Here is a 56900-nt window from a genome sequence, read left to right as displayed (position 1 = left end):
GCGGGCGTTGCGCAGGATTAAGTCGTACATGATTTTTTCCTTATTGGCGGATGGGACGCGCCATCCGCCAAAAAAGTTCTACAAAGCAATCGGGAAGAAAGCGCCAAAAAGCATCGCGCCAAGAATTGCGCCGCCGGTAATCGGTTTGTTCCACAGGTAAAACAGCAGCGAACCAATCAAGGATCCGATACCAATGGGAATCGAGGCGGCCATCGCGCTGAGGATAATTAACGGGCCAAGGAAGCGGCCGGATGCGTTACCCGCGCCCATCATCACGTCAGCACCGTAAGTAGAGTTGCTTTGGTTGATGGTGAATTTACGCGCAAGAATGATCAGATAACCAATCGCCAGTCCAATCACCAAACCGGTGGCTAAAGAAGCGGCGAAGTTAGCGACTGGGAAGACAATCCCGGCCCCCAGCAACAGGGCAGGAACGCCAAGCCCGACACCGGTTTGAATCGCCCCGCCGATGTCCAGAATCCCGACCAGCGAACCTTCAATGATGCGGGCAAACAGGAAGCTGGCACCAAATGCTGCGACTGCGCCATACACGCCGGTGTCGATTCCGGCACGCAGCATGGAAACAAACGCTACTTCGTTAAATGCGCCGATTCCGTAGAGGTAGTACATGTGTGTCCCGGCGAACACGCCGGATGAAAGCAGGCCAACAAAAATCGGGAAAGACCAGTCGGCGTACCAAAAACCTTTATTCTCTTCCATCATTGGCTCCCTTATTTTCCGCTCAGCGAGTTATGAATCAGATCCAGCCAGTTCGGCACGGTCAGATGGAAGGATTCGATCATCTTCATGTCGAAACCGCGGAAGAAACCACTCAGGACAAACAGCGCGATAATCGCGACCATCATCACTTTGGTGACGTGGTTCCAACCGCTCTCTTCCACACCTTTACCAATCAGGATGCCCAGTACCAGACCCGGTACGGCGTTACCCATAATCAGCTGTGCGCAGCCGCCGAAAATCGTCGCCCAGAAGCCCGATTTCTTACCGGCGTCAATCGCCGCCAGCCAGAAAATCACTGGCATTATGATGTTAACCAGCAGGTTAGCGGCAGGCACCAGAACTTTTACCGCCGTGACCTGCAATGCAGCCGGAACCGCCGAAGCCGTGGTGTTAAGGAAGGCGACCACAATCATGCCGATGATGCCGCAGGCGATAGCCATCTTTCTCGGGTCGTGCAGGGTTTCGGCGACGTTACGGTTTTTCACCATCAACGCGGCAGCACCCCAGTTTGGGATAATGCGGTGGTCAACATCTTGTGTGAACGCTCCAGCTGCAACCGAGGACGCCCATGCGTTAAAGAAGAAGCCCAGACCAAATGAGAAGTGTGATGCCGGATCGCCTTCGCAGGAATTTAGCTCACCGAGAGTACGAAAAGCGCCCATCCCTTGAGTGGTAGGCGCGTGAAACATACGTGCAGCCCCGGCGCCAACTCCAACACCCACCAGACCGCCGATGATTAGCGATTTTATTAATATAATTAAGAACATCTGTCTGTCCTTTCTGTGTGATTTTATTGGGGAATGAAATCGACTTTGTCCATGTTGATTGCAGTAACATTGACTGAAACATCCAGCTCGACGCTGAACATTTGTTTTTCACGCTTCAGGAAGAAGAACAAAAACGCTTCCTTCTTAACCTGGACTCGCGCCTGAATAACTTGCACATCCTGTGGCTCAATGCGCAGTAAAATGTGGGGAGAAGATTTCATCACCGAGCCCTGAACATGATTCAGGGCGTCAGCAAAGGCTTTGGCTTTGGTATCGCCGCGCCCTTTCACTCTCACCGTTTCTGAGAAGTGTTCTTTCATGCTCACTGACCGTACTTCTTGGCCCAGGCCTGTACCAGACGCTCGCCCAGTTCTTCTTTATCCATAAAACCAAAGCCCAGAACGTTATTGCCTTCGTTAATTGCGGTCACGCCTTCATCCACTGAACGCATGCCGTACTTGGCTTTGTAACCGTGTTTGGTTTGCGCGGTGATAGCACCTGCGCCGCCGCTACCGCAGAAAGAGATACCAAACGTGGCATTTTCTGCTTTCATTACATCGCCCAGTTTCATATCAGCGGCAACACCAGGAATCACCACGGCACGACCGCCCGCTTTCTCAATCCCTGCCGCCACTTTCTGCCCTTTTCCCAGACGATCGCCAATCACTACGGTAATTTGTTCCATGTGTTTCTCCTGATTATTCAAAGATTGTCTTTCGCGACTTCAAAATGCACCGACAACAACCACGCCTCTTCAACAGGGAGATTGCCAAACTGTTCCACCACTTCTTTCGCCATCACCAGCGAGTCATCAGAGATTTCCTCAAACAAACTCTCTTCAACTTCTGGCAGCGGTTCGCCGGTCAATGACCGATGAGCCATGGCACGAACGTGGGATGTCAGCATCTGTTCCTGCACCGCGTTCGGCGTGATGTTTCTGTTCATAAGCAGCGTATTGATAAACGCCAACACTCGTTCGGTGAGAAGCGTTTCCTCGGTACACCCGGCTTCATTAACCATTACCGCTCCGTCATTCACACTACGTACCTCTTCGCTGTCAGGCTTTTAAGGTATCGACCAGGGTTAAAGGTTTGTAGCGAGTTGTTTTCCACTTCGAAGTGGAAATCGCGGCTTCAATAGTGATTTGCGCCACAAAAAAGGGCTGAATCGTGATGATTGGCTGGTTTAGTGTGATTACAGTCACGCATTAGCAATGCTTAAGTGAGAGTTCTCAGTGATAGTTTTTGAGCAAACTTGTGAGCCAGGGGGGATTTTGGGGGAGATATTGGAAAGGCTTATGGCACATTTTCCGGTAAAGAAAACTTCCTGCGGTGCCAGAACGGTTGAGTTTTACCCAACCGTATTTTTAAGTAGTGGGGATTGCTTTAAATTATAGGAAGTTAAGTTTGATGGTCGCAATGGTATCAATTTTCCCGGCCTTCACTTCTGGCGAGATTGCGATATAACGTGCCGCCAGCGGTATCGAACTCTGGTTATGCACCATCGGTAGATCATCGAGCGACACGGGCGAGCCAAAAGCCAAAGGCAGATTGCGATAGAGGAGTTGCACACCCACACCCGTCGCGTTATCCGCAGTCAGAGTATTTTTCAAAATCCCCTTTTCCGGGTCTGCTGCCACACCATACAACGTCATTTCGATGTGTTCCGGGGAACCGGTACACACATAAGTGATATCAAGCTGAGTGGATGCGGCAGTCTTCTGCGCTTGTAGTGTCGCAACATCAACAGGAACCAGGCTGAATGCCGCATTCGCCGCTAAGAAGTGGCAATACCCCGCAGGTGGCGTGGCACTAAAAGAATAATCCACGCTGACTGACTGCTGTAGTGCCGAACGAGTCAGAGTCAATATGGAAGGACTTTGATAGCTGATGTGCTCTAATGACTCAATTGAGCCGGTCTTGACCAGTTCGGTTTTAATAAAAACATCGTCACTGGTTAAATCGCTTTTATCATCCAGCGCAAACTGTTCGTTAACCGGCAGCGTGCTAAGCGGCGTGTGGTTTCCTTTCTGACGAATAATCAAAGAAAGGCGAATGCCAATACCTGCGACCGAAGTCGGATAAACATTATCACCCGTCATGCTTCCGTTCATGATCCCGGTGATTGATAACTGATCCTGCGACTGCGATGAGGCGCAGCTAATATCCTTGCGTTGATGTGCAAGGCTAGAAAGCGAAGCGCGTTTCACATACAGCGTGTCGCCCACACTGGCTTGCAGAGGATCTTTTTGTAGCGATCCGTTAAGCACAATTGAAAGCCGGGATTGGCTTTGCACATTGCAGGCTGAAGCGAGCGTGGGGAATAGCGCAATCAACCCTGACAGCAGTAATATTATTAAGGAACCACGCATCTTAGCTATTCCCACAGGTTAGTTTCATCATTGTTATCGGTAATTTCCCGCTCGCGACCGGCAATTTATAATGTGCTTTGCAAGCCTGCTTATCGTCCATACTAATACTGAGATCCCCTTCATCCGGCGCACCGGTAATAAAGAGTTGCCCACCGTCGCCTACAAAGAACATTCTGTCGCTATCTATCAGGCTTGCTTGCGAACCAAAGGGAATGACTTTTCCTCTCTGGCTCACAGTAAAGAGCACTTTACGGCCAATATTCGCCGGGAAATTAGCAAGGACGACCGCATCTTTAGTGGGAATAACGTTGGTTGAGATATTTTCAAAGGAAATATTAGCGCCCACGCTGTCAGCATCAATTTGAATCGAGTTATTATCGTATGCAGATAATTCAGGCACGATGGTATAACCGCGCCAGTCGGTATAAACGCCGAGGTTATTTTTCACACCAACATGGCTCGCACCCGGTGCACTCACCAACGCTAACGCGCCATCGGAATATTGACCAATTGTCGCTCCATGGCGATGGATAATAAGTTGCCCGTTTAGCCCATAGGTAAACTGCTTTTGGTTTTCATCCTGGTTATAACCCATCTGAATCTCACCATAACTCCCTTTATAGTCGGTAGTTATACTGGCATTTCTGCCATCTTCTTCACCCTTATTGACGTTGTAACCCAATTGCGTGTTATAGGTGAACACTTCGGAATCCATGATATTGCCATGCAAGCCCAACGTTTGATTACTATTCCCTTCGGTGTCATTGGTCATCATTAACGAAGCCGAATTTTTTGCTTCTTTGTCGAATACGGATAAAGGCAGTGTGAAGTTGACCATCACCTGTTTGTCATTAGTGACGGTCCCTTCTTCATCAAAATCCTGGTTAAGGCTCAGGGTGAGTGACGTACTTACTGGCCCGATCGGGGAGTTAAATCCAAGCTGGTACATTTTTGAGCTGGTGCTGTCTCTATAATCAGTTTGGTTCATAGAAACAAATATAGTTTGAGTGTCAGTCACCGCCTGGTTAATTGATAGCGTGAACTGTTTTTCGCGCGCTTTACTTTCGTCTGCCGTACCATAGTTATCGGCAAATGAAACATAGCGGTCACTATATTGCGTGTAATTAAAATTAATATCGCTGCGGGTTGTTTCCATATGGTTAGAGTAAGCAAGATGCATCGCAGTTCCACTGCGGTTCTCATGACTTTCCGCAAGCGTGGAGTTTTCTTTTGCCACATCAACGGAGAATGCGCCGAGAAACCCTAAGTCTAGCCCCACACCAAGGTCGTAGCTTCGGTAATCGTTGGTATTCTGTATACCGCTTAATAAAGTCACATCATAGGGTAAACCGTAAGCCGCTGTAGCCTGGAATACATCAGGCTCCTCAGACTTTATTGTTGCCTCTGAATATTTCCCGGCGGATAGCCCATATTTCAACGAGCCCTGGCGCTGCAAAATAGACATTGAAGAAAATGACTGGCTAAGATGTTTTTCGCTGCCATCAGCCTCTTGAATGGTGATATCTAATATTCCCCCGGACGAAACGGGAGCCATATCAGAAATAGCAAACGGGCCGGGTGCAACATTGGTTTGATAAATTATATTATTGTTTTGCCGAACAATGACTTTTGCATTGCTATTCGCAACACCACGGATAACCGGAGAAAAACCATTAATGCTATCCGGGATCATCTCGGTATCAGAAGTCAGTTGCAGACCTTTAATGCGAATACTGTCGAACAGATCGCCACTAGTGTAGGCGTCGCCCATCACCAGTTCACTTTTTAACGAAGGAATTGCGCGCTCAACGTAAGTGCTGAGGCTTTCCACTTCCGTACCAGACCCGCTACTTTGCGAGAGAGTCGATAAATTGCGTAAACGCCATGGGCCAAGATTCAGCCCATTTTTAAAATTGACATAGTTTTCAGCACCTGCAGAACTATCTTGCTTATTTTCAATGGTTTGTGAACCAGACGCCTGGTAACCGATGAGCAACGCGGGAATGCCGTCATCCCAAAGCTCTGGGGGAATTTCATCTTTAAGCAAGGTACGTAGCGTAGTTTGCGGGAAAGAGAGCGACAGTTTTTTAGTAAGATAATCAAACGAAGACGTGGCAACCGGCACAGCTTCGTTCAGTAATACACAGCTACGATCTTCTTTGTCCAGATTGATATTCACATCGTGTGAAGATGAATCAACGCCGATTTTTGCGTACATCTCAACCGGAATACACGGGATAAGTGCTTCTTTCTGCATTGAGAATTGAATATCTTCCGTCGCGAATTTTTTGCCATTAACTTCAATATAAACGTGATAAGTCCCCTCTTTAACCTGGTTTGCTAATACCGAATTGAGATCGGTAATAGCGGGGGCACCGCCCACAGACTGCATCATGCCGGGGTCAAAATAAGCCTGACCTTGCGCCATAGATATAGACGCCAAAATAGATAAAAACAATGAACTGCGAATGAAAACAAGTTTCACGAGGGCACGAGCAATGATTAGTGACATGGCAAACTTCAATTTTATCTAGAATTAGAGCGTCGCTGTTTTCTCAGGCGAAGTGACAGAAAATTCATTCATTGCGGTCCAGACAACTTTTGCCCCAGCAGGTGCAGACTTCACTTTATAGGTCTGTTCACCATGAGGGGCGACTACTGTGTTGTTATCTTCAATGGAGATTTTTAACGCTTCGTTATTAATCAAAACTTTATTCATAACAACATAATAAGGTGAGTTATTTGTCACGGTAACCGTATCATTACTCATCCTTTTCCACGAAAGAGCCGCGATTGCGTCTTCCAGGTTACCGGGGAGATTTTCAGGGCGATAGAAAACTTTAATACGTGTCAGTACCGCAACCATGACTTTGGTTTTAACCAACTTCTCGCCATCTGTCATTGCCGGAATAGCTTTAACATCTAACCAAACCAGGCTTTCACGATCGGTTGGTAAACCCTCACCGGAATACATTATCTGAACAATCGCTTCACTTTTATTTGCCATATGGAATAAAGGTGGCGAAACAAAGAAAGGTAGTTTGGCATTCTTTTCAAGCCCAGGATTTCCCTGCGCATCAATCCACGACTGGACTAAATATTCACGGTCTTCTGAATTTTTAACCGAGATATTGATATCAGGATCTTTGGCATGATAATAAACACGGTTTGCCGAAAGCTGAACAGTTGCAGAGGAGGAGAAACTCAGGCTTGTCAGCGCAAAAATTGCTGCTGCGACGAATGGACGTAATTTCATGATGTATTCCATAGATAAAAATGGCTGGCAAAAATGCCAGCCATGAGATGACTAATAGCTAATTAAAGGAAGTTAACTTTAACGTTAGTCGTAGCGCTGATGGTGCCAGAAATGACTGATTGGGTAGATACTGTTTGAGTTGGCGCAACATACAGAGGGATATGTGAACTACCGGAGGATTCGGTAGTATGAACCAGTGAGCTACCGCTATTGGCTTTAATCAATACATGTTCCTGTGTAAGCAGAACCTCGTCCCAGAAGCTAACCGCTACGTGCTGCGCGCTACCAGGTACATCATCCAGTGCGATCAGGCTGCTGTTTTCGCCATCTGCGGTACCCAGAATGCTGACAGAAACAGTTTGTCCTGCAGGGCATTTGGTCAGGGTAATATCGTATACCGCACCTGGGTTATTTTTATAAGGCTTGCCTGATTCTACGGTACCGATATCGTAAATGCTGATGTCATCAAAGGTTACTGAGCTAGGAGCATCAATTTCACAAGCAGCGTAATCGATAACATGGCCAGTCAGCGTAATGTCGCTAACACTTGCTTCCTGCGCTGCGTGGCTTACACCTGCCAGGCTAGAAAATGCCATAGCCAAAGAAAGAACTAAAATCTTCTTGTTCATAATAAATCCCTTATTTTTAAACCGATTAGCAAATAGCAATTAGAGGAAAGTCACTTTAATTTGAGCTGAAGTAGATACGTCGCCCGCAGTAACGGTGCTAGTTGCGTCAGATTTTACTAATCCGAAATCCAGGCCAACCATTGCGACGGTTGTTTTAATTGGATCGCCGCCGAGTTTGTATTGAGTGGAGTCATCGTGATTCCACATAGCAATACCCACATTAGTCGCTGCATTTGTAGCAGCGCCATTGGCAAGAATTGTGCTGTCTGTGGCATCAGCGGTACCAAGAACAGAGACTTCCGCGTTAATACTTTCACAGTCAGTGATAGCAACTTGCAAAGTACGTACGGAAGTCTGAGTTGGTTCTTGATCTGAAGTTTTCAGGTCAGCCATCAAAGGTGAACCCAGTTCCAGTGCATTCTTGTTCAGAGCTACTTTACAAGGAGGAGCACTAATAGAGCCTGAAACTGCCAGGTTCAGGATGTTCGCGTCATCTTCTGCATGTGCCATAGAGCCAACAAGAGCGCTTGCTGCAACTAAAGATGCAAGCGTCACTTTTTTGAAAAATGTATGATTCATTTCATGTCCCTTTTTTTTATAAAATAAATATCAAACCTTATCAGCATCATGCTAATAGAGTTTGAGATTTACCTATCCATTTTAATGAAACTTTATATAGCTTAGAGGTATTAACCAAGGGGCGTATGACTATTGCGCTTCGTGATTTTCTTTTCGTAATTACTCTACAACACAAGCTAATATTTTACACTCGTGAAATGATCCGAATTTGGACAGGCAGCGACTAGTAAATTATTTTCGTTATAGTTAACAAAGTACTTCCCAACAACAAGGCCCAGAGACTTAGTCAAGAAGGGGAAAAAAATAATGCCAGAGCCTAATTAAAATAAATTCTCATTTAATGTCATAAGTACAATTAATAGATTTAAGCATCTCATTTTCCATAGTGATAAATCCTCTCATTTTCCTTTCAGAGAGAATGCGCATAGTTCCGCTACGTGACTTTCCAGTTTTGCTACGTATATGCTTTTCAGCATGTAAACTATCGCGCAAAAGCTTAGGCTCATTCATGGGTTCAATTAACTGATTGCGAACTATCTCAAACGAGTTGGATGTCGATAACTGCAAGGTGTGCGTAAAGAGGGCATTGCTCACTGCCTGGAGATGCACTTTTTATTTTATTGAAAATACATTACTGATGGTGAAAGCCACTTATATAACCACGAATTAAAATAATTCCCTGGTCATAGGCTTATGGAGTAATTTAAGTTATAGCGGCAATGGATTATGAAGAGGAAGAGGAAGAGTAAAGTGGCGGAGGAACCCCCGCCAGAAGGTGTAAAGTCTACTTTTACTTCACCAGCCCCATACTCTGAGGCAGTGCCATGGTGATAGCCGGTAAATACGTCACCATCATCAGAACAATCGCAATCACCGCAAAGAATGGCAGCAACGGCTTAATCACGCGCTCAATCTTAATATCTCCCACTTTACAGCCGGTAAATAAGATTGGCCCTACCGGTGGCGTAATCGTGCCGAGGGATAAGTTAAACACCATCATGATACCGAAATGCACCGGGTCCATTCCAAACTGCATACAAATTGGCAGGAAGATTGGGGTGAAGATTAATACCGCAGGCGTTGGGTCCATAAAGGTGCCGACCACCAGCAATACCAGATTCATAATCAGCAAAATAACAATGAAGCTATCTGTAGCAGAAAGTAAACCGGAGGCAATCAGTGCCGGTATTTTGGTGAAGGCCATGACCCACGACATAATCGAAGATGCCGCCAGCATGAAGATAACAATCGCGGTCATTTTCGCCGTGGCGAGGAATATCTTCGGCAAATCGTCAATTTTAATATTGCGATAGATTATGCCGAGAACTAACGAATAAACGACCGCAATCGCCGATGCTTCCGTCGCCGTAAATACGCCGCCCAGAATACCGCCGATAACCACGACAATCATCATCAGGCTTGGAATAGCATCAAACAAAATACGCAGCGTCTGGCCTTTATTTGCCGAACGGTCGGCCACATAGCCACGGCGTTTCGCAATGAAACCCGCAACCAGCATCACACCTAAACCCCACAGAATACCCGGTACATAACCGGCCATAAACAGCGCGGAAATAGACACGCTACCCGCCACCGTTGCGTAAACAATCAAAGAGTTGCTTGGCGGAATCAGCATACCCGTTGGTGCAGAAGCAATGTTCACTGCGGCACTGAACGCTGGATCGTACTGCTCTTTTTTCTGAATCGGCGACATGATGCCACCGACCGCGGCGGCCGACGCCACACCAGAACCGCTGATCGATCCAAACAGCATATTGGCGACAACGTTGGTTTGCGCCAGTGGACCGGGCAAGAAATTACTGACCATTTTGGCGCAGTTAATTAAACGAATGGCGATCCCACCATTATTCATTAAATTCCCCGCCAGTATAAAGAAGGGAATCGCTAATAAGGCAAAGGAGTCGAGGCCAACAAAAACGCGCTGTGCCGACGTTAATATCGCACCATCGAAAGGTAAGATAAGTAACATTGCGGCAAAAGAAGAAATCCCGATGCTGATACTAATTGGCGTGCCCGCCAGCAGTAAAATAAACACACCGCTAAACATTACAAGAGCAACAATAATTGCAATATCCATATCAACACCCAATCAATCTTGTTTCGAAGAGAACTTTCTGAACAGCCCATATTGGTTATACAGGCAATAGAACAGCGTCATTGCACCACTGAGAGGAATTGCAATGTAGATAATGCCGATTGGAATTTGTAATGCGGAATCGAGTTGCGCCATCTGGCGGCTCATCCCGATATAGCCCCCGATAGTCAGCACCAATAATGCAAATACAGAGGTGGCAAGTTCGCCAATGATTTCCAGCGAAAGGCGTAATTTACGCGGCATTTTATCGCGCATAAAAGTGATAGCCATATGCTCGCGCAGACCGAAAACATAGGCCCCGCCAATCAGCACCAGCCAGATAAACAAATAACGCGCCAGCACTTCGCTGACCGCACTTGGACTATTCAATAAATAACGGGATGCAACCTGCCAGGTAACCAGCAGCGTCATTAATCCCACAATTAAAATACATAGATACGACGCCACTTTATCAATGGCCTGTTTCACTCGGGTGATATGCGAATAAAAATCAGATTTGGATACGGCGGCGGAGGGGGCGGTTTGCGTCATTTTCATCATATTCTCCACTGGGGGCCAGAAAGCCCCCCTGGTTACTAAGCCGTGTTACTCGGCCAACTCACGAATTTTTTCGTACAACGCTTTTTGTTCCGGCGTAGTCAACATGGCAGATTGCAGCGGTTTGCAACGTTCCTGGAATGGCTTGATATCCACTTCAGTGAAGGTCGCGCCGTTGTCTTTCGCGGTTTGACGTGCGCCATCGAGCGCTTTATCCCACAGTTCAAACTGAGTCTGGGTGCTCTCTTTGGCTAATTTGCGGAACAGCTCGCGATCGCCTTCATCCATTTTGGCGAGGAAACTTTCGTTAGCGACGAGCAGGTCGGCCACCATCACGTGGCGCGTTGCTGAGAAATAAGGGGCCACTTCGTACTGTTTCAGGTCGGCATAAGTGATTTCATTGTTTTCAGCACCATCCAGCACGCCCTGCTGAATCGCTGAATACACTTCACCCTGGCCCATTGGTACGCCGGTTCCGCCCATGCAAGACAACATTTTGATCATGGTATCGGACTGCATTACGCGGATCTTTTTACCCTGCATATCAGCCGGGGTGGTGACTGCGGCACCTTTGGTGTAAACACTGCGAGCGCCTGCTGTATACGCGGTAATAACTTCAAAACCGGTTCCTTTGGTGGAAGCAAACAGGCTGTCTAGCACGCCAGACGTAAACACTTTGCGCTGATGTTCCGGGTTGTCGTACACGTACGGCATAGCCAGAACCGAGAAGTTTTTATTGAAGTTTTCCACCAGCGGGTTAGCCACAACCGCCATCTGAATCGCGCCAGACTGAACCAGTTCAAGTGAAGCACGCTGGTCGCCCAACAGTTCATTGGGGTGGATTTCTAATTTGTAACGACCATTGGTCGCCGCTTCCAGCTTATCGCTGAAGGAAACTAACGCTTTGTATTGTGGGTTATTTTCAGATTGGTTAAACGCGGTTTTTAGGGTAACGGTGCCTGTTGGAGCAGCGTCATCGCCACATCCGCTCAGCAAAATCGTTGCCGCAACAGCGGTAGCAACCAGCGAAATTTTTGGCAAAACATGTTTCAAATGCAGCATCCTGAGATTCCCTTATCCATGATTTCTGTGTGGAACTATTCCGTTTCGAAAGCATTTACGCATTGAATGGATTAAAAATGAAACGTTATTTCACTCAAAAAGAAATTTTGATTCATTTTGCTATTCAGATCTCAAAATGCCGAAAACAGCTGCTCATAAAAAACACAATCAGTGCATGCAAAAACAGTAAACAAGCGTGGAGTCAGTGATGAAGGCAGGGATTTAAGGTACTTTATGGCAATCTTGCAGGGATGAAACATTTAGGACATCCATGAAAATAGACGCAGAAATCACTTTCCGAAAACTCGAAATATTCATGGTGTTTATGGAAAAGGGGAATATTGCCCGAACTGCAGAGGCTCTGGGCATCAGTGGCGTGAGCGTTCATCGCGCCCTGCACACCCTTGAAGAAGGCGTTCGCTGCCCGCTGTTTATTCATAAAGGCCGCAATCTGGTGCCGTTGCCTGCGGCAAATACGCTGCTTGAACACAGTAAAGAAGCGGTGGCACTGATGGTGCGTGGTATAGCAGAAACTCGCCAGACCGCAGGTGTCGGGCAAGGACGTTTACGCATCGGCACGCTGTATTCTCTCACGCTCGAAACCGTGCCACGCCTGATTATGGGCATGAAATTACGCCGCCCGGAATTGGAAATGGACCTCACCATGGGTTCCAACCAGATGCTGCTCAACATGCTCGAAGACGGCGTCCTGGATGCGATCCTGATTTCGATTTCTGAAAGCGAAATCGACAGAAATAGACTCGAAGTGTTGCCTTTGTTCCAGGATGACATTTTCCTCGCCGCATCCAGCACGTTTCCGCTTGATACCAGCAAGTTAGCCGATCTTCGTGAGTACCATAACGAGAAGTTTGTTTCGTTAGCCGAAGGCTTTGCGACCTACAACGGTTTCCAGGAAGCGTTTCATATCGCGGGGTTTGAACCAGAAATTGTCACGCGTGTGAACGATATTTTCTCGATGATAAGCCTGGTGCAGGCGGGTGTGGGGCTGGCGTTAATGCCGGGGCGCATGAAGAAAGTGTATGAAAATTCAGTACAACTGCTGAAACTTGCCGACCCTTATCAGATGCAGCAATCTATCGCGATTGTCTTTGCCCGCAACCGCGAACACGATCCTAATCTCCTGGCACTTGCTGCCGAAGGGCGCATGTACGCCCGTTCGTTTATTGATACACCTAACGCGCCTCTTTAACGCGCTCGGCGAGGCGTTTTATCAGCGCGACGCTGTTTTGTTCTGCGCAAACCATTTCACCTTCACGGAACGCCTGGCGCGTGAGTCCGGTCAGCACGCTACCTGGCGGCATTTCGATGGCCAGGCGCACATCACGTTCGTTGGCGGCAATCATCGCATCACGCCAGCGCACGGTGCGCGACATATTCAGCGCTAAATCTTCGGCAATTTTCTCCGGCTGCCAGGCCACGCGAGCGGTACTGCCGCTGAGATAGGTACAGCGTGGACGGGTTAGCGTCACATCGGCAAACGCCTGTTGTAGTTTTAGCGCGGGTTCAGCCAGTAATTCACAGTGCGATGGCACGCTAACCGCCAGTTGTTTAGCTTTCTGCGCCCCAAATTTCAGCGCACGCTGGGCCACTTTCGCCATGTCTTCGTCACGCCCGGCAATCACAATTTGCTGCTCGGCGTTGATATTAGCGATATACGTTCCGCTGCCTTCCACCAGTGTTTCGACCTGACTGAGTTGCAAGCCGGTAATCGCCGTCAAACCATAACCTTGCGGATACGCCTGCTCCATTAAATCACCGCGCAGAGCCACTAAACGTAACGCATCTTCAAAGCTTAACGCGCCCGCCACCACGGCCGCCGGAAACGCGCCGATGGACAAACCACACACCATATCGGGCACCACACCATTGAGCTCAAGTTCCTGCGCACAGGCCACGCCTGCAATTAACAGGCAAAGTTGAACAGCACGGGTATGTTTCAGCGCATCAATCGTATCGAGCGCCTCGGCTTCATCACCTAAAACTGCACGAACACGCGCCATAATGTCGCTATCTTGCGGTAATTCCTGCAACATACCGACACGTTGCGTTCCCTGTCCGGGAAAAGTGAAGAGAATTTTCATACTTATCCCTTTAATGCCCACGGGTCAGTGACGATTTCTGGCCCGCTGTTGGTTTTCAGCAACACACGCCCGTCACGTAACCATTCTGCAAGGGCAAAAGCCCCCTGCGGCGTTTCAATTTGCGTATCGGCTCGGCATAACAACTGGCCGATAACCGCCTGCCATTCGAGCAGAGATTCGCGCTCAACACGCTGCGGGCAGCGAATCAGCAAATCGAGATCGCTGTCAGCATGTAGCACCGGGACTTCTGTCGCCAGCGCGTAGCCGCAGCTTCCGGTAATACCCCAGCTCCATGGCCATTCACGCAGGGCGAGTTGAATTGCGCCCTGAACAGGCGGCATTGAAACAAACGGGGATTTTACTAATAAATCGCGGGAGGCCAGTTCTTCCGGGGAAATGATGCGTTTAACTTTTGCCGCATTTACCCAGCCGGCCGCCCGCTGGTCGCGGCGCATTCCACGAACACCTACCGGAATGCGCGCATCATGACTCACATCACGCCGCACCACCACTGGAAGCCGGGGCTGCCATTGGCTTGCTACCCACTCTTCACTCACATCTTCAAGCGCGTCGCTATCGGTTAGCCAGAGTAGGTCGTGTGGGCGTGGTGTGTTCATGATTTACATTCCTGAAGTCAGAGAGATAAACAGCGGTAACGACAGGATAGAGAGCACGGAGCTAAGCAGCAAGACGGCTTCTGCATCCGGCGACTGTACGCCGAAACGGTTACCGAACACCACGCCAAAGAAGCCCGCAGACAGCGCAATCATCAGGATCGCAGTAATCGCAACCGGCCCAGTCAGACCCAGCACCAGCACGATACCCCAGGCGATGAATGGCTGAATCAGCAGTTTGGTCACAGTCGCCACGCACACTACGGTGTTAATTTTCAGCTTACGGGCAGACAGGATAACGCCAGTCAGGAACAGTGCCGCAGCGGTCGCAGACATGCCCAGCGGCTTGATTGACGACAGCAGCAGGTCTGGCATACGAATGCCGATCGCTGACAAAATCACACCCAGTAGCGGGCCCCAGACGATAGGTTTTTTCAGCGAACGCCACATCAGAACAGGCAACATTGCGAGGGTAGAACCGACAGACTCGCCAGCCGCACGCGCTTTTTCACGTTCCAGAATCATCAGGCAGAACGGTGTCATCAACACAGAACCACAGGCGATAGATACCGCAACGGAAAGTGAAGTCGCAGAACCTTCGCCCAGAACGCTGCCCAGAATTGGCAGGCCAAGTGCCGCATAGTTTGGTAACGCAACAGTCAATGTCAGTACAGCCGCATCCTGCGGAGATTTTTTGAATACTTTGGTCGCCAGGAAATAAATCGCAGCGTAGGTAATCCACATCGCCAGAACCAACACCACACTCATTGGTGACTGCTTGACGATACCTGCCCACGGAGTTTGAACCGTTGCGCTAAACAGCGCGGCTGGCAGGGCGAAATCCATTACAAAGATATTGAGCAGGGAAACATTTTTGTTATCGACCATCTTTGCTTTGCCAGCGAAAAAGCCGAGCAGCATGATGACAAAAATGGGCGCAAGCGCATGAACAATTACGTAAGTCATAACTTCACCTGTAGTTAAAAAAAGAATTCCAGCACCGGTGCGATGATTATTATTTTTCAGACGGTTAATGGTTATCGGGCACTCTAACGGTGCCCATTATTACCGTCTGGCAGGTCTGTCTTTTTAAACTCTGTCGCGACTACCAGACTGCGCGCATACGCTCACGAACCAACGCCGAGCTATGGCGATTCTTCGCATTCAGTCTGTTTTTCAGCGTGTTATCGGTGCGAGCTTCACGAACAGCCGTGACCAGCGCGGCATTCACTTTGTCCATATCGGCACTTTCTGGCGCTTCTGGACTCGCAATATCTAACAGCGCAGATAACAGGCCGAGAGTTTCGTAGTTGCTGATGTCATAAGCCATTGGCGGAATGGATGCCGCCAGTTTTTCCAGCGCTTCCACGGTACGCAGCGTGATACGTGCTGCGGACTCTTTACCCATCGCGTGGATCATCACGCCGGAGTCATTGAACGCGATCAGGCGGTTCGCCTGGTAGCCATGTGCCAAAAACGCACCGGACATCGCTTTGCCCACAATCAGGCCAACAACCGGGTGCCCGGCCAGACGCGCATTCGCATAAGCTGCTGCTGCGCCAGCCAGTGCCTGGTGGATACCAAACGCTTCTTCGCGACGGCCATAAGCCTGACTCGGTACGTCGATAACCGCCACAATGGCGCGTTTTTCTGCACTATCTGCATCTTCAGCGATAGTTTCGCTAACCACTTTTGCCAGCGTCCAGCCTTCGAGCAGGCCCACTTCGCCGCCTTTAGCACGCGGGTAATGGTTATTTTCGTCCGGCACAACCGCGATAAAACGGGCGGCTTTGCCATCAACGGTGCCGTCAGCCACTTGTACTGATGCACACAGGCCAGCCATATGCGGTGCGTTAGCGGTAAGTTTGTCCAACCAAATGGCGGCGCGATTCAGTTTCTGGCTCATGAGCGTTTCTCCCCAAAAAGCTGTTTAATCTGTTCGGAATCAGCCTGTTTCGTGGTGTCGAAATTGCTCAGGCGTTCGAGATACCACGCATAATTATCAGTGCGATGTTGTGCCGGAACCCCTTTTGCGAGAGCGTCGTTCACCGCTTGCTTAACCGCGTTAACGCCATCGCCCACCAGCGTTTCTACCAGGCCGCTCTCATAGCGAACTTCGCCGCCGGTCATGCTCCAGATGAACGGACGGTTACGGGAGTCGTATTCGTCGATCCCCGCTTCCTGCTCGATAACCTGCGGGCCGTTCAGGCCAAGACGCGCTTCGCGAGTCACAATTAAGTGGCTGCATAATGCTGCCGCGATAGACATCCCACCGAAACAACCCACGGTGCCTGCCACCACGCCGATGACGGGCGTATAACGGCGCAGATCCACGATGGCGGCGTGAATATCAGCAATCGCCGCCAGGCCGAGGTTTGCTTCCTGTAAGCGCACGCCGCCGGTTTCGAGGCATAAAACCGCCTGAGTTGGGATGCCGTTACGGTTATCTTCCGCCGCCAGTTCAAGGGCTGCGGCCATTTTCGCGCCGGATACTTCGCCCATGCTGCCGCCCTGGAAAGCGCCTTCAATCGCAATCACTACTGCCGGGCCGCCATTAATGGTGCCTTTGGCAACGACCATGCCGTCGTCAGACTGCACCACGATGCCCTGCGCTTCCAGCCAAGGTGAAACAATGCCTTCGAACGGGTCGAGTAATTCGCGGAAGCTGCCGTCATCCAGCAGCAGGCGAGCACGTTCACGCGCTTTGAGTTCGATAAAGCTGCTGTCGTTACGCATGGCTCACCTCTTCAAAAACTTGTTCGATACGAATGCGCGCCACGCCTGGCGTTGCGCCAAAATCGTGGATTTGCATCTGCCCGGCAGGAATGCTGGTCAATGCGCCGAGGCGCTCAAACAGTGCCTGCCAGCGCTGCTCGCTGTTATCAACAGACGTGGTGATGGCGATTGTCAGGGTGTCGCCCTGAGTCGCGGTAAACAGAACTTCCATATCACCGGAGCCAACTACACCCGCCAGCGCTTTGCCGCTAACGGTGCGAGTTGCCGGAAATGACAACGTAATGTGTTCCATAACACCCTCTTAAAAGTGTGAATGTTGCGGTAATGGGGTAATCGTCGCGTCATCGCAGGCGATGCGGTCAATCAGCAAGGTCGCGGCCAGCAAATCTGCGGCTCCGCCCGGAGACGCATTCAGTGTGAGCATCTCTTTATCAAGCCAGGCCAGAGCAGTTCGGCCCTCAACCGTCGCCGTCCCACCTGCCACCAGCACGCTACGCGCACCGTTTTGCATGGCTTCAAGCCCTTCAAGCCCGGCGCGAGACAGCACGCAGGTATCGCTAAGCGTCGTCATGATGGCCATCAGCGCATCAAGGCGAGCCTGCTGCTCCGTTGCACCGTTCGAACGGCTGCGGCGCAGTTGCGGCAATGCCAGACGCATGATGTGCGGGAAGCCAAGTTGTGCTTCTTCGCGAGCACCGGGAACGCGATAACGACGCGTGGCGAGTAACCCCTTACTGAAAACTTTGGGTGCGTAGCTGTCCGGCAGGCTGGCAAGTTTTGCGGCACTTGCCGCAATCTGCGAACTGCTGCCTTCGCAGCCATGCATTGCTGCCGCGGCGACCAGCAAACCGAGTGCCCAGATAGCGCCCCGGTGAGTATTCACTCCGCCTGTAGCCGCCATCATCTGCGCCTCGCCTTCACGACCTAAACGGCCAACGAGTTGGCGCAGAGCGATATCTGCCGGGCGCTGCCAGCTTTGTAATGCCAGAGCATGAAACGTCGGAGAAAGGCTGTGCGCCGAGCGCTCCATCAAATCCAGATTCAGATCGTGATGTGCGCCGCTTCCCCGGCTGTCCACAAGACCGGGTTTCGGGCTTAAACGTGCTTCTTCAATCAGGCTTTGGGTGGCAACCCGTGCAAGCCATTGCGCGCTGCCTTCTGCCCCGATTTGTGGCTGTAGTTTCATTACCAGCTCCGGAATTTCGCAGGTGGGTTATACAGGCCGCCAGACCACTCGACCAAATCCGCCACGCTGCTGGCTGCCAGCAGGGAACGGGTCGCGTCGGTGCGACGAATGCCCATGTCTTCCGGGAAGACCACTTTGCCACTCTGGCGCAGTGCGGCAACGCGTTTAGCGTCAACGCCCAGGCCGATGTCGGTGATACCCGCAACGGAGGCGACCATCGCACGGCGTTCTTCAAGGCTTTCAGCGCGATACAGATACGCGATACCTTCTTCGGTCAAAACGTGAGTGACGTCGTCGCCATAAATCATGACCGGAGCCAGTGGCATACCGGAGGATTTTGCGACTTCAACCGCATCGAGTTTTTCCACGAAGGTCGGCTTAACGCCGGCCTGGAAGGTTTCAACCATCTGCACGACGAGCTTACGGCCACGCTGCATCAGATCTGGCTGGGCCTGCATCGCAAGCCAGGCGTCAGTTGCATGGCGACGACCGTGTGGGTCATGCCCCATGTTTGGCGCACCACCGAAACCGGACAAGCGACCGCGCGTCACCGTTGAGGAGTTGGCATAGCCATCAACCTGCAACGTGGAGCCGATGAACATATCTACCGCGTACTGGCCTGCTAACTGGCAGAAAGCGCGGTTGGAGCGCATGGAACCGTCGGCACCGGTAAAGAACACATCCGGGCGAGCGCGAACGTACTCTTCCATTCCCAACTCACCGCCGAAGCAGTGCACAGTTTCAACCCAGCCGCTTTCAATAGCAGGAATCAATGTTGGGTGCGGGTTCAGCGTCCAGTGTTTACAGATTTTGCCTTTCAGGCCGAGTTGCTCGCCGTAAGTTGGCAGCAGCAGTTCGATGGCGGCGGTGTTAAAGCCGATGCCGTGGTTAAGCGATTGCACGTTGTGCTCGGCGTAGATGCCTTTAATCGCCATCATCGCCATCAGGATGTGCTCTTGCTTAATCAGGCGCGGGTCGCGGGTAAACAGCGGTTCGATAAAGAACGGTTTGTCCGCCACTACTACGTAGTCAATCCACGAACCCGGAATATCCACACGCGGCAGATCGCATTCGTCGTCCACCAGTTCGTTAACCTGGGCGATAACAATGCCATCGTGGAAGGCTGCCGCTTCGACCAGCGCTGGCGTGTCTTCGGTGCTGGCACCGGTATACAAGTTGCCTTTGCGGTCAGCTTTAAAGCCAGCAATCAGCGCGACGTTCGGCGCAAGATCGACATATAAGCGGGAATAGAGTTCGATATAAGTATGAATGGCGCCAATCTCTAACTGACCGTCTTCAAGCAGCTGCGAAATACGCAGGCTCTGGGTGCCAGAGAAGGAGAAATCGAGCTTGCGAGCAATACCTTTTTCAAAAATATCAAGGTGTTCGCTGCGCCCGACGCTCGGCATAATCATATGCAGGTTGTGAACTTTTGATGGGTTTACTTCGGCCAACATGCGGGAAAGGAAATCCGCCTGTTTTTGGTTGTTCCCTTCAAGCACCACACGATCGCCTGGAGCGATCAGTTTTTCCAGCATATCGACAAGGCCTTCGGTTGGAAGCACCTTGCCCTGCACGTTGGTGGTAGCCATACGACGCTGCTTCTCAGTGCGGCGTGTGTTCCAGACTCGTGCTGGGGTTTGCCCGGACAACATATTTAACCTCCTGATTCAGCCAATCATTTTGATTTGCTTTAGTCTGGTTAAATTGTGCGCCTCACTGGTTCGACCATCAATTAAGCTCAGGGGTCAATCATTAGCCTTAGAGTAATAATGGATATTCTGTTTTGTGACGAAGGTGGAAGGCGGGGAAAGGGAATGTGGGCTAGCTGACCAACAAAAATCATAATTACGAGACATGCCGCAATTCACTACTTTGCCGCTTTGTAAGCGGCCAGAAACTCGTAGAATCCGTGAGAGGGACGAGATGTGTTGTCTGTCGCGCTAGCTTTGTTGTGGTTGAAAAAAACACAACTGTAGCTACAATGGAGCCTCACAGACAAAGGGGTAAACTATGGACTCTGTAATTCGTACTCGTATCGACAGCCAGACAAAACAAAAAGCGACTGAAATCCTCGAAAGCTGTGGACTGACAATGAGCACCGCGCTGAGGCTTTTTGTCGAGCAAGTGGTGATTAATGAAGGTCTACCATTCGATATTAATCGCAAACCCAGCCCTCGTTTGATCCAGGCAATGCGTGAAACGCAAGAGATCCTTCAAAGCGGAAAAAGTGGATTTTCCGATATAAACGAGCAAATGGATGTCCTCAATAATGGCGAACAACAATCGAGCAAAGCTGCCGTTTCAGACAAAACACACAAAATCATTTAGTAAAGCCTGGGAGCGTTACAACAAAGCTGGTCGCCATGACATGAACACGGTTTCCGTCGCAATGTGGCTTATCGCCTCACGTAATCCTTTACCGGCTTATTACCTCGACCACGCGTTAACGGGGGAATATGGCGGGTACAGAGAACTACATATTGGGGGGGATTATTTACTGGTGTATTACGTAGATGAAACTACAAGAACTATTGTCTTTTCAGATTTAGGCACTCATGCCGAGCTGTTTGAATGAATGGTTATTATTGTTCCCCCCTTCCCACAAACAGAAAGAGGGGTTTAGCACACAGCTATTAGGATTTAGCTGGGCGAGCGGTGATTTTAATTGAATCGGTATAAGTCACGCGCACGCTTTGGTTCACTTTCAGATCTTTCAATTTCGCCTGAACTTTAGGGTCTTCAACGGTTACCGTTTTTTCCTGACCTTTTGGTCCTACGAAGGTGATTTCATTCTTTTTCAGATCGATGTGTTTAATTTTCAGCTGAACGTTAACCTGGCGGAAGGCTTCGTGCTCAGGTGAACCACTGGTCGCTTTTTCCATACCTTTGGTGGTTGAAGCCGTAGGTGCGGCTTTATCAACGTTGGTATCAAAAGCGATAGCAACGGAACGCGTCACGGTGGTATCAACGGTGTCGCCCGCTTTCAAATTGGCCAACGTACCGGCTTCTTCAGGAACATTAAGGGAAACTTTGTTCCCTTGCTCACCCTCAAGCACCACAACATGATTTTTTTGATCGACTGATACAATTTTCGCGGAGAAATGGTCGGCCTGGAAATCGCCCGCAACCGGCAGGACTGTAGCATTAGCGGAAAAAACACTGAAAGCCAGCAGCGAAACAGTAGCAGCACCTTTGATAAAGGTTTGAATCGGTTTCATAAATCAGATGTCCTTATAAGATAAGCGAATATTTTTGGCCCTGTGGGCAGGGCCAGTATGAGCTTAGCGGTATTTCTTATGGTAGGCATTGCGAGTGGTTTTAAATTCTTCGGCAGCCGCCTGCGCTTCCTTAACTTTGCCTTCGTTTGCCAGTTTCAGCGCGCCGTCAATTTGGCCGACCAGCAGATCCAGGCCGTGGCGATAATCTTTCATCTCCGCGCTGTCTGAGGCTTTGTTTTCAAGTTTAGGTGGGGTGCCTTTTTGCGCGTCTAATGCTGCCGCGCGCATATTGTTAAGCGAGGTTTTTAACTCCGCCGCGTTATCGGTTTTCAACACGGTTTTGTAGTTTTCAGCGATGGTATCCATATCATCGCCAACATCTTTCGCCATTACAGCGCCAGTAAATAACACGGACGATACTGCCAACATTGCAATTAATTGCTTACGCATTGACTCACCTTTTTTATTAGAAAGGCGCGGCAGGACGCGCCTCTTACGGTTTCTATTGGCCGGCGATTTTCATCTCCGGCAACAGCACTGAACCACATTGAATATTACTGCGCTTCTCAATATCGCTACCTACTGTAACAATTTCTCGCCACATATCTTTAAGATTTCCGGCAATAGTGATTTCGCTCACCGGATATTGAATCTCGCCGTTCTCGACCCAGAAACCAGACGCACCACGAGAATAGTCGCCGGTAATGCCACTCACGCCCTGGCCCATCAGCTCAGTCACGACCAGCCCGGTGCCCATTTCTTTCAGCATACCGTCGAAATCCAGGCCGCGCCCTTCAATGCGCCAGTTATGGATGCCGCCCGCATGGCCGGTGCTTTTCAGTCCCAGTTTGCGTGCAGAATAGTTGGTCAGCAGCCACTGTTGCAGGATGCCGTCTTTGATGATATCCCGGCGTTCTGTGCGTACACCTTCGCTATCGAACGGCGTGGAAGCCAGCCCTTTAAGCAAATGCGGATGCTCTTCAATGGTCAGCCATTCCGGCAAAACTTGTTTGCCTAAATAATCCAGCAGGAAGGTCGATTTACGGTAAACCGAGCCACCCGCAATCGCGCCCACTAAATGCCCGAACAGGCCAGTTGCGGCTTCGGCGGCAAAGATAACTGGTGCTTTCATGGTGGAAAGCTTACGCGGAGAAAGGCGCGCCAACGTGCGGCGTGCGCACTCAGCACCAACAGATTCCGGGCTGTCGAGGTCTTCCATCGCACGACCAATGGTATAGGCGTAATCACGCTCCATCTCACCGTTAACTTCTGCGATAACACAGCTAGAAAGCGAATGGCGCGTGGAGCAATAGCTTTGCAGCATGCCGTGGCTATTGCCGAAAACTTTGATGCCGTAGTGGCTGTTAAAGCTGCCGCCTTCGGTGTTGTTGATGCGCTTATCGACGTTCAGCGAGGCGTTTTCCGCACGCGCTGCCAGTTCAATAGCGCGGTCGGCGTCCATTTCGGTCGGGTGGAACAAGTCCAGATCTGGCGCTTCGAAAGCCAGTAACTCTTTTTCTGCCACACCGGCGAATTCGTCCGGGGAAGTATAACGGGCGATATCCAGTGCTGCCTGCACGGTACGCGCTACGGCATCCGGGCTAAGATCGGTTGTGGACGCGCTGCCTTTACGGTTTTGATGATAAACGGTGATGCCAAGCGCACCATCACTGTTGAATTCGACGTTTTCCACCTCACCGTATCGGGTGCTTACGCTGATACCAGTGGTTTTACTGACGGCGACTTCTGCGCCGTCGGACTGAGCGGAAGCCAATTCCAGCGCCTGAGATACCGCTTGTTCCAGAACCTGACGTTGTTGTGCTACTTGCGTGTTTACTTTCATCGCTACTGCCATAATGTAAGGTGAGTGAATTAAGTCTAACCCAGAACAGAACAATTTCGCAGTGAACAGGCTTTACTGGTAGAATTAGCCACTTTTTTTAAGGAGCCTAATATGACTAAGCAGCCCGATGACTGGCTCGACGACGTCCCAGATGACGAAAATGAAGACGAAGATGATGAGATTATCTGGGTCAGTAAAAGCGAAATTAAGCGTGATGCCGAGGAATTAAAACGCCTCGGTATGGAGCTGATGGAGTTGGGCAAGAACGCGCTCGACAAAATCCCTCTGGATGAAGATTTGCGTGCCGCGATTGATCTTGCTCAGAAAATCAAAAAAGAAGGCCGTCGCCGCCAGGTTCAGTTGATTGGCAAAATGATGCGTTCGCGCGATATGGACCCGATCCGTGTGGCGCTGGACAAGCTGAAAAACCGTCACAACCAGCAAGTTGCGCTGTTCCATAAACTGGAAGCATTGCGTGACCGCCTGGTTGAAGAAGGTGATGATGCGATGACCGAAGTGTTAAGACTTTACCCTGAAGCTGACCGTCAGCAACTGCGCGTACTGATCCGTAACGCTCAAAAAGAAAAGGCAGCCAATAAGCCGCCAAAATCTTACCGCCAGATTTTCTCTTATCTGCGCGAACTGGCCGAAAGCCAGGGCTAAGAAACTAAAGTGGCTGAATGAATTTTGCCACCCATAAAAAAAACCCGCATTTGCGGGTTTTTTTATTACTGTTTTTCAGCTTTCTTCGCCAGCGCATCCAGCAATTTCTGATGAATCCCGCCGAAACCACCGTTGCTCATCACCAGAATGTGGTCGCCTGGCTGGGCAGTTTTCACCACCATATCCACCAGCGTATCGACATCTGCACTCCAGTGCGCAGGCTGAATACAGGCTTCTGCGACTTCCACCACTTGCCACGGAATATGTGGCGGCTGGAGTAAGAACACTTCGTCTGCACGGCCTAACGATGGCGCGAGGTCATCTTTGCTCAGGCCCATTTTCATGGTGTTGGAACGAGGCTCAAGCACCGCCAGAATACGCGCCGTGCCGCCCACTTTGCCGCGTAATGCCGCAAGAGTTGCCAGAATCGCCGTCGGGTGATGCGCAAAATCGTCATACACCGTCACGCCATTTTCTTCGCCACGCAATTCAAGGCGACGACGCGCATTCACAAAACTATCCAACGCTTTAGCCGCGTCTGCTGGCGTCACACCCACATGGCGCGCGGCGGCAATCGCCATCAAACCATTATGCATGTTATGTTCGCCCACCAACTGCCAGTGCACTTCGCCGACACGTTCGCCATCCAGATACACTTCCCAGTTGGACGCGTCCGGATTCAGTTTCTTCGCCTGCCAGTGACCTTGTTCGCCCACCAGCTCTTGCTCACTCCAGCAACCCATCGCCAGCGTTTGCTTAATGTTGGTATCGCTTTCAGGCCAGATGATTTTCCCCTGACCCGGCACGATACGCACCAGATGGTGGAACTGTTTCTGAATCGCTTTCAGGTCGTCAAAAATGTCCGCATGGTCGAACTCAAGGTTATTGAGGATCAATGTGCGCGGGCAGTAATGCACGAATTTGGAACGCTTGTCGAAGAACGCACAATCGTATTCATCGGCTTCAATCACGAAGAACGGGCTATCGCCCAGACGTGCAGAAACATCGAAGTTCCCCGGTACGCCGCCAATCACAAAGCCAGGTTTGTAGCCACAGGCTTCCAGAATCCATGTCGCCATACCCGCAGTAGTAGTTTTACCGTGCGTTCCAGCAACGGCAATCACCCAACGGTCACGCAGTACGAAATCATGTAGCCATTGCGGGCCAGACATATAAGGAATGCTTTTCTCGAGAACGGTTTCAACACATGGATTTCCACGCGTCATCGCGTTACCGATAATAACCAGGTCCGGTTGTGGTTCGAGCTGGCTCGGATCATAGCCCTGAATTAATTCAATACCTTGCACTTCAAGCAAAGTGCTCATTGGTGGGTAGACGTTGGCGTCCGAGCCAGTCACCTCATGGCCGAGTGAACGTGCCAGCATAGCCAGGCCGCCCATAAACGTGCCGCAAATACCCAAAATATGAATGCGCATAAAAACCATCCTTTCATTATTTGGCGCACATTCTAACCGTATGTGAGGTGGTGGCAAATCGCATTTAAGTTAATTCCGTATTTTGCTGGCGCGATTCACCTGTACGCTACTATTTGAATCTTTGTTAGGATTGTTGCAATCGTTTTATTTAACTGACTGATGCAGGGAAAGTGTTATGAAAACGTTAGGTGAATTTATTGTCGAAAAGCAGCACGAGTTCTCCCACGCAACCGGTGAACTGACTGCCTTGCTGTCGGCGATAAAGCTCGGCGCAAAGATCATCCACCGCGACATCAACAAAGCGGGTCTGGTTGATATTCTGGGTGCCAGCGGAGCTGAAAACGTTCAGGGCGAAGTGCAGCAAAAACTCGACCTGTTCGCGAACGAAAAACTGAAAGCCGCATTGAAAGCCCGAGGGATTGTGGCAGGTGTGGCTTCCGAAGAAGAAGATGACATCGTTGTTTTCGAAGGCGCGGAACATGCCAAGTATGTTGTATTGATGGACCCGCTCGACGGCTCATCAAACATCGATGTGAACGTGTCAGTAGGAACAATTTTCTCTATCTATCGCCGTATTACGCCAGTCGGTACTCCTGTCACTGAAGCTGACTTCCTTCAGCCAGGCAACCGCCAGGTCGCCGCCGGTTATGTGGTTTACGGTTCCTCAACCATGCTGGTTTACACCACCGGTTGTGGCGTTCACGCCTTCACCTACGACCCTTCCCTTGGCGTTTTCTGCCTGTGCCAGGAGCGCATGCGCTTCCCGGAAATTGGCAGCACCTATTCCATCAACGAAGGGAACTACATCCGTTTCCCACAGGGTGTGAAAAAGTACATTAAGTTCTGCCAGGAAGAAGATTCAAATACTCAGCGCCCGTACACCTCACGCTACATCGGTTCGCTGGTGGCAGATTTCCACCGTAACCTGCTGAAAGGCGGTATTTATCTCTACCCAAGCACCGCCAGCCACCCGCAAGGGAAACTGCGTTTGCTGTATGAAGGCAACCCAATGGCGTTCCTTGCGGAACAAGCCGGCGGCAAAGCCAGCGACGGTAAAGAACGTATTCTGGATATCATCCCGGAAACCCTACATCAGCGCCGCCCGTTCTTCGTGGGCAACGAACACATGGTTGATGATGTAGAACGTTTTATTCGTGAGTACCCGGACGCTTAATTCGTTTTAATTTACCCCCTCACCCCGGCCCTCTCCCCCCAGGAGAGGGAGAATACCGAGCAATCCCCTCTCCCGGGGGAGAGGGTTAGGGTGAGGGCGCGTGAATCAACACCTAAACGTCGCCATTGCCGCCACCAAATGCTGTGACTGCTCTTCAAGCGAACGCGTAGCCGCTGTTGATTCCTGAACCAGCGCCGCATTTTGCTGCGCTGCTTCATCCATCTGGCTGACCGCGATATTCACCTGCTCGATACCATAACTTTGTTCGTTCGATGCATTGGCGATTTCACTGACCAGCCGGGTCATACGCATCACTTCTTCGGCGATTTCATCCATGGTTTCCCCGGCTTGTTGCGCCAGTTCACGGCCTTCGCCAACGTGGTTTTGCGAGTCAGAAATCAAGGTGCGGATCTCTTTTGCTGCATCAGCACTGCGGCTTGCCAGAGTACGAACTTCGCCCGCCACTACCGCAAACCCGCGCCCTTGTTCACCAGCACGCGCCGCTTCTACAGAGGCGTTCAGCGCCAGGATATTGGTCTGGAAGGCGATGCCGTCGATAACACTCAGGATGTCTGCAATACGGTCAGAACTGCTGGAGATATCACGCATTTTCTCAATCACATAGCACACCATTTCACTGCCACGATCGGCGGTATCAGAGACATCTTTCGCCAGCTTGTGTGCCTGCTCCGCGTTATCGGCGTTCTGTTTCACAGTCGCGGTGATCTGCTCCATGCTGGCGGCGGTTTGCTCAAGTGACGTGGCAGTGGATTCAGTCCGTTGAGCCAGATTCTGGTTACCCGCCGCCAGTTCGCGGCTGCCGGTGTCAATTTGCGAGCTGGCATCACGCACGCGGCTGACCGATTCCATCAGCGAATCACGCATTACCGTAATCGCGGCTGCCAGCCGACCAAATTCATTATTCCCCGCCGTGGGCAGTTGCTGAGTTAAATCACCTTTGGCGACAAACTCCAGTTGCTCAATTGACTGATTCAGCGGTTTGAGCAGCAAATGACGCAGCGCCAGCCACACCAGCACGATAATTCCGGCGGTGAGCAATGCGGCGATAATAATTAGCGTAAGGACGATTTTCTTATGCAATTGCACCGCTTCAACTTCGCTATTGCCGCGCTGTTCGCCCCACTGCTGGAAAATCTCCACATCGGTATCAAACTTCTGCGATAGCGGGATCAGCGTGTGCTCAAGCAAATCGTAGTAATCATCGGGGTTTTGTTTGGTGAGTGCAGCCAGCATCGGATTAATGCCTTTTGCGAGATAGTCCGCATAACTTTGCGATAAGTTTTGAATCAGGCGGTTGCCCTCTTCGTCACCCACGCCGCTATCGATAAACTCTTTCAGCTTCTGCTGCGCCGCAGTGACGTCACTTGCGACGTAATCGGTAGATTTTGTTGCATCATCCAGCAAGCCAATTTCCATCTGTCGAACCGCCTGCCCGGCACCATTACGCGCGCGCAGCAAAGAGACATAACCATCAGACAAGCGCACCATCTGCTCGCCCTGTAGGCTGTTGATTTTCTGGAGTGAAGTTGAGCTTTGTTGCAGAGCGTAAATGCCCATGCCGCTGACAAATAACAACAGGAAGGTCATAACTGCCAACAGCGTCAGCAGCCCCGTGCGAATAGACAAATTTTTCAACATGCTCTTTTCCCGGTGACAGAACGATAGAAACGATTGAAGTGTTATCGACCATCACCGGGGAAACCTTAGGCAAAGCGATTTAACTTTGACCAGGCGTCACGTTAATGCGCTTCACTGGCGAGCTTTGGCGGTTTTCCCACAGCACCGTCAGGCCGCGCTGTAGGGCAATGAAAATAAACAGCAAAATGCCGATGGCGATTTTCGTCCACCAGGAGCTGAGCGTGCCATCGAAGTTAATATAGGTCTGAATCAGCCCCTGAATCGCCACGCCAAATAAAGTGCCGAGCACAGTTCCCACGCCGCCGCTTAACAACGTGCCTCCGATAACCACCGAGGCAATCGCGTCCAGCTCCACGCCCATTCCCGCCAGCGCATAACCCGCTGAGGTATAGAGTGAAAACACAATTCCAGCGAGCGTGGCAAGCCCGGTTGAAAGCATATAAATGCGAATCGTTGTGCTGCGCGTGGAAATCCCCATCAGGTTGGCCGACGTGGCGTTGCCGCCAATCGCGTACACCTGATTGCCAAAACGAGTGCGGTGAGCAAGGAAAATACCAATCACTACCACGGCCAGCATCAGCAGGCCCATGGCACTTAATCGCCCCCCGCCGGGAATGCGCCAGGCAAGGTTAGACAGCGTGTCGTAAATCGGGTGATCAATCGGAATCGACTCTTCGGACACCAGGTAACTGACCCCGCGCAGGAAGAACATCCCGGCAAGCGTAATAATAAACGCCGGGATTTTCAGCGCATCAATCAACAACCCCATAAACGCGCCGAATGCGCAGCCCATCAGCAGCACCAGCGGGAAAGCCACCAGCGGCGATAATCCCCAGAAGCCAATCGCTTTGGCGAGGAATACGCCGGTAAAGGCGATCACTGAACCGACGGACAGATCGATGCCGCCGGAGAGGATCACAAACGTCATGCCAACAGCAATAATCCCCAGAAATGCGTTATCAGTCAGAATGTTGCAAATTACCCGCGTTGAGGCAAAACCGGGGAATTGCGTCAGGCAGTACAGATACCCCAGCACAAACACCGCCAGGGTAATCATCAACGGCAAGTTACGTTTGATCATGGCGACGGAGTCCTTTGAGCAAAGCAATAAAACGCGGTGACTGAACAATCAGCACGCACATCACGACCACCGCTTTCACCACCTGATTAAGCTCAGGCGGAAAACCAGAGAGCAGAATGCCGGTGTTCATCCCCTGAATAATCAGCGCCCCAATCACCGAAAGCGCGATGTTAAAGCGTCCGCCCATCAGCGAACCGCCACCGATAACCACCGCCAGAATGGCGTCCAGTTCCAGCCACAATCCGGCGTTATTGGCATCGGCACCGCGAATATCGGCGGTCACGATAATCCCGGCGATAGCGGCGCACAGGCCACTCAGCACGTAAGTGAGCATCACGACGAGGCGCGTATTCACCCCGGCGTTCTTCGCCGCACGAATGTTAATTCCGACCGATTCAATAAACAGGCCCAGTGCCGTTTTACGGGTAAACAGCCAGAAGAGCAGCAGCGTTGCCAGCACGATAATCACCGGCGTCGGGAAGAAGAACAGCGCACCGCTGCCAAGGTATGAAAGGTTGGGCGAGTTGAACGTAACGATTTGCCCGGCGGTGATAAGTTGCGCCACACCGCGCCCGGCGACCATCAGAATCAGGGTGGCGACAAACGGCTGGATCTTGAGGATGGCGACCAGAATACCGTTCCACAATCCGGCCAGAATGCCGACGCCCAGTGACGCCAGGATCACCACTGCCAGGCTGTGTCCGTCGACGGTTAACGTCGCGGCAGTCGCACCGGCAATCGCCATCACCGCACCAACGGAAAGATCAATACCGCCGGTGGCGATCACCAGCGTCATGCCAATCGCCAATAATGCGACCGGTGCCGCACGGTTAAGAATGTCTATCGGGCTGCCGAACAGGCGTCCGTTTTGCACCACGATATCAAAGAAATGGTTAGCGACCAGGCTATCAACCAATAGCACCAGCACCAGGGCGACTAACTGCGGAATACCCGGCGGCCAGCGGAAATTTCGCTTTGGCTTTTCAGCATCCGTTTGCGGCAATGAACGAGGCATCACGTGTTACTCCTTATGCCGCAATGGCATTCATAATTGCCGATACGGAAAGCTCTGCGAGCGGGATCTCTGCCACTTGTTGCCTGTCACGCATGATGATCACGCGATCCGCGTAACCCACCAGCTCTTCGAGTTCGGAAGAAATAACCAGCAGCGCCAGACCATCGGCACATAAGGTTTCGATCAGGCGGATAATTTCGGCATGTGCGCCAACGTCTATCCCACGCGTCGGTTCATCGAGGATCAGGAATTGCGGTTTAGTTAGCAGCCACCGCGACAGCAGAACTTTTTGTTGATTGCCGCCAGAGAGAAATTCGATCGGTTGATCCGGGCCAGGCGTGCGGATTCCCAGCTGGCGGATAAACCGTTCTGCTATCTGATACTGTTCACGCTTCGGAATCGGCCGCAGCCAGCCGCGCTGGGCCTGCAATGCCAGAATGATGTTTTCACGTACCGAGGCGGCGGCAATAATACCGTCGGTTTTCCTGTCTTCCGGGCAAAAACCAATGCCGAGCGACGAGGCTTTATGCGGCGATCGCAGCGATTGTTGCTTGCCTTTGATCCACGCGTTACCGCTGTCTGCGGGCTTGATCCCAAATATCACTTCGGCGGTTTCGGTGCGACCGGATCCTAATAATCCCGCCAGCCCGACGATCTCCCCTGGACGGACTTCCAGATCGAATGGGTTGATCACCCCTTTCTTGCCGAAATCTTTAAACGCGGCGACCGGTTTGTCGCTCAGTAAAGTGCGGCCCGCACGGTTCAGGGCGTTAGTTTCCAGTTCACGCCCCAGCATCATTTTCACCAGTTCGATCTGCGGCAGATCCCGGGTATTACGCGTGCCAACAAATGATCCGTTACGCAGCACGGTGATGCGATCGGTGACTTCATAAACTTGATCGAGGAAGTGGGTGACGAAGATCAGGCTGACGCCCTGATCGCGCAGCTGACGCATCAGGGTGAACAGCATTTCGACTTCTTTGGTGTCGAGGCTGGCGGTAGGTTCATCGAGGATCAGCACTTTGGCCGACAGATCGATGGCCCGGCAAATCGCGACGATTTGCTGCATCGCCACGGAATAGCGGTTCAGTGGCTCAGCGACATCCAGCGAAAACCCGTAGGATTCCATCAGCCGGGTGGCGCGCTTTTCCATCTCTTTGCGTTGTATAAACCCAAAGCGACGCGGCTCGCGGCCAATAAACAGGTTATCCGCCACCGACATATTCGGCAGCAGGTTCACTTCCTGATACACCGTGCCGATGCCAAGCTGTTGGGCATGGGCTGTATTCTTTGGTGAGATAAGCTCACCTTCGAGGTAAATATTGCCGCTATCGCGCTGATAAACACCGGTTAACGCTTTGATTAGCGTTGATTTCCCTGCTCCGTTTTCGCCCAGTAGCGCCATGATTTCGCCGCGATTGAGGCTGAAGTCCACTTTGTCTAGTGCCTTAACCCCTGGGAAATGTTTCGATAAGCCTTCCGTGCGCAGAATTTCCTGATTGTTGTTGGTGTTCATTATTGTCCTCTGCACGCTACAAGTCCGGACGCCCTCACCCCGGCCCTCTCCCCAAAGAGAGGGAGAAAACCGATCGGTCCCCTCTCCTTGGGGAGAGGGTTAGGGTGAGGGGTAAAGCAGCTTAGTAGCCCATCGATTTTTTCTTCTCAAGCTCTTCTTTCGCGGTATCCGGGAGATACAAAGTAGACTTGGTGATGGTCACTTTTTCCGGCATGGTGCCGTCTTTTTTGAACTTCTCGAGCGCGTCAAACGCCGGGCCGGCCATGTTTGGCGTCAGCTCTACGCTGGCGTTAGCTTCGCCATCGATCATCGCTTTGTAGATATCCGGCACGCCATCGATTGAACCGGTCAGAATGTCTTTGCCTGGTTTCAGGCCCGCTTCTTTAATGGCCTGGATAGCACCGATCACCATGTCATCGTTATGCGCGTAAACCATGCAGATGTTTTTGCCGTTGTTCTCGGCTTTGATGAAGCTTTCCATGACTTCTTTACCTTTGCTGCGGGTAAAGTCGCCAGACTGGGAACGAATGATTTTCACGTTAGACGCTTTAGAAATGGCGTCGGCAAAACCTTTCTTACGGTCGATTGCCACGCTTGCGCCCACGGTGCCTTGCAGCTCAACCACGTTACATTGTTTACCGTTAAGCTCTTTGAGCAGCCACTCGCCGATCAACTGGCCTTCCAGCACGTTGTTGGCGGTCACTACCGTCATGTACAGCGATTTGTCTTTTACATCGATATTACGGTCGAGCAGGAATACCGGGATTTTTGCCTCTTTTGCTTCTTGTAGTACTGGCTCCCAGCCCGTGGCGACGATTGGTGCGATGAAGATAGCGTCAACGCCCTGGGCAATGAATGAACGCACTGCTTTAATCTGGTTTTCTTGTTTTTGTTGTCCATCAGCGATTTTCAGCGTGATGCCACGTTTCTGAGCTTCGCTCTTTGCAACCGACGTTTCTGCCGCACGCCAACCGGATTCAGATCCTACCTGCGAAAATCCGACCGTTAACGGAGCAGCTATCGCCATAGACGACATAGCTGCGGAGACAGCAGAGACCAAAAGTAAGCGCTTCCACATAGGTACATCCTCGTAGGGTTATTGTTGGTTAATACCTGACCTTCGAGAAAACTATAGACGACATAGTGGCTAACAGAATGAGTTACATCACACTTCAAACAAGTCATGCGCATGGCTGTAACCGCTTACACAATTTTATAAAGAATATGGCTATGTTTATGGATTTTCCCGTTGTCGGAAGGTTCTGGAAACGGTTGCGGCTAAGAAGTGAAGGCAAAAAGAGGCGAAGACATTTAAATCGAGTTAGCTATAATACGCGGCACTTGAATGACATCAGTTTAAAGGAAAAAGACATGAGCTTACTCAACGTCCCTGCGGGCAAAGATATGCCGGAAGACATCTACGTTGTTATCGAAATCCCAGCGAACGCTGATCCTATCAAATATGAAATTGATAAAGACACCGGCGCGCTGTTTGTTGACCGTTTCATGTCCACCGCGATGTTCTATCCGTGCAACTACGGCTACATCAACCATACCCTGTCTTTAGACGGTGACCCGGTTGACGTTCTGGTTCCAACGCCATACCCACTGCAACCAGGTTCTGTGATTCGTTGCCGTCCAGTTGGCGTGCTGAAAATGACTGACGAAGCGGGCGAAGATGCCAAGCTGGTTGCCGTTCCGCACACCAAACTGAGCAAAGAATACGATCACATTAAAGATGTGAACGACCTGCCAGAACTGCTAAAAGCGCAGATCTCCCACTTCTTCGAGCAGTACAAAGCGCTCGAAAAAGGCAAATGGGTTAAAGTTGAAGGTTGGGACAATGCTGAAGCGGCTAAAGCTGAAATCGTTGCTTCCTTCGAGCGCGCTAAGAAGTAATTCTCGCCTCGCTGAATGCTTGTGAAAACACCGCCAAATGGCGGTGTTTTTTTATGCAGCTTATGTCGAATGTCGCTTTCGCTAATCCGACCTGAGAAGTCACTAATACTGATCTTTATCCAGCCAGTCACCGCTTTCGATGAGGGTAAGGCCATCCACCGGCCTTTGGTAAACGTACATCCATGCGCTGCCGTATGGGGTCTGAATGAGCTGGCGTTTGTACTCCCCGCCTTTGGTGCGAAGAGCATCCAGCTCAGAGAGTGTGGACGCATCAATTCGATACACTTCACCCATCACGGAACCTTCACCCGGGACGACGCCCGGATAGTGGCCGAGGCTGTATAAAGCGTAGTTTTCGACATGATGCTCCCCAAGCCACTGGGCGTTTGTCATCCAGTGGCTGTTACCTTGCTTGCGTCTTAAACTGCCGTAAACAAATATTCGCATTACTAAAACTCAAACTGATAAAGCAGATCAAGTGCCTGATCGATACCAGACACCGCTTCCAGATACAGCTTAGGCATCAGGCGATAACGCAGTGTTAGTGTCGCCAATGAGTCAAAAATACCCACTCCATATTTCACCTGGAGACCTGGCAGTACATAGCCACTGACCACCACTTGTGAGGAATCCCCCACCCCTGCGGTATCAAGCGCCAGATTGCTTACGCCAAACGTCTCGCCGATTTTACCCACAACCTGCCCACTTTGTGCAACCCCCAGACCCACAAGCATTGACGTCATGGCGTTGCCATCGTCGCCAGAACTGTCTAAACCTTGCCCGCGAAGCAGGTAGGACAAGGCTTCTTGCTGTGACATGGCAGGATCAGAAAATATTTCAGCTTTTGGCTCATCAGCCGATCCTGTGACACGAACACCAGCAATAACGTCGTTTTCTGTGGATTCCGGGTTACGAATCGCTTCGATATTCAGCAAAGGTTGATCCGGCGGGCCTGAGAATAACAGCTCGCCTTTGCGCACAATCAGATCCTGCCCGTAAGCATGGAAGCGCCCTTCTGGAATATTGATCTGCCCGTTCAAGCCTAAGCCCTGGCGATCCTGCACCATTTTCAAATCGCCGCTTAAGCGCGCTTTCAGGCCAAATGCATCCAGACGCACATTGTTGCCGACGTGGATCACCAGATTGCTGTTGATCGGGATCCCCGCCGTTTGCGGTTTAACGGGTTTCAGATCTTTATCCAGCATCACTTCATCGCTGGATACCCCCACCGAGCTTTCCGGAACGTCATGCACCACAATTCGCGCCCATGGAATATCGACGCTGCCATCAAGCGTAAACAGACTTGGCGTGGCGACAAACTCAACATCCGGCGACACATCGAGTCGTACCATTGGCGGCACCGTAATGCGCACCTTATTGCCTTTCGCCGCCACCCGCGCTCGCCAGTTGTCGATTTGCGTCCAGTCCGCATCGCCGCTCAGGGCAATATCGCCCTGTTTGGTGCGCACCGTTCCCGCAAGCGTCGAGTTCATACCATTAAAGTTCATGGCAAGCTGGCTTGGCTGCATATCGAACGGCATAAAGTTGCCGTCAACATCCACGCCATTAAGCTGCAATTGGCCGAAGATTTGTGGTCGCTCGGCATTGCCCGCGAGGCGTAAATTGGCGTTAAGTTTGCCAGCGGCTTTTTCCCCCCGGGCGAACACCGCGTTGGCGATAGCCAAATCAAAGTTGCGCATATTCACATTACCGGCGAGATTGCGGCGGTTCTGCGGATCGCTAATTTGAACCTGGCCGTCGAACTGACCGTTTTGAGCAACACGAATCAACCAGCCCAACTTCGCCTGGTTGTTTTTGAGTTCCGCATTCAAATTAAGCGTGTCGAATGCCACCAGCAGCGGGCTATCGTTCACCATCTGCGTGACTTTAACGCCGTTGCCCGCGAGCGTCACAGAACCCTGCGGCAAGCCTTCAGATTCCGCATCCCAGCTGACATCCGCCCGGCCACTGAACGTGCCTACCGCCTGCGTATCGGCTGGCATAAACGGTTTGAGCATCGCCAAATCAAAGCGGTTCAGATTGACCAACGCCCGCCCTTTCGCACCAGCGTCAATCGGCTGCGGCACGCAAAGTTCAGCATTCGGGTTCGTCCAGCAATGCGCGCCAATATTGATTTTCTGCTCTTTGTTGCGGTAATCGAGCGCCAGAGAACGGTTCAAAGACCACGGGCCAACCGGCGTTTCAAAGCGCGTGTTGCTGAGATTGCCGCGCCAGCGTTCTTCTTCGCGAGAGAAGCTGCCACTCAAATCTAACTGCCCGGAAACCGGCTCCCCCTGAATTCGCACTTGCAGCTGATGCTGTTTTTCAGAACCTTTTGCGGCCAGCGTCACAAGGCTAAGATCAACGCCCGGCTGGGAAATTCGCTCAACGCGTAAATCCAGAGTGCCCGCAATTTGATCGGTGGACTTCACGTCCCCTTTCAGCAGAACACGTGCAATCGAAAGCTCCTGCCAGCGCAAATTATTCGCCGTGACATCCGCCAGCAACTGCGGTGCTTTCACATCGCCGCGCACTTTAATCGTGCCTTTCGCCGTGCCGCCCAGACCTGGCAGTGCGTTGTCGAGATTAGGCGCGTCAATGGTGGCATCCAGTGCCAAATCTTTCTGGCCCAGTTCACCTTTGACATCCGCGCTATTGCGCCCCAGTTCAATGTGCAGGCCAGGGATCTTCCACTGCATGTAGCTGTTGCCGTTGAGCTTCCCGGCGACATTCACTTTGTTATTTTTGACGTTACCGGCGAGTTTCAGGTCAGACACATCCACCTGCCAACTCCCGCCGTACAAACTGCCGCTGGTTTTCACCAGGCCATCGAGTTTGGCAGGCCAGTCAGGGAATTGCTTCGCCGTGTTGATGCCGTCGAGTTTCAGCTCGCCGCGCCAGCTAATGGCTTTGCTCCAGTCGAGCACTGCTTTCAGGTCGGTGTTGCCCTGCAAAGCCGCCACGCGCAGTTTGTCGAGATTGAGCTGTTGCTCATTGCCTTTAGCGTCAAGCGTGATGGTGGCTGGCGGGATTTGCTCGCCTTTCACATCGGTGCGCAATGACAGCGTGTAGTCAGTCATTTTTCCGCTGAATTTCAGCTTAAGGTTATCGGCCTGATACTCCTTTTTGCCGGTAAACGGCCAGTAAAGCTGCTTGCTCAGCACTTCGAGATTAAGCGGCAAACCGGCTTCGGCAAGTTGCGTATGCGCGGTGAGTTCCATATCGACCGGGCCTGAGAGATTCATGCCGACTTTCAGCACATCCCGCAATTCCCCGCCAATTTTCATCTTCACCTTTTCGCCTTTTATCGGGTCGATATTCAGCGTGGTATTGAGCGTCAAATCGACTGGCCATTTGTCGCGCAGTTCCGCGCTCCCGGTGGCATTGACGATACCTTGTGAGGAGTCGACATCCAGCGCATCAAGCTTCAGGGAACCGTCGATGCTGCTGACTTTCAGCAACAGGCTGCTGACCAGCAAATCGGTGTCACCCGTCAGGCGCAGTTGCGAGCCACGGAACTCCTGAATATTCAGGTTCAACGGCAAATGCACATCGGTCATTTCTGGCAAAACAGGCTTTTCAAACAGTTGCTTGAGCGTTTCGCCCAGCGGCAACTCTTCCGGCTGCGGGTTCTGAATTTTCGGTTCGACCACCTGTTCCTGAGCGACTTTGGCGACCTTTGGCAAGGCAATCAATAAGCCTTCGAGGTTGGTCGGCGTGACCGTCAGATTACGCTCCTGCCAGTTAAGGCCCGAGGTAAATTCCATCACCGAAACGGTAGTGTTATCAATTTTGATATTGACGTTATTGAGCGCCACGCGGCTTAACGTGATGGGATACGGTGTGGTGAGATTGAGCGGGCCGGAGTCTTCTTCCTGAACCGGGGCCGACGGCGGCATTTTTTTGCTGTCGATAACCACGTCGATATCTTTGAGCGAGAGATTATTCACGCACAGGCTGCTGTCACGCAGACAGCCGAGTTTAACCGCGAGGTTAACCTCACCCGCCCGAACGTCCACGCCCGGTTGTTCGTAGCGCAGCCCTTTGATGGTCAGATTACGCCAGCCACCTGTAACACTGGCGATATCTAAACCCGGTACCCAGCGGTTAGCGGCATTAAATAATACGTGTAGCCCGGTGGTTGTCCCCACCAGGAAACCCACGGCGCCAATCAGCAGCACCACAAAAACCAACACCGCGAGGCTTATCTTCTTCCAGCGACTCATAGTTCAGGCCCCAGACCGATGTAAAACTGTACGCCATGCTCATCTTTATCCGCCACCGGAACGGCGAAATCGAGCTTGATTGGCCCAACGGGTGACTGCCAGCGCACGCCAACACCTGCGCCAGTTTTAAAGTTGCTCTGTTTAATATCGTTCACCGCTTCGCCTGAATCGACGAACACCGCGCCCCACCATTTCCCGGTCACGTTGTATTGATATTCCAGCGAGCCGGTGAGGAGTTTGGATGCCCCGGTCAGTTCGCCCTTCTCGTTTTCAGGTGAGATAGATTTGTAGGAATAGCCGCGAATACTGCGGTCGCCACCGGCAAAGAAACGCAAGTCTGGCGGCACTTTGTCGAAGTTATTGGTTTCAATCCAGCCCACATTGCCGCGCACCACAAAGCGGTGCTTTTCCTGCAAAGTACGGATCCAGACCTGTTGCGCCTGCGCGACGGCGAAGTCCACATCGGAACCCCACATGGTGTCGGAAACGTCTATCGAATAGCGTTGTGAGTCGCCCCAGGTCGGCATTAAACCGCCGCGAGAACGGGTGCGGTTAAGGCTCACGCCCGGATAAAGCAGCATCGTGGTATTGGTGACATCTGCCTGTGTAAAGTGGTCGAGACTCCAGCGCAGGTTGATGGCATGTTGCCAGCCGCTGGATAAATCCCAGTATCGCGAGACGGCAAGCGTGGTGGAATCTGACTTGGTATCGTTCAGGTCGGTGGCTTTAAAGCCGCCCTGCACCAGATAATATTGCTCGAGCGGGTTTTTCAGCAGCGGCATTTTGTAGCTGAAATCGAAAATCTGCTCCGGCGCTGACAGGCTGATACTGCTGGTCAGGCTGTGCCCGTAGGAGTTCATCCACGGTTTTTTCCACGACGCTTTAACGCGCGGCCCCACGTCGGTGGAATAACCCACACCGGTCTCGATGGTGTTTTCGGTACGCGGCGAAACCACACCGTGCAGCGGCAATACTTTGGTTTTGCGCGCTTCGTCGAATTCTGGTGCAACCACCACGGAATTAAACCAACCCGTGGCAGACAACCGGCGGTTCAGTTCAGCCAGATCTTTCGACTGGTAATAATCGCCCTGCTTAAACGGCACCAGGTTTTGCAGATATTCTTCACGAATCTGGGAACCTTCAAAGGTGACGGCACCAAAACGGTAACGCTCGCCGCTGTTGTAATCGATATCCCAGAACGCCTGACGGCGCTCGAGCGACACACCGAGCTGGCTTTTGGTGAACTCGCTGTCGAAATAACCTTTGCGCACCGCAATATTCGAGAGATCTTTTTTGAAACTGTCGTAATCATGATGATTCAGAACGGTGCCAATCTTTGGGCGTTCGCCCAGCAGCGCAATATAATCTTTATCGTCGCGCGCGCCACCACGCAGAATCACATCGGTGCCGCCAATTAATACCGGCGGGCCGGGATCGACTTTGGCAATCAAAACCTGGCGCCCTTTGGTTGGTGGTGGGCGCAGGTCGAAATCAATAGTCGGTTCGTAATAGCCGAGCGCTTTCAGGCCATTACGAATAGCATCGTCCACACGGGCACGGAAACGCCGGTCCGGCGTCACTTCATCACTCTGGATGGTAGAAAGCTGTGCGCGAACGTTTTTTTGTAGTTCGCCGCTTAACCCATCAACCTGCAAACGCACGTTAGCAGCTCCGGCCCACGTGCTTACCAGGCACAAACAGGCCGAGCAAATAATATGGATCTTTGGCACGTTTTCTCCTGAATATCCTTGTTCCCACCCCTGGAAGGAAACGTCATCGCCCGTCTTTGGCTTAACAAAACCCCAACAATTGGGGTTGAAAATCGCACAATAACCCAAATAATTCTTATATGTACTGTAGTCTCATAAAGCGTGGTTATTGTCCGCAATTACGCACTTCGTTACAACCGCACGCAGGTTGTTGTTAAATTTAGTCAATATCGGGAGATCACGACTGATGAAATTATTTGAGAAAACCCATCGCGTCACCCAGTCGGAAGCGCTGCCTGGTCGCAATACCCCGATGCCTATCGCCACTTTGCATGCGGTTAACGAGCATTCCATGACAAATGTACCAGATGGCATGGAAATCGCTTATTTTGCGATGGGCTGTTTCTGGGGCGTTGAGCGTTTATTCTGGAGATTGCCGGGGGTTTACAGTACCGCCGCTGGGTATGCCGGAGGTTTTACCCCGAATCCCACTTACCATGAAGTTTGTAGCGGTATGACCGGGCACACCGAAGCCGTGCGCGTGGTTTACGATCCCAACGTGGTGAGTTACGAGCAACTGCTGCACGTATTCTGGGAAAACCACGATCCCGCTCAGGGCATGCGCCAGGGCGGCGATACAGGCACGCAGTATCGCTCCGCAATCTACCCACTCACGCCAGAACAAGATGCGGCGGCCCGCGCCAGTTTTGAGCGCTTCCAGGACGCAATGGCACTTTCCGGGGATGACCGAAAAATCACCACCGAAATCGCTAACGCCGGGCCGTTCTATTACGCCGAAGATGACCACCAGCAGTATCTGCATAAAAACCCGTATGGTTACTGCGGCATCGGTGGCATTGGTGTTTGTTTGCCGCCACAAGACTAAATCACAGGTCGGATTAGCGATAGCGACATCCGACAAAATTCGCATAAACGGTGGATGACGCTTGCGCTTATCCACCCTACAAAACTACGTCCCACACCCCGTTTGTACAAACCGTTACCCGCACTTCATTTACGGATAATTCATCTCCGTGATATGTTATATGATAACAATTAACCTCAATGTCGCAGACACCTTGCGCCTGAAAATAATCATTCCATGCAGCACTCCCCATTATCTGAACCGACGGAACATTCGCCGTTAGTCGCTCAGGCTCGATACTCTTTGGCATCTTCGCAGGCCATGCTGGCCGCAAGAGTCGTTTTCGGGCTAGGTGCGACGATTTTCCTTATGCTTGTTGTGGCGCTGATAACTCATACTTTCGAGTCATCTTCCCGCTGGGCAGCGCTGTTAACCAGCAATGCCGCCGTGCTGATGTTGTTAGCCGTCGCGTTTTATAACGCGCAACGAATATGCCAGTGGCGAGCTGATATCTTCGCTCCACCGTTGAAAAGTGAAGAAGCTCTGACGGAAGCTGAAGCCTCGCCGACCATTTATCAGCGGCTTGGCGCGCTCATTCCTGTTAACGTCAAACGCATCAACGCGGCGCTCAAAAGCGATGGGATTAGCCTTGCCTTGATGGCGGCACTCGTGTTGTTTGTCACGCTTTCGGGCTGGGGCGCTAATTACGTCGGGCTGGATGAAGGCACATTACGCTGGGCGGCAGTCGGCATAATTGCGGCGGCGATGTTTGCCACTCTGGTCGCCGAACGTCATCTGGCGGCGACTGCCAGCGAAGCCTGGCCGGAAGCGAAATTCATTGCGCCGATATTGCGCTTAACGCTTGCGGTGCAATTCCTCTCTTTACCGCCGTTGGTTTTCCCGTCTGTCACGCTCTCACTGCTGATTAACCTGCCCGCGATTCCGGTGTTACTGGTGGCGATTGAGTTCCTGCTGCGCGGTCTTTTTTCGCTGTTTATGCCGCCTAAAGCGGAAGACGCAGAACCGGAATATCTGGCGAAAAGCCAACTGGCGGCACAGCTCGTCTGGCCGCCGCGCCCGCTACTGTTTCTCCAGCACGAAATCCATCAGCACTTTGGCATTGATTTGCGCCAACTTTGGGCGTTCACCGTCCTGAAGCGTGCTTTTGTGCCGGTTGTTGCGGTGATGATGTTTTGCGGCTGGTTGCTGACGGGTATCCAGCAAGTTTCTACCACCCAGCGCGGCATTTACGAACGTTTTGGTAAACCTGTTGCGGTCTTACCTGCCGGCCTGCATTACGGGCTGCCGTGGCCTTTTGGTCAGGTGATGCTGACTGAGAACGGCCAGGTGCATGAACTGGCTGCCGGAGAAGAGCCGGATGCCGCATCCGAACCGCTGGCAAGTGCGGAAGGTAATGCGCCGCAAAGTGCGGATCGCCTGTGGGATGCCGTTCATAGCTTTGATAAAGCACAGATTATCGCCAGCCAAAGTGGCGACCAGCAAAGCCTGCAAATTATTAACAGCGATGTGCGATTTATGTGGCGCATTGGCTTAACCGATAACGCCGCGCTGGCGGCGACTTACCGCAGCAATAATCTGCCAGAGCTTATCCGCAGCACCGCCAATCAAGTGCTGGTGCATCAGTTTTCCTCGCTCACGCTTGAACAGTTACTCGGCGATCAACGTAATGCCTTAGCCAGCCAGATTAACCGGGCAGTGCAACAAAGGCTCGACGAGTTACACAGCGGCGTGGAGTTGCTTTCAACGGTGGTCGAAGCCATTCACCCACCAGCCGGGGCCGCCGATGCATTTCATGGCGTGCAGGCCGCGCAAATTTCAGCTCAGGCACTGGTATCGCGCGAGCGTGGGCACGCGGCGCAACTCGCCGCCAGCGCGCAAACCACTGCGACAACCCGCCAGAACCAGGCACAAATGAACGCCACCGATGTCACCAGCAAAGCACAGGCAACTGCCGTGCGTTTTGCCGCGCAAAAACAGGCGGTCGAGCAATCCGGCCAGGTTTTTGTTGATGAGTTGTGGTTCAGCCAATTGCATCAAACCTTAGGCCATAGCCCATTGATGATTATCGACAGTCGTATTGGCGCAGGTTCGCCACCCACCATCGACCTGCGTGAATTTCCCTCTTTGAACGAAGCAGCACGGCGTGACGCGCCTTCCAAACCGACACAGGAGTCTTCCCGTTGAGCCATTCACATCAGCATGGTTGCAGTCACGGTTGCCACCACAACCATCACTCTGAAGCGCCTAAATCCGGAGCCTGGAAGCGTATTGCAGGCGCCGGTTTACTCGTGCTGATCCTCGTCGCTGCCGCCAGTCTGGTTCAGGTTCGCTCCGGCGAATCGCTGATCATTACCCGTTTTGGCAACCCGGTGCGCGTGCTGCTCAATCCAGGGCTTGCGTGGCGGCTACCAGCGCCTTTTGAAACGGCTACCACCGTGGATTTGCGGATGCGCACCACATCAAGCGGTTTAGAGGATGTCGGCACGCGTGATGGGCTGCGCATCATCGTCCAGTCTTATGCGGTGTGGCAGGTCGATAACACGCCGGAACATGTGCAGCGTTTTATGCGTGCGGTACAAAATCAGCCTGACGAAGCCGCACGGCAGATCCGGGCTTATTTGGGTTCGGCGCTGGAAACCACCACCAGTGGTTTTACCCTCTCGTAGCTGGTGAATACCGACAGCAAACAGGTACAGCTCGGTCAGTTTGAATCGCATTTACAGGCGCAAATCAGCCAACCGCTGTTGGAAAGTTACGGCATTCGTCTGGTGCAGGTGGGAACCGAACGTCTGACGCTCCCTGCGGTCACGCTCAACGCCACTGTCGACAGGATGCGTGCCGAACGTGAAACCATTGCCACAGAACGCACCGCCGAAGGCAAACGTGCTGCCGCAGAAATCCGCTCCGCGGCTGAGCGCGACGCACGTATTGTCGAAGCGCAGGCGCAGGTTCAGGCCGCTGATATCGAAGCGCAATCTCAGGTGCAGGCGGCTGAAATTTATGGCAAGGCTTACGCCAGTTCGCCAGAGCTTTATAGCCTGTTACGCCAGCTTGATGCACTTAGCGGCGTGGTGAATTCCAGCACTCGCCTGGTGTTGCGCACCGATGCCGCACCATTCCGCCTGTTGGTAGAAGGCCCGAAGCTGGATAAAACCCATGAGTGAGCATCAGCCGAAATCATCCGCAGGCCCGTGGACGCAATCCATACGCCTCGCCTTTTACGCGCTGCTCGGGCTGACGCTGCTGGCCGCCGCAAGCTGGCTGTTCTCAAACATCCGCCAGGTTCCTGCTGACAGCCGCGCCGTGGTGCTTCATTTTGGCGCCCAGCAACGCATTGCTGAACCCGGTTTATTACTGAGCTGGCCAAAGCCGATTGATGACGTGGTGATGGTGCCTGCACCTGACCGCGTTATCGAACATCGCGTTAGCGCACTTTTACGCTCGCCCAACGCGCTGAATGCGGACATGCGCGACGATAACAGCAGCGACGCACTGGCGGGATCCGGCTACTTGCTGACCGGTGATGCGGGTGTGGTGCAGCTGGATATCAGCGTGTTTTATCGCGTCAACAGCCCGATGGATTATGTGTTGCAAGGTGAACACGTTATTCCCGCGCTCGATCGCCTGGTTGAACGTGCCGCCGTTGCGGTGTGTGCCGCACGCGATCTCGACACGATTCTTGTCGCCCGCCCGGAAATGATCGGCAATGATATGAACGTCGCGAGGCTGCGAGAACGTCTGCGTGCGGATGTGCAGCATAACGTCGAGCAGAATCTGCAACGCCTGGCGCAATCGGGCAGCTCGCTGGGCATTACCCTTGAGCGTGTCACCGTCCAGTCGACTCTGCCGGCCTCGACCGTCACCGCTTTTAACGCCGTTCTCACCGCCAGCCAGAAGGCTTCACAGGCCATCGCCACCGCGAATACCGATGCTTCTTTAATCCGGCAAAAATCGACCCAGCTTGCCGACCAGACGCGCCAGACAGCCCAGGCACAAGCCCAAGAAAAAGTCGCAAAGGCGCAGTCCGATACCGCGATGGTCGCTCGATTAGCCAACACTCCACACGATCCAGACCTGCTGCCACGCGTTTACCGCGAACGCATTGCGGCGATTCTGGCGCAGGCCGAATCGGTGATTACCGTTTCACCGCAGGATGATGCGAATTTGATTCTGCAAGCCGCCGGGCAAAAGGAACCTTCTCAAAAATGAGTACCGATTCTATCAATCCTGGCGGCGCATTAAGCCATCAGGAACAGCGCCAGATCACTCGCCAACTGATTCTGGCGCTGGTCGCCAGCGGCACGTTAATTCTCGGTCTGCTGTGGCGCGGCCTGGCACCGGAACAAGTTGCCGTTGCGGATATTCTGCTGGGTACGGCCTCGCTGATGGTCGGCATTCCGGTGCTGCGCCACGCCTTTTATAGCCTGCGCTACCCAAGCCTGCACGGCATTACCGATCAACTGGTGGCGCTGGCGCTGATTGGCTCCTGGGCGACGGGCGATTTGCTCACCGCCGCCTTGCTTCCATTGATCATGACCGTTGGCCACATTCTTGAAGAGCGCAGCGTGATTGGCTCGCAAGAGGCGATTGAAGCCCTCGGCAAGCTCACCCGCAGCCGGGCGCGACGTTTTGATGCAGACGGCAATCTGCACGATATCGACAACCACGAACTGGTGGCGGGCGACATCGTGGAAGTGCGGGCGGGTGACCGTTTACCCGCTGACGGACGCGTGCTGGAGGGCCAGGCGAGCCTCGACACCGCGCCAATTACCGGAGAGTCCGTTCCGCTGGAAGTGAAACCTGGCATGAACGTTTATGGTGGCGCGATTAATCTCGACGGACGGCTGCGTATTGAAGTCACGCGCACGGGCGAAACCTCAACGCTTGGTCGCGTTATCGCGCTGATGCAAAGTGCCGAACAGGCCAGCCCGCCAATTACCCGCTTGCTGGAACGCCACGCTGCACGCTACTTGCTGCTGGTTTTACTGATTGCCGCCAGCACGTGGTTTTTGACGCAGAATAACCAGGCGATGCTGGCCGTGCTGGTTGCCGCCTGCCCGTGTGCGCTGGTACTTTCCGCACCTGCAACGTCAATTGCCGGGCTAACCGTCGCCGCGCGTCATGGGATTTTGATTCGCGGTGCGGCTTTCCTCGAAGAACTTGCCGAGCTCAATGCGGTGATTATCGACAAAACCGGTACGCTCACGCACGGCAAACTGCAATTGCATGAATTGCTACCTGAACCCGGCGAATCACCGCAGGCGCTGTCCGCTCTGGCGGCAAGTCTCGGCGCGACCAGTAACCACCCGGTCAGCCGGGCGCTGGTCAATATCGCCCCGCAAAGTGCATGGCCAGAGCTTGAAAATGTGCATGAACATCAAGGTTTGGGTATTTCTGCCACCACAGCGGGGGGCGAGGCGTATCTTGGCCGACATGAATTGTTAAAAACTCAGGTTGCCGATTTACCAGAAGAACCGCCACACGACGGGCCAATTGTCGGCCTGGTGCTAGCGGGTCGTTTCCGTGGCTGGATTTTACTGGCCGACAGCCTGCGCGACGAAGCGGCAGAGGCAATGACCGAACTGCGCGATCTCGGCCTGAATCAGCAATTGTTACTGACTGGCGACCGTGAAGCAGTAGCGCAACGCATCGCCAAAAAAGTCGGCATAAACAACGTTATCGCAGGCGCACTGCCCGCCGATAAACTGCACCAGGTCAGCGTGCAAATCGACAACGGCTTTCGACCGATGGTGGTCGGCGATGGCATCAACGATTCGTTAGCGATCAAAGCAGGCGTGGTCGGTGTCGCGATGGGTGCAGGCGGTTCGGATATCGCTATGGCATCCGCCGATATCGTGTTGATTGGCGGGGATTTACGCCGCCTCGGCACCTGCGTGCGCTTGAGCCGCCGCTGCCGCCGCACGCTGCAAGTCAACGTGATGATCGGCCTGGGCTGGACGCTGGTGATTGTCGCCGCTGCGGCTTTCGGCTGGCTCGGCGCATCTGGCGCGGTGATTGCCGCCATTTTGCATAACCTGAGCACGCTGCTGGTGCTGGGCAATGCCGGGCGAATATTGCGATTTGAAGAAAAGTTGAGCGGGTGATGGAAATAGCAGTTGTAGGGCGGATAAGCGAAGCGTCATCCGCCGTTTTCACCCATGCTGGCGGGGGCGCTGCGCTTACCCGCCCTACGAAAGGCCGTCTGCGGCCAAATTATGCCCTCTGGCAGCCCTATACACCCTTACGCTATACTACCCGTTGAAATTGCTGGCCCAACCTCCACGGACTGGCAGTCAAAACGTATTAACCCTTAGATTTTCAACTTTCCTTCCGAGGCTCTGGCTCTAAGCCGGATAAACTATGTTAAACAGTATTTTATTAATACTTCTTCTTATTTCCGTCAGTGCGTTTTTCTCAATTTCCGAGATCTCGCTGGCTGCTTCCCGCAAGATAAAACTCAAGCTGCTGGCTGATGAGGGCAACCTGAACGCACAGCGTGTGCTGAAAATGCAGGAAAGCCCTGGCATGTTCTTTACCGTGGTGCAGATTGGCCTGAACGCGGTCGCGATTCTCGGTGGTATCGTCGGCGATGCAGCGTTTTCTCCGGCCTTTAAAGTGCTTCTGGAGCGTTTCTTCTCCCCAGAAATGGCTGACCAACTGAGCTTTATCATCTCCTTTACGCTCGTCACTAGCCTGTTCATTCTGTTTGCAGACCTCACTCCGAAACGCATCGGTATGATTTCGCCTGAATCAGTTGCTTTGCGAATCATCAACCCGATGCGCTTCTGTCTGTTTATCTTCCGCCCGCTGGTGTGGTTCTTTAACGGCCTGGCGAACGTCATTTTCCGCATTTTCAAACTGCCGATGGTGCGTAATGACGACATCACTTCTGATGATGTTTACGCCGTGTTTGAAGCTGGCGCGTTGGCTGGCGTGTTGCGTAAGCAAGAACATGAGCTGATTGAAAACGTGTTTGAACTGGAATCGCGTACCGTGCCGTCGTCGATGACGTCGCGCGAAAACGTCATCTGGTTTGATTTGCATGAAGACGAGCAAAGCCTGAAGAACAAAATCGCCGAACATCCACACTCGAAGTTCCTGGTGTGTAATGGCGATATCGACCATATCGTTGGTTATGTGGATTCCAAAGAGCTGCTTAACCGCGTGCTGGGCAACCAGAGCATGGCGCTCAACAGCGGTGTGCATCTGCGTAATACGCTGATTGTACCGGATACCCTGACGCTTTCCGAAGCGCTGGAAAGCTTCAAAACCGCCGGTGAAGACTTCGCGGTTATCATGAACGAATACGCATTGGTGGTGGGAATCATCACGCTTAATGATGTGATGACCACGCTGATGGGTGACCTGGTCGGCCAGGGCATGGAAGAGCAAATCGTGGCTCGCGATGAAAACTCGTGGCTGGTTGAGGGCGGTACGCCGATTGACGACGTCATGCGCGTGCTGGATATCGACGAGTTCCCGCAATCCGGGAACTACGAAACCATCGGCGGCTTTATGATGTTTATGCTGCGAAAAATCCCGAAACGCACCGATTCGGTGAAGTTCTCCGGGTATAAATTCGAAGTAGTGGATATTGATAACTATCGAATTGACCAGCTGCTGGTAACGCGTATCGACAATAAGCCGACGCCGTTGACGCCAAAACTGCCAGATGGCGAAGAGCAGAACGCGGCGTAATTATCAATACTTAGAAACACTAACGGCACCCTCGGGTGCCGTTTTTGGTATGACTTATGGCTTTATGCCATTTCCGCCTGCATGCGTATAACCTGGCGGTTTACTTCAGACATAACAGATAGATGCTGCTTATCTTTCACTTTTGGGATAAGAATCTTGCCCTTATCAAATTCAAAAGCGCCAACGTCCTTGATGTACAACCGTCCACGGAACAGGATTTTCACGTACTTCGCCACCTGAAGCGGGTTGTACCGTTGGAAAATTTTCATTCTTCTTCTCTCCTGCAGTGTTAACGCTCCTGCGGTTCCACATTTGGTCCGACAAAACGAAGCGAAAAATTTGGTGCCTGGAAACTATAGTCCATATACAAACCGACACCTAGTTTGCACAATCTTATTTACCGTATGATTACAATTTCTCAGAATATTCTTTTCAATTGTAAACAAAACTTAGTTTAAGCCTTCAAAAAACAGGGATATGTGCGGTCACCCGCAAACTGGCATCGTTGTTGCGGGACAGAAACCTATTCAGCACATATGCTTAAAACGTCACGACGAAGTGGTCGGAGCACCTGCAAACTTTTCACAAATAATAAGATAAGGAGTCCTCATGTCTCTACGCAAAACCCTTGCGCTTGCCCTGCTGCTACTGCCTCTTGCGGCATCGGCACATAACTTTGAGAAAAATCAGCGAGTCTCGCCTATTGGCATTACGGATAAAGGCGAGTTGATGCTCGACAATGATAAGTTTAGCTATAAAAACTGGAATAGTGCGCAGCTCGTGGGAAAAGTGCGAGTGGTGCAGCATATTGCCGGTCGCACCAGTGCCAAAGAGAAGAATGCGGGTTTAATCGAAGCGATTAAAGCCGCGAAATTCCCTCATGATCGCTATCAAACCACCACTATCGTCAATACCGATGATGCGATTGTGGGCACCGGAATGTTCGTGCGTAGCAGTCTTGAGAGCAATAAAACGCAGTACCCATGGTCGCAGTTTATTGTCGATAGTAATGGCGTTGCGCAGAAATCCTGGCAACTCGAAACCGGCAGTTCAGCGATTGTGGTGTTGGATAAGGAAGGTCGCGTGCAGTTTGCCAAAGATGGCTCGCTCACCCAGGAAGAAGTGCAGCAGGTGATTAGCCTGCTGCGTGGATTGCTTAGTAAATAGAAACCCGGAAGCCTGGGTTTAAGAATGACTCACGCGGGGTGTAGTCGAGTGGCTTACCCTGCCAGTCATGAACATGTGCGCCAGCAGCGGCAGCAACCGCATGGCCTGCTGCGGTATCCCAGATATTGGTTGGCCCAAAGCGTGGGTAAAGCTGCGCTTGCCCTTCTGCCACCAGGCAAAATTTAAGTGACGAACCGATAGATGTTGTCTGGTGTTCACCCAATTGATGAAGATATTCTTTCAGTTCGTCATCACTATGAGAACGGCTGATGACCACCAACGGCGGGCGAGCATCGCGCACCTGAATCTGATTGCGCGTGCCGTTTTCTTCTTTCCAGGCTTTACCTTCTGCCGCGCTGTACATCACGTTCAGCACAGGCGCATACACTACGCCCAACACCGCTTTGCCCTTTTCGATAAGCGCGATATTGACGGTAAATTCGCCGTTACGTTTCAGGAACTCTTTGGTGCCGTCGAGCGGGTCCACCAGCCAGTAGCGATCCCAACTTTGGCGAGTTTCCCAACTCTGAGGATCTTCTTCTGAAAGCACCGGTATTTCCGGCGTCAATGTTTGCAGTCCTTTCAGGATAATGGTGTGAGCTGCGATGTCCGCTGCCGTCACAGGTGAATCATCGGATTTTTGGGTCGCCTCCAGCGGCTTTTGCCCTTCATACACCTGCATGATGGCAGCTCCAGCCTCCCGAGCCAGTTGGCAAATTTTATCTAACATTCTCCACCTCATGTTGTGTCATGCAAATAACCTATTGTTTTACTTATATCTCATCGCATCAGGTTGCGCTATATGTGAAGCGATTCCGGTTTAATGATTCTTATTTCTGGCACACTTCACAAAAATGTAAGCAACAACGTTTATATACATAGCCTTGTGTGGACTACCTCGAAAAAAGGACCTTAATCATGATCAAGTTTAGCGCAACGATCCTTGCCACGCTGATTGCAACCAGCGTTAACGCGGCGACCGTTGACCTGCGTATCCTGGAAACCAGCGATCTTCACAGCAACATGATGGATTTCGATTACTACAAAGACACACCGACGGAGAAATTCGGGTTGGTGCGTACGGCGAGTTTAATCAATGCCGCCCGTGGTGAGACAGTCAACAGCGTTCTGGTTGATAACGGTGACCTGATTCAGGGCAGCCCGCTGGGTGATTACATGGCGGCAAAAGGGCTGAAGAAAGGCGATATTCATCCGGTTTATAAGGCACTGAATACGCTGGATTACGCCGTGGGTAACCTGGGGAATCACGAGTTTAACTACGGACTCGATTACCTGCATATGGCGCTTTCTGGGGCAAAATTCCCGTATGTGAATGCCAATATTATCGATGCCAAAACCAATAAACCGCTGTTCACGCCGTATGTGATTAAAGAAACCACCGTTAAGGATAAAGACGGCAAAGAGCAGACGCTGCGTATCGGTTATATCGGTTTTGTACCGCCACAAATTATGACGTGGGATAAAACGAATCTGGAAGGCAAAGTGACGGTGAAAGATATCACCGAAACCGCTCGCCAGTACGTGCCTGAGATGCGTAAGCAAGGTGCTGATTTAGTGGTGGTTATCGCCCACTCTGGCCTGTCCAGCGACCCGTATCATGCGATGGCTGAAAACTCGGTGTATTACCTCAGCAAAGTTCCGGGCGTGGATACCATCCTGTTCGGCCACGCTCACGCAGTCTTCCCAGGCAAAGACTTCGCCAATATTAAAGGTGTTGATCTCGAAAAAGGCACGCTGAACGGCATTCCAGCGGTGATGCCGGGCATGTGGGGTGACCATCTGGGTGTGGTTGATTTAGTGTTGAACAACGATAGCGGCGCATGGAAAGTGGTCAGCAGTAAAGCGGAAGCACGCCCGATTTATGACAGCGTGGCGAAGAAATCGCTGGCGGCAGAAGATGCCAAACTGGTTGATGTGCTCAAGCATGACCATGACGCGACGCGCGAGTTCGTGAGCAAACCTATCGGCAAATCTTCCGACAATATGTACAGCTATCTGGCGCTGGTGCAGGACGATCCTACCGTGCAGGTGGTGAATAACGCGCAAACTGCCTACGTTGAAAAATACATTCAGGGTGACCCGGATCTGGCGAATCTGCCGGTGTTGTCGGCTGCTGCGCCGTTTAAAGTCGGCGGGCGTAAAAACGATCCGGCCAGTTTTGTCGAAGTGGAAAAAGGCCAGCTCACCTTCCGTAACGCCGCCGATTTGTATCTCTACCCGAACACGCTTGTTGTGGTGAAAGCGTCCGGGAAAGAAGTCAAAGAGTGGCTGGAATGTTCTGCCGGACAGTTTAATCAGATTGATGTGAACAGCACGAAACCGCAGTCACTGATTAATTGGGACGGTTTCCGCACCTATAACTTTGATGTTCTCGACGGCGTGGATTACCAGATTGACGTGTCGCAACCGGCGCGTTACGACGGCGAATGCCAGATGGTGAACCCGAAAGCCGAGCGCATTAAAGGACTGACGTTCAAGGGCAAGCCAATTGACCCGAACGCGACATTCCTGGTGGCGACCAATAACTATCGCGCTTACGGCGGCAAGTTTGCAGGAACTGGCGATAGCCATATTGCTTTCGCATCGCCTGATGAAAACCGCTCGGTGCTGGCAAACTGGATTACGGCAAGCAAAGAAATTCACCCGGCTGCAGATAACAACTGGCGTCTGGCACCGATTCACAGCAATCAGAAATTAGATATTCGCTTTGAAACCTCACCAGGCGACAAAGCGGCGGCCTTCATCAAAGAGAAAGGCCAGTATCCGATGAAGAATGTGGGAACGGATGAAATCGGCTTTGCGATTTATCAGTTGGATTTAGGTAAGTAGGTTTAACCACGTGTCGGATGACGCTGCGCTTATCCGACCTACAAGTGCATGATTTTGTAGGGTGGATAAGCGCAAGCGTCATCCACCGGCGAATGTTAGATTTCTTCGCGAGACACTAACACTCGCGGCAAATTCAATTCAATCCAGTCAGCCAGGTCCGCGACTTTCTCAGCAACTTCACAGCCCAACGGCGTCAAACTGTATTCCACATGCGGTGGCACAACCGGGTAGGATTTTCGATTAACAAAACCGTCGGCCTCCAGCCATTGCAGTGTTTGCGCGAGCATTTTTTCACTCACCCCGCCCATTTTGCGGCGCAGATCGCTAAAGCGATGCGTTCCTTCCTGTAAGGCCACCAGAATCAGTACGCCCCAACGGCTGGTGACGTGTTTTAACACATCACGCGACGGGCACTGCTCAGCAAATAAATTGCCATCACGCATTTGCTCGGTTAACGACAGCGGACGGGTTTCAATCTCACTCATTTCATACTTACCTTTTTGTGCGTACTTACTTTAAGTTAGTGCTGGTGATAGTGTGGCACAACTTAACCAGAACACCCACAGGAGATTTACCATGATCGCGATTACCGGAGCTTCCGGCCAACTGGGCCAACTCGTTGTTGAAGAATTACTGAATACCGTTGCGGCTAACCAATTGGTTGCCATCGTGCGTAACCCGGCAAAAATTAAATCATTTGCTGATCGTGGTGTTCAGGTACGTGCCGCCAGCTATGAAGATAAAGCGGCACTCGTGCAGGCACTGACGGGGGTTGAAAAACTGCTGCTGATTTCTTCAAGTGAAGTAGGACAACGTGCCATTCAGCATCGCAATGTGATTGATGCAGCCAAAGAAGCAGGCGTGAAACTGATTGCCTACACCAGCCTGTTGCATGCTGATTCCTCGCCACTGGGCCTTGCCGATGAACATATCGCCACCGAAGCAATGCTAAAACAATCCGGCATTCCATTCGTACTGCTGCGCAACGGCTGGTATACCGAAAACTACCTCGCCAGCGTGCCGCCTGCTCTGCAACACGGCGTATTTATTGGTAGCACTGGCGAAGGCAAAATCGCTGCGGCTGCTCGTGCTGATTACGCAGCAGCAGCCGCTAAAGTCATGACACTGGATAACCAGGCGGGCAAAGTTTACGAACTCGCGGGTGACCACGGCTGGACGCTGTCTGAGCTGACTGCGGAGCTGACCAAACAGAGCGGCAAAACCGTGGTGTATCAGAACTTGCCGGAAGATGATTTTAAAGCAGCATTGCTCGGTGCTGGCTTGCCAGAAGGGCTAGCAGCAATGTTGGCAAACTCTGACGTTGGCGCGTCCAAAGGTGGCCTGTTTGATGATAGCCACCATCTAAGCGCCCTGATTGGCCGCCCGACCACCCCGCTTGCCGAAAGCATTCGCGCCGCGCTGTAATTGTTAACTTTCCGTTAAACCAGGACATCCCTATACTGATGGGGTGTCCATACGGAGATTAGTGTGCAAGGCGTACCTGTACAGTTCAGCGATAAAAAAGACAACGCCCAATTCCGGCATTTACCGCAACTGCCCGGCGTTGAGCTTTATCACGCCCATATTTCACGCTACGCCTTTGAACCGCACACTCACGAAGCCTTTGGCATTGGAACGGTGACGCGAGGCGCTGAACGTTTTCGGTATCGGGGTGTTCAGCATGTTGCTGCGCGGGATTCGTTAGTGTTGATGAACCCGGACGAGCTTCATACCGGCGAAGCAGCAACCGAAGACGGCTGGCAGTACCGCATGATTTACCTCGAACCGGATCTTGTTGAGAGAGTGACCGGCTCGCGAAACTGGTCGTTTAGCGAGGTCGTGAAGCACGATCCGCAACGGGCAGGTGATATTTCCCAACTGATCAAACAGTTGTGGAGCGAGAATGATTTGCTAGCGCAGCAAGGTTTATTACTCAATCTCATCGAAACTTTCCGACCCTACGCGCAACATCAGTCTGGGGGAGCGCAAGACCCGGCGCACCGTTTCGAGCATATTCGCGATTATCTACACGATAATTATATGCACCCGGTAATGCTTGATGAACTGGCGGCCGTGGTGTCACTGAGTCCGTATCATTTCCAGCGCATGTTTAAAGCGCACTATCACGTCACTCCGCATCAGATGCTGATGGCGATTCGCCTGTGGCACGCTAAACGGCTTCTGACGAGCGGCATGCCCGCCGTACACGTGGCGGCAGCCTGCGGTTTAACCGACCAGGCGCATTTGACTCATGCCTTCTCGCAGCGCTATGGAATCACGCCTGTGCGTTACCAGAAACAGGTCGCCCGCTAGTTAAAGCCGCTAAACCGCAAGCTGGTACAATATTTTCCTGCGCACGCCACCTAAACTCATTCCAAAGCAATAAATGGATAAAGAAGATGTTAACTGGTGTGTTGTACGCCCTGCTGGCAGGGCTGATGTGGGGACTGATTTTTGTCGGCCCGCTGATTGTTCCTGATTACCCCGCCGCCATGCAGTCAACCGGCCGCTATCTGGCTCTGGGTTTTATTGCCCTGCCTTTGGCCTGGTTTGGACGCCAACGTTTACGGCAGCTCAAGCGCGAAGACTGGTTTACAGCACTTAAACTCTCGACCGTGGGCAATCTCATTTATTACGTCTGCCTCGCAAGCGCTATTCAGCGCACCGGTGCGCCGATTTCGACCATGATTATCGGCACGCTTCCGGTGGTGATCCCGGTGTTCGCCAATCTGCTTTACAGCAAACGTGATGGTAAATTGCCGTGGCATCGGCTGGCGCCTGCGCTGGTGATTATCGCGTTGGGGCTGGCGATGGTGAATACCGCCGAATTACGCAGCGGGCAACTCGATTTCAGCTGGTGGCGCTACGTGAGCGGGATTGGCCTGGCGTTTATCTCGGTGGCCTGCTGGGCGTGGTATGCGCTGCGTAACGCATGCTGGCTGCGCGAAAATCCGGACAAAAACCCCTTAATGTGGGCGACAGCGCAAGGCCTGGCGATTCTGCCATTTTCACTGCTCGGTTATATTGCCGTTTGCCTGTGGATGTCTCGCACCAACACCGACTTCACCCTGCCCTTTGGCCCACGTCCGGAAGTGTTTTTAACGCTGATGTTAGCGATTGCGCTGTTTTGTTCATGGCTTGGCGCATTGTGCTGGAACATTGCCAGCCAACGATTACCGACGGTGATCGTCGGCCCGCTGATTGTCTTTGAAACGCTGGCGGGACTGGCTTACACCTTTATGCTGCGCCACAGTTGGCCGCCGCTGCTGACGTTACTCGGGATTATTTGCCTGGTGGTTGGCGTGGTGATGGCGGTGCTAACAAAACCGCAGAAAAACACGCTCGCGGAAGTGGTCATCACGACGGATAAATAGCGCGTTACCTCGAAATAGTCATAGCGCCGACTTAAAGATGCATTTAATATGCATCTTATATTATCGACAACGAGGTAACTGCTCATGGCTTTTCGCGATCAAGCATTAGGTGAACTGGCTTTAACTATTCCACGCGCTTCTGCGTTGTTCCGTAAATTGGATCTCGATTTTTGCTGCGGTGGGAGACAGACGCTTGAGCGTGCCGCAACGCGCAAAGAGTTGGACCTGGAAGCCATCGAAACCGAGCTTGCAAAGCTTGCTCAAGAACCTGTCGAAAAAGACTGGCAAAGCGCGCCGCTGGCCGAAATCATCGACCATATTATCGTGCGTTATCACGATCGCCACCGCGAACAGTTACCGGAGTTGATTCTTCAGGCGACCAAAGTTGAGCGCGTTCACGCCGATAAACCGAACGTGCCGAAAGGGCTGGCGAAATACCTCACCATGCTGCATCAGGAACTGAGCAGCCACATGATGAAAGAAGAGCAAATCCTGTTCCCGATGATTAAACAGGGAATGGGAACTCAGGCCAACGGCCCGATTAGCGTGATGGAAAGTGAGCATGACGACGCAGGCGAATTGCTGGAAGTGATTAAGCACACCACCAATGACGTGACCCCACCGCCGGAAGCCTGCACAACATGGAAAGCGATGTATAACGGAATTAATGAGCTGATTGACGACCTGATGAATCACATCAGTCTTGAGAATAATGTGCTGTTTCCGCGAGCTTTAGCTGGTGAATAGTTCACCCTCACCCCGGCCCTCTCCCTGAGGGAGAGGGGGA

58 protein-coding genes (1 of these 58 running past the window's edge) are annotated in these 56900 nt (G+C 52.0%); 19 read left to right on the top strand and 39 right to left on the bottom strand.

Annotated elements, in window-relative coordinates:
- From GBAG_RS01930 to GBAG_RS01865, 16 genes are all read right to left on the bottom strand, one after another.
- Positions 1-30: the beginning of an amidohydrolase/deacetylase family metallohydrolase gene (locus tag GBAG_RS01930; RefSeq protein WP_034492959.1), read on the bottom strand. Its footprint begins 1104 nt before the window's first position; only the first 30 of its 1134 coding nucleotides appear in the window; it begins with the start codon at positions 28-30; its stop codon lies beyond the left edge, outside the window.
- A 48-nt stretch (positions 31-78) separates the two neighbouring features.
- Positions 79-720 (bottom strand): DUF4310 family protein, encoded by a 642-nt coding sequence (locus GBAG_RS01925; protein WP_034492956.1) that lies wholly within the window; start codon positions 718-720, stop codon positions 79-81.
- 11 nt (positions 721-731) lie between these two features.
- Positions 732-1508 (bottom strand): DUF4311 domain-containing protein, encoded by a 777-nt coding sequence (locus GBAG_RS01920; protein ID WP_034492954.1) that lies wholly within the window; start codon positions 1506-1508, stop codon positions 732-734.
- A 23-nt stretch (positions 1509-1531) separates the two neighbouring features.
- On the bottom strand, positions 1532-1828 hold the full coding sequence (locus GBAG_RS01915) for a DUF4312 family protein (protein ID WP_034492952.1): 297 nt from the start codon (positions 1826-1828) through the stop codon (positions 1532-1534).
- Positions 1829-1830: 2 nt separating this feature from the next.
- Positions 1831-2193, bottom strand: coding sequence for an SFCGS family glycine-rich protein (locus GBAG_RS01910; RefSeq protein ID WP_034492950.1), 363 nt, complete (start codon positions 2191-2193; stop codon positions 1831-1833).
- A gap of 17 nt (positions 2194-2210) precedes the next feature.
- Positions 2211-2528, bottom strand: a complete 318-nt coding sequence (locus GBAG_RS01905; RefSeq protein ID WP_034492948.1) for a glycine dehydrogenase — start codon at positions 2526-2528, stop codon at positions 2211-2213.
- A 37-nt stretch (positions 2529-2565) separates the two neighbouring features.
- Entirely contained in the window at positions 2566-2712 is a 147-nt protein-coding gene (locus GBAG_RS22650) for a hypothetical protein (RefSeq protein WP_156104844.1), read from the bottom strand.
- 186 nt (positions 2713-2898) lie between these two features.
- Positions 2899-3879 (bottom strand): fimbrial protein, encoded by a 981-nt coding sequence (locus tag GBAG_RS01900; RefSeq protein WP_034492945.1) that lies wholly within the window; start codon positions 3877-3879, stop codon positions 2899-2901.
- A gap of 1 nt (position 3880) precedes the next feature.
- Positions 3881-6391, bottom strand: coding sequence for a fimbria/pilus outer membrane usher protein (locus tag GBAG_RS01895; protein ID WP_034492943.1), 2511 nt, complete (start codon positions 6389-6391; stop codon positions 3881-3883).
- A gap of 24 nt (positions 6392-6415) precedes the next feature.
- A complete protein-coding gene (locus GBAG_RS01890; RefSeq protein WP_051873618.1) occupies positions 6416-7135 on the bottom strand; it encodes a fimbrial biogenesis chaperone in 720 nt (239 codons plus the stop codon).
- Between the two features lie 62 nt (positions 7136-7197).
- Complete coding sequence (locus GBAG_RS01885) at positions 7198-7764, bottom strand: fimbrial protein (protein WP_034492940.1); 567 nt, start codon at positions 7762-7764, stop codon at positions 7198-7200.
- Positions 7765-7803: 39 nt separating this feature from the next.
- Entirely contained in the window at positions 7804-8343 is a 540-nt protein-coding gene (locus GBAG_RS01880; protein WP_034492938.1) for a fimbrial protein, read from the bottom strand.
- A 333-nt stretch (positions 8344-8676) separates the two neighbouring features.
- Positions 8677-8937: a helix-turn-helix domain-containing protein gene (locus tag GBAG_RS23215; RefSeq protein WP_072011129.1), complete on the bottom strand. Its 261-nt coding sequence runs from the start codon at positions 8935-8937 to the stop codon at positions 8677-8679.
- A 196-nt stretch (positions 8938-9133) separates the two neighbouring features.
- Complete coding sequence (locus tag GBAG_RS01875) at positions 9134-10441, bottom strand: TRAP transporter large permease (protein ID WP_034492934.1); 1308 nt, start codon at positions 10439-10441, stop codon at positions 9134-9136.
- Between the two features lie 12 nt (positions 10442-10453).
- Positions 10454-10996, bottom strand: a complete 543-nt coding sequence (locus GBAG_RS01870) for a TRAP transporter small permease (RefSeq protein ID WP_081908364.1) — start codon at positions 10994-10996, stop codon at positions 10454-10456.
- Between the two features lie 48 nt (positions 10997-11044).
- Positions 11045-12058, bottom strand: coding sequence for a TRAP transporter substrate-binding protein (locus GBAG_RS01865; protein WP_051873617.1), 1014 nt, complete (start codon positions 12056-12058; stop codon positions 11045-11047).
- A 271-nt stretch (positions 12059-12329) separates the two neighbouring features.
- Between GBAG_RS01865 and GBAG_RS01860 the strand changes: the two genes are divergently transcribed.
- The gene (locus GBAG_RS01860) at positions 12330-13268 is read left to right on the top strand and encodes a LysR family transcriptional regulator (RefSeq protein ID WP_034492933.1); all 939 of its coding nucleotides are present in this window, start codon (positions 12330-12332) and stop codon (positions 13266-13268) included.
- On the opposite strand, the gene mdcH is transcribed toward GBAG_RS01860, so the two are convergent.
- The 8 genes from mdcH to mdcA form a co-directional block, all read right to left on the bottom strand.
- Entirely contained in the window at positions 13252-14160 is a 909-nt protein-coding gene (gene mdcH, locus GBAG_RS01855; RefSeq protein WP_034492930.1) for a malonate decarboxylase subunit epsilon, read from the bottom strand. The two genes, GBAG_RS01860 and mdcH, sit on opposite strands and share 17 nt — an antisense overlap.
- Positions 14161-14162: 2 nt before the next feature.
- Positions 14163-14780 (bottom strand): malonate decarboxylase holo-ACP synthase, encoded by a 618-nt coding sequence (locus GBAG_RS01850; RefSeq protein ID WP_246864849.1) that lies wholly within the window; start codon positions 14778-14780, stop codon positions 14163-14165.
- The gene (locus GBAG_RS01845) at positions 14781-15740 is read right to left on the bottom strand and encodes an AEC family transporter (protein WP_034492924.1); all 960 of its coding nucleotides are present in this window, start codon (positions 15738-15740) and stop codon (positions 14781-14783) included.
- Between the two features lie 139 nt (positions 15741-15879).
- The gene (gene mdcE / locus GBAG_RS01840; protein WP_034492922.1) at positions 15880-16680 is read right to left on the bottom strand and encodes a biotin-independent malonate decarboxylase subunit gamma; all 801 of its coding nucleotides are present in this window, start codon (positions 16678-16680) and stop codon (positions 15880-15882) included.
- Positions 16677-17510, bottom strand: a complete 834-nt coding sequence (locus tag GBAG_RS01835; protein ID WP_034492919.1) for a biotin-independent malonate decarboxylase subunit beta — start codon at positions 17508-17510, stop codon at positions 16677-16679. Before GBAG_RS01835 ends, mdcE begins: the two co-directional genes overlap by 4 nt.
- The gene (gene mdcC, locus GBAG_RS01830) at positions 17503-17802 is read right to left on the bottom strand and encodes a malonate decarboxylase acyl carrier protein (protein ID WP_034492917.1); all 300 of its coding nucleotides are present in this window, start codon (positions 17800-17802) and stop codon (positions 17503-17505) included. Before mdcC ends, GBAG_RS01835 begins: the two co-directional genes overlap by 8 nt.
- A 9-nt stretch (positions 17803-17811) precedes the next feature.
- Positions 17812-18696 carry a triphosphoribosyl-dephospho-CoA synthase gene (locus GBAG_RS01825; RefSeq protein WP_034492915.1) on the bottom strand — a complete coding sequence of 295 codons (885 nt, stop codon included), beginning with the start codon at positions 18694-18696 and terminating at the stop codon, positions 17812-17814.
- Positions 18696-20351: a malonate decarboxylase subunit alpha gene (gene mdcA, locus GBAG_RS01820; protein ID WP_034492912.1), complete on the bottom strand. Its 1656-nt coding sequence runs from the start codon at positions 20349-20351 to the stop codon at positions 18696-18698. The genes GBAG_RS01825 and mdcA overlap by 1 nt, the downstream gene beginning before the upstream one ends.
- 358 nt (positions 20352-20709) lie before the next feature.
- Here mdcA and GBAG_RS01815 point away from each other — a divergent pair, with 358 nt between their 5' ends.
- Both GBAG_RS01815 and GBAG_RS21935 read left to right on the top strand, forming a co-directional pair.
- Positions 20710-21027, top strand: a complete 318-nt coding sequence (locus GBAG_RS01815) for a type II toxin-antitoxin system RelB/DinJ family antitoxin (protein ID WP_051873616.1) — start codon at positions 20710-20712, stop codon at positions 21025-21027.
- Positions 20969-21274, top strand: coding sequence for a type II toxin-antitoxin system RelE/ParE family toxin (locus tag GBAG_RS21935; RefSeq protein ID WP_072011128.1), 306 nt, complete (start codon positions 20969-20971; stop codon positions 21272-21274). The genes GBAG_RS01815 and GBAG_RS21935 overlap by 59 nt, the downstream gene beginning before the upstream one ends.
- 58 nt (positions 21275-21332) lie before the next feature.
- Here the strand turns inward: GBAG_RS21935 and GBAG_RS01810 are convergent, their stop codons facing one another.
- The 3 genes from GBAG_RS01810 to pmbA form a co-directional block, all read right to left on the bottom strand.
- Entirely contained in the window at positions 21333-21917 is a 585-nt protein-coding gene (locus GBAG_RS01810; protein ID WP_034492909.1) for a hypothetical protein, read from the bottom strand.
- A gap of 63 nt (positions 21918-21980) precedes the next feature.
- Positions 21981-22367: a cytochrome b562 gene (gene cybC / locus GBAG_RS01805; protein WP_034492906.1), complete on the bottom strand. Its 387-nt coding sequence runs from the start codon at positions 22365-22367 to the stop codon at positions 21981-21983.
- A 52-nt stretch (positions 22368-22419) separates the two neighbouring features.
- A complete protein-coding gene (pmbA, locus tag GBAG_RS01800) occupies positions 22420-23772 on the bottom strand; it encodes a metalloprotease PmbA (RefSeq protein ID WP_034492904.1) in 1353 nt (450 codons plus the stop codon).
- Between the two features lie 99 nt (positions 23773-23871).
- Between pmbA and yjgA the strand changes: the two genes are divergently transcribed.
- On the top strand, positions 23872-24423 hold the full coding sequence (gene yjgA / locus GBAG_RS01795) for a ribosome biogenesis factor YjgA (protein ID WP_034492900.1): 552 nt from the start codon (positions 23872-23874) through the stop codon (positions 24421-24423).
- A 65-nt stretch (positions 24424-24488) separates the two neighbouring features.
- On the opposite strand, the gene mpl is transcribed toward yjgA, so the two are convergent.
- The gene (mpl, locus tag GBAG_RS01790; RefSeq protein WP_034492897.1) at positions 24489-25859 is read right to left on the bottom strand and encodes a UDP-N-acetylmuramate:L-alanyl-gamma-D-glutamyl-meso-diaminopimelate ligase; all 1371 of its coding nucleotides are present in this window, start codon (positions 25857-25859) and stop codon (positions 24489-24491) included.
- Between the two features lie 175 nt (positions 25860-26034).
- Here mpl and fbp point away from each other — a divergent pair, with 175 nt between their 5' ends.
- Entirely contained in the window at positions 26035-27033 is a 999-nt protein-coding gene (fbp, locus tag GBAG_RS01785; protein WP_034492895.1) for a class 1 fructose-bisphosphatase, read from the top strand.
- Between the two features lie 105 nt (positions 27034-27138).
- On the opposite strand, the gene GBAG_RS01780 is transcribed toward fbp, so the two are convergent.
- From GBAG_RS01780 to ytfQ, 5 genes are all read right to left on the bottom strand, one after another.
- Positions 27139-28692, bottom strand: a complete 1554-nt coding sequence (locus GBAG_RS01780) for a methyl-accepting chemotaxis protein (protein ID WP_034492893.1) — start codon at positions 28690-28692, stop codon at positions 27139-27141.
- Between the two features lie 79 nt (positions 28693-28771).
- Positions 28772-29773, bottom strand: coding sequence for a galactofuranose ABC transporter, permease protein YjfF (yjfF, locus tag GBAG_RS01775; protein WP_034492890.1), 1002 nt, complete (start codon positions 29771-29773; stop codon positions 28772-28774).
- Positions 29760-30791, bottom strand: a complete 1032-nt coding sequence (ytfT, locus tag GBAG_RS01770) for a galactofuranose ABC transporter, ATP-binding protein YtfT (RefSeq protein ID WP_156104842.1) — start codon at positions 30789-30791, stop codon at positions 29760-29762. The genes yjfF and ytfT overlap by 14 nt, the downstream gene beginning before the upstream one ends.
- 10 nt (positions 30792-30801) lie before the next feature.
- A complete protein-coding gene (gene ytfR, locus GBAG_RS01765) occupies positions 30802-32304 on the bottom strand; it encodes a galactofuranose ABC transporter, ATP-binding protein YtfR (RefSeq protein ID WP_034492884.1) in 1503 nt (500 codons plus the stop codon).
- Positions 32305-32425: 121 nt separating this feature from the next.
- Complete coding sequence (ytfQ, locus tag GBAG_RS01760; RefSeq protein ID WP_034461239.1) at positions 32426-33382, bottom strand: galactofuranose ABC transporter, galactofuranose-binding protein YtfQ; 957 nt, start codon at positions 33380-33382, stop codon at positions 32426-32428.
- Positions 33383-33675: 293 nt separating this feature from the next.
- On the opposite strand from ytfQ, the gene ppa reads away from it, so the two are divergent.
- Positions 33676-34203, top strand: coding sequence for an inorganic diphosphatase (gene ppa / locus GBAG_RS01755; RefSeq protein ID WP_034492882.1), 528 nt, complete (start codon positions 33676-33678; stop codon positions 34201-34203).
- Between the two features lie 102 nt (positions 34204-34305).
- Here the strand turns inward: ppa and GBAG_RS01750 are convergent, their stop codons facing one another.
- From GBAG_RS01750 to tamA, 3 genes are read right to left on the bottom strand one after another with little or no spacing between them, the layout of a single operon-like run.
- The gene (locus GBAG_RS01750) at positions 34306-34650 is read right to left on the bottom strand and encodes a gamma-glutamylcyclotransferase family protein (RefSeq protein WP_034492880.1); all 345 of its coding nucleotides are present in this window, start codon (positions 34648-34650) and stop codon (positions 34306-34308) included.
- A 2-nt stretch (positions 34651-34652) separates the two neighbouring features.
- On the bottom strand, positions 34653-38429 hold the full coding sequence (gene tamB / locus GBAG_RS01745; RefSeq protein WP_034492877.1) for an autotransporter assembly complex protein TamB: 3777 nt from the start codon (positions 38427-38429) through the stop codon (positions 34653-34655).
- Positions 38426-40159 (bottom strand): autotransporter assembly complex protein TamA, encoded by a 1734-nt coding sequence (gene tamA, locus GBAG_RS01740; RefSeq protein WP_034492874.1) that lies wholly within the window; start codon positions 40157-40159, stop codon positions 38426-38428. Before tamA ends, tamB begins: the two co-directional genes overlap by 4 nt.
- A 226-nt stretch (positions 40160-40385) precedes the next feature.
- On the opposite strand from tamA, the gene msrA reads away from it, so the two are divergent.
- The 7 genes from msrA (at position 40386) to paeA (ending at position 48722) form a co-directional block, all read left to right on the top strand.
- The gene (gene msrA, locus GBAG_RS01735) at positions 40386-41024 is read left to right on the top strand and encodes a peptide-methionine (S)-S-oxide reductase MsrA (protein WP_034492871.1); all 639 of its coding nucleotides are present in this window, start codon (positions 40386-40388) and stop codon (positions 41022-41024) included.
- 216 nt (positions 41025-41240) lie between these two features.
- On the top strand, positions 41241-43208 hold the full coding sequence (gene hflK, locus GBAG_RS01730) for a protease modulator HflK (RefSeq protein WP_034492870.1): 1968 nt from the start codon (positions 41241-41243) through the stop codon (positions 43206-43208).
- The gene (locus tag GBAG_RS23035; protein WP_246864847.1) at positions 43205-43690 is read left to right on the top strand and encodes an SPFH domain-containing protein; all 486 of its coding nucleotides are present in this window, start codon (positions 43205-43207) and stop codon (positions 43688-43690) included. The genes hflK and GBAG_RS23035 overlap by 4 nt, the downstream gene beginning before the upstream one ends.
- A gap of 3 nt (positions 43691-43693) precedes the next feature.
- Positions 43694-44188 carry an SPFH domain-containing protein gene (locus GBAG_RS23030; RefSeq protein ID WP_246864846.1) on the top strand — a complete coding sequence of 165 codons (495 nt, stop codon included), beginning with the start codon at positions 43694-43696 and terminating at the stop codon, positions 44186-44188.
- Positions 44181-45233 (top strand): SPFH domain-containing protein, encoded by a 1053-nt coding sequence (locus GBAG_RS01720; RefSeq protein WP_034492868.1) that lies wholly within the window; start codon positions 44181-44183, stop codon positions 45231-45233. The genes GBAG_RS23030 and GBAG_RS01720 overlap by 8 nt, the downstream gene beginning before the upstream one ends.
- On the top strand, positions 45230-47128 hold the full coding sequence (locus GBAG_RS01715) for a heavy metal translocating P-type ATPase (RefSeq protein WP_034492867.1): 1899 nt from the start codon (positions 45230-45232) through the stop codon (positions 47126-47128). The genes GBAG_RS01720 and GBAG_RS01715 overlap by 4 nt, the downstream gene beginning before the upstream one ends.
- Positions 47129-47384: 256 nt before the next feature.
- Complete coding sequence (gene paeA, locus GBAG_RS01710; RefSeq protein ID WP_034492865.1) at positions 47385-48722, top strand: polyamine export protein PaeA; 1338 nt, start codon at positions 47385-47387, stop codon at positions 48720-48722.
- A 62-nt stretch (positions 48723-48784) separates the two neighbouring features.
- Here paeA and GBAG_RS01705 read toward each other — a convergent pair whose 3' ends face one another.
- Positions 48785-48991 carry a DUF1107 domain-containing protein gene (locus GBAG_RS01705; RefSeq protein ID WP_034461209.1) on the bottom strand — a complete coding sequence of 69 codons (207 nt, stop codon included), beginning with the start codon at positions 48989-48991 and terminating at the stop codon, positions 48785-48787.
- A 340-nt stretch (positions 48992-49331) separates the two neighbouring features.
- On the opposite strand from GBAG_RS01705, the gene GBAG_RS01700 reads away from it, so the two are divergent.
- Positions 49332-49889, top strand: coding sequence for a YtfJ family protein (locus GBAG_RS01700; RefSeq protein WP_034492862.1), 558 nt, complete (start codon positions 49332-49334; stop codon positions 49887-49889).
- Here GBAG_RS01700 and cysQ read toward each other — a convergent pair.
- Complete coding sequence (cysQ, locus tag GBAG_RS01695) at positions 49879-50619, bottom strand: 3'(2'),5'-bisphosphate nucleotidase CysQ (protein ID WP_034492859.1); 741 nt, start codon at positions 50617-50619, stop codon at positions 49879-49881. The two genes, GBAG_RS01700 and cysQ, sit on opposite strands and share 11 nt — an antisense overlap.
- Positions 50620-50807: 188 nt before the next feature.
- Here cysQ and GBAG_RS01690 point away from each other — a divergent pair, with 188 nt between their 5' ends.
- Positions 50808-52739: a bifunctional 2',3'-cyclic-nucleotide 2'-phosphodiesterase/3'-nucleotidase gene (locus tag GBAG_RS01690; RefSeq protein ID WP_034492856.1), complete on the top strand. Its 1932-nt coding sequence runs from the start codon at positions 50808-50810 to the stop codon at positions 52737-52739.
- Between the two features lie 95 nt (positions 52740-52834).
- Here the strand turns inward: GBAG_RS01690 and GBAG_RS01685 are convergent, their stop codons facing one another.
- Positions 52835-53224 (bottom strand): winged helix-turn-helix transcriptional regulator, encoded by a 390-nt coding sequence (locus tag GBAG_RS01685; RefSeq protein WP_034492853.1) that lies wholly within the window; start codon positions 53222-53224, stop codon positions 52835-52837.
- Between the two features lie 91 nt (positions 53225-53315).
- On the opposite strand from GBAG_RS01685, the gene GBAG_RS01680 reads away from it, so the two are divergent.
- The 4 genes from GBAG_RS01680 (at position 53316) to ytfE (ending at position 56860) form a co-directional block, all read left to right on the top strand.
- Positions 53316-54164 (top strand): SDR family oxidoreductase, encoded by an 849-nt coding sequence (locus GBAG_RS01680; protein WP_034492850.1) that lies wholly within the window; start codon positions 53316-53318, stop codon positions 54162-54164.
- Between the two features lie 63 nt (positions 54165-54227).
- A complete protein-coding gene (locus GBAG_RS01675; protein ID WP_034492848.1) occupies positions 54228-55052 on the top strand; it encodes an AraC family transcriptional regulator in 825 nt (274 codons plus the stop codon).
- Between the two features lie 86 nt (positions 55053-55138).
- On the top strand, positions 55139-56113 hold the full coding sequence (locus GBAG_RS01670; RefSeq protein WP_034492845.1) for a DMT family transporter: 975 nt from the start codon (positions 55139-55141) through the stop codon (positions 56111-56113).
- 84 nt (positions 56114-56197) lie between these two features.
- Positions 56198-56860 carry an iron-sulfur cluster repair protein YtfE gene (ytfE, locus tag GBAG_RS01665; protein WP_034492842.1) on the top strand — a complete coding sequence of 221 codons (663 nt, stop codon included), beginning with the start codon at positions 56198-56200 and terminating at the stop codon, positions 56858-56860.
- Positions 56861-56900: the final 40 nt, after the last annotated feature.

Source organism: Buttiauxella agrestis ATCC 33320 (assembly GCF_000735355.1).
Taxonomy (GTDB): Bacteria; Pseudomonadota; Gammaproteobacteria; order Enterobacterales; family Enterobacteriaceae; genus Buttiauxella; species Buttiauxella agrestis.
The sequence above is the reverse complement of the archived record's forward strand: the minus strand, read 5'-3'. Positions and strand labels throughout refer to the sequence as shown.

What these genes read in the sequence shown, in the direction of transcription:
- GBAG_RS01925 (WP_034492956.1), bottom strand. Translation starts at nt 720, where the DNA reads ATGGAAGAGAATAAAGGTTTTTGGTACGCCGACTGGTCTTTCCCGATT.
- GBAG_RS01920 (WP_034492954.1), bottom strand. Translation starts at nt 1,508, where the DNA reads ATGTTCTTAATTATATTAATAAAATCGCTAATCATCGGCGGTCTGGTG.
- GBAG_RS01915 (WP_034492952.1), bottom strand. Translation starts at nt 1,828, where the DNA reads ATGAAAGAACACTTCTCAGAAACGGTGAGAGTGAAAGGGCGCGGCGAT.
- GBAG_RS01910 (WP_034492950.1), bottom strand. Translation starts at nt 2,193, where the DNA reads ATGGAACAAATTACCGTAGTGATTGGCGATCGTCTGGGAAAAGGGCAG.
- GBAG_RS01905 (WP_034492948.1), bottom strand. Translation starts at nt 2,528, where the DNA reads ATGGTTAATGAAGCCGGGTGTACCGAGGAAACGCTTCTCACCGAACGA.
- GBAG_RS01900 (WP_034492945.1), bottom strand. Translation starts at nt 3,879, where the DNA reads ATGCGTGGTTCCTTAATAATATTACTGCTGTCAGGGTTGATTGCGCTA.
- GBAG_RS01895 (WP_034492943.1), bottom strand. Translation starts at nt 6,391, where the DNA reads ATGTCACTAATCATTGCTCGTGCCCTCGTGAAACTTGTTTTCATTCGC.
- GBAG_RS01890 (WP_051873618.1), bottom strand. Translation starts at nt 7,135, where the DNA reads ATGAAATTACGTCCATTCGTCGCAGCAGCAATTTTTGCGCTGACAAGC.
- GBAG_RS01885 (WP_034492940.1), bottom strand. Translation starts at nt 7,764, where the DNA reads ATGAACAAGAAGATTTTAGTTCTTTCTTTGGCTATGGCATTTTCTAGC.
- GBAG_RS01880 (WP_034492938.1), bottom strand. Translation starts at nt 8,343, where the DNA reads ATGAATCATACATTTTTCAAAAAAGTGACGCTTGCATCTTTAGTTGCA.
- GBAG_RS01875 (WP_034492934.1), bottom strand. Translation starts at nt 10,441, where the DNA reads ATGGATATTGCAATTATTGTTGCTCTTGTAATGTTTAGCGGTGTGTTT.
- GBAG_RS01870 (WP_081908364.1), bottom strand. Translation starts at nt 10,996, where the DNA reads ATGAAAATGACGCAAACCGCCCCCTCCGCCGCCGTATCCAAATCTGAT.
- GBAG_RS01865 (WP_051873617.1), bottom strand. Translation starts at nt 12,058, where the DNA reads ATGCTGCATTTGAAACATGTTTTGCCAAAAATTTCGCTGGTTGCTACC.
- GBAG_RS01860 (WP_034492933.1), top strand. Translation starts at nt 12,330, where the DNA reads ATGAAAATAGACGCAGAAATCACTTTCCGAAAACTCGAAATATTCATG.
- mdcH (WP_034492930.1), bottom strand. Translation starts at nt 14,160, where the DNA reads ATGAAAATTCTCTTCACTTTTCCCGGACAGGGAACGCAACGTGTCGGT.
- GBAG_RS01845 (WP_034492924.1), bottom strand. Translation starts at nt 15,740, where the DNA reads ATGACTTACGTAATTGTTCATGCGCTTGCGCCCATTTTTGTCATCATG.
- mdcE (WP_034492922.1), bottom strand. Translation starts at nt 16,680, where the DNA reads ATGAGCCAGAAACTGAATCGCGCCGCCATTTGGTTGGACAAACTTACC.
- GBAG_RS01835 (WP_034492919.1), bottom strand. Translation starts at nt 17,510, where the DNA reads ATGCGTAACGACAGCAGCTTTATCGAACTCAAAGCGCGTGAACGTGCT.
- mdcC (WP_034492917.1), bottom strand. Translation starts at nt 17,802, where the DNA reads ATGGAACACATTACGTTGTCATTTCCGGCAACTCGCACCGTTAGCGGC.
- GBAG_RS01825 (WP_034492915.1), bottom strand. Translation starts at nt 18,696, where the DNA reads ATGAAACTACAGCCACAAATCGGGGCAGAAGGCAGCGCGCAATGGCTT.
- mdcA (WP_034492912.1), bottom strand. Translation starts at nt 20,351, where the DNA reads ATGTTGTCCGGGCAAACCCCAGCACGAGTCTGGAACACACGCCGCACT.
- GBAG_RS01815 (WP_051873616.1), top strand. Translation starts at nt 20,710, where the DNA reads ATGGACTCTGTAATTCGTACTCGTATCGACAGCCAGACAAAACAAAAA.
- GBAG_RS21935 (WP_072011128.1), top strand. Translation starts at nt 20,969, where the DNA reads ATGGCGAACAACAATCGAGCAAAGCTGCCGTTTCAGACAAAACACACA.
- GBAG_RS01810 (WP_034492909.1), bottom strand. Translation starts at nt 21,917, where the DNA reads ATGAAACCGATTCAAACCTTTATCAAAGGTGCTGCTACTGTTTCGCTG.
- cybC (WP_034492906.1), bottom strand. Translation starts at nt 22,367, where the DNA reads ATGCGTAAGCAATTAATTGCAATGTTGGCAGTATCGTCCGTGTTATTT.
- pmbA (WP_034492904.1), bottom strand. Translation starts at nt 23,772, where the DNA reads ATGGCAGTAGCGATGAAAGTAAACACGCAAGTAGCACAACAACGTCAG.
- yjgA (WP_034492900.1), top strand. Translation starts at nt 23,872, where the DNA reads ATGACTAAGCAGCCCGATGACTGGCTCGACGACGTCCCAGATGACGAA.
- mpl (WP_034492897.1), bottom strand. Translation starts at nt 25,859, where the DNA reads ATGCGCATTCATATTTTGGGTATTTGCGGCACGTTTATGGGCGGCCTG.
- fbp (WP_034492895.1), top strand. Translation starts at nt 26,035, where the DNA reads ATGAAAACGTTAGGTGAATTTATTGTCGAAAAGCAGCACGAGTTCTCC.
- GBAG_RS01780 (WP_034492893.1), bottom strand. Translation starts at nt 28,692, where the DNA reads ATGTTGAAAAATTTGTCTATTCGCACGGGGCTGCTGACGCTGTTGGCA.
- yjfF (WP_034492890.1), bottom strand. Translation starts at nt 29,773, where the DNA reads ATGATCAAACGTAACTTGCCGTTGATGATTACCCTGGCGGTGTTTGTG.
- ytfR (WP_034492884.1), bottom strand. Translation starts at nt 32,304, where the DNA reads ATGAACACCAACAACAATCAGGAAATTCTGCGCACGGAAGGCTTATCG.
- ytfQ (WP_034461239.1), bottom strand. Translation starts at nt 33,382, where the DNA reads ATGTGGAAGCGCTTACTTTTGGTCTCTGCTGTCTCCGCAGCTATGTCG.
- ppa (WP_034492882.1), top strand. Translation starts at nt 33,676, where the DNA reads ATGAGCTTACTCAACGTCCCTGCGGGCAAAGATATGCCGGAAGACATC.
- GBAG_RS01750 (WP_034492880.1), bottom strand. Translation starts at nt 34,650, where the DNA reads ATGCGAATATTTGTTTACGGCAGTTTAAGACGCAAGCAAGGTAACAGC.
- tamB (WP_034492877.1), bottom strand. Translation starts at nt 38,429, where the DNA reads ATGAGTCGCTGGAAGAAGATAAGCCTCGCGGTGTTGGTTTTTGTGGTG.
- msrA (WP_034492871.1), top strand. Translation starts at nt 40,386, where the DNA reads ATGAAATTATTTGAGAAAACCCATCGCGTCACCCAGTCGGAAGCGCTG.
- hflK (WP_034492870.1), top strand. Translation starts at nt 41,241, where the DNA reads ATGCAGCACTCCCCATTATCTGAACCGACGGAACATTCGCCGTTAGTC.
- GBAG_RS01720 (WP_034492868.1), top strand. Translation starts at nt 44,181, where the DNA reads ATGAGTGAGCATCAGCCGAAATCATCCGCAGGCCCGTGGACGCAATCC.
- GBAG_RS01715 (WP_034492867.1), top strand. Translation starts at nt 45,230, where the DNA reads ATGAGTACCGATTCTATCAATCCTGGCGGCGCATTAAGCCATCAGGAA.
- paeA (WP_034492865.1), top strand. Translation starts at nt 47,385, where the DNA reads ATGTTAAACAGTATTTTATTAATACTTCTTCTTATTTCCGTCAGTGCG.
- GBAG_RS01705 (WP_034461209.1), bottom strand. Translation starts at nt 48,991, where the DNA reads ATGAAAATTTTCCAACGGTACAACCCGCTTCAGGTGGCGAAGTACGTG.
- GBAG_RS01700 (WP_034492862.1), top strand. Translation starts at nt 49,332, where the DNA reads ATGTCTCTACGCAAAACCCTTGCGCTTGCCCTGCTGCTACTGCCTCTT.
- cysQ (WP_034492859.1), bottom strand. Translation starts at nt 50,619, where the DNA reads ATGTTAGATAAAATTTGCCAACTGGCTCGGGAGGCTGGAGCTGCCATC.
- GBAG_RS01690 (WP_034492856.1), top strand. Translation starts at nt 50,808, where the DNA reads ATGATCAAGTTTAGCGCAACGATCCTTGCCACGCTGATTGCAACCAGC.
- GBAG_RS01685 (WP_034492853.1), bottom strand. Translation starts at nt 53,224, where the DNA reads ATGAGTGAGATTGAAACCCGTCCGCTGTCGTTAACCGAGCAAATGCGT.
- GBAG_RS01680 (WP_034492850.1), top strand. Translation starts at nt 53,316, where the DNA reads ATGATCGCGATTACCGGAGCTTCCGGCCAACTGGGCCAACTCGTTGTT.
- GBAG_RS01670 (WP_034492845.1), top strand. Translation starts at nt 55,139, where the DNA reads ATGTTAACTGGTGTGTTGTACGCCCTGCTGGCAGGGCTGATGTGGGGA.
- ytfE (WP_034492842.1), top strand. Translation starts at nt 56,198, where the DNA reads ATGGCTTTTCGCGATCAAGCATTAGGTGAACTGGCTTTAACTATTCCA.